The following is a 56,824-nucleotide window of genomic DNA, read 5'->3' as shown; positions in this document are numbered from 1 at the left end:
GGCCGGTGGAAGCCGGATCTGTGGAAGCCGGGGCGGGGGTAGGGGGATGTAGGTGGCGGTGGCGGAAGGCGCCGCGCATGCGGGCGGCCACGCGCGCCGTCGCGTCCAGCAGCGTCGGCTCGGCCCGGTAGCTCGTGTGCAGCGTCAGCGTCTCGGCCAGCGCGCCCGACGCCGTGCGGAAGCGGACCGGGAACGCCGCGATCGCGCCCGGATCGGCGCCGCGGAAACCGTAGATCGACGAGTCCGGGTCGCCGAACGCGACCAGCGGCACCCCGCCGGACGCGACCAGGGACAGCAGCTCGATCTGTGCCGGGTCGGTGTCGGCCAGCTCGTCGACGTAGACGAAGTCCACGCGGCGGCGCTCGGCCTCGAGCAGCGCCGGGTCGTCGGCCAGCAGGCCCGAGGCGGCGCGGACCAGCTCGGCCGGGTCGTAGGCCGTCGAACCCCTGGTCGTCGCGTCGCGCAGGGACAGGACCGCCACGTATTCCCGGATGAAGCGGGCCGCCGCCGGCCAGTCGTCGCGGCCCAGGCGCTCGCCCAGCCGGGCCAGCTCGATCGGGCTCACGCCGCGCTCCGCGGCTCGCTGCATCAGGTCGCGCAGCTGCTGGGCGAAGGCCCGGGTGGGCAGGGCCGGCCGCAGCGCGTCGGGCCACCCATATGGATCGTCGGGCTCCTCCTCGTCACCGATCACGGCCAGCAACTCGCGGATGATCAGATCCTGCTCGGGCCCGGTCAGCAACCGTGGCGACGGCTCGCCGCGCTCAGCCGCGGCACGGCGGAGCAGGCCGAAGGCGTACGCATGGAAGGTCCGCACCAACGGCTCGTGCACGATCCGCTGCCGATCCCCGGCGATCCGCGCCTCGATCCGGTCCCGCAGGGACGCCGCACCGCGGCGGCCGAAGGTCAGCACCAGCACCCGCTCGGGGTCGACCCCGGAGGCGATCCGCGCCGCGACCGCCTCGACCAGAGTCGTCGTCTTGCCCGAGCCGGGCCCGCCGACCACCAGCAGCGGCCCGTCGGTGTGGTCGATCACGTGCTGTTGCAACGGGTCGGCCAAGCGTGGCGGCGACGCCGTCGGACGCCGCCGCACCAGGCGAAACGCCGGGCGGCGAGCCGCCGGAGAGGTCGCCTGGGTGCTCACGACGTCAATCAGACCACGCGGGTATGACGATCTTTCCGACAGGGCGTGCGGCTCTCACCGGTCTGCCGGCTCGGGCTCCTCGTCGGGCGGCGGCAGCGGCGGCCGGTACTCCTCGTCCCAGGTCGGCGGCGGTGCGATCGACGGCACGTCGGGCGAGAGGTTCTCGATGAGCCGCGGCGGTTGGAAGGTGGTCGGTGAGGTTCCGGGGTTCGGATGGCGGGACGGGCCGCCGTGCGGAGGGGGCACCACCGGGATGTTCTCCACGGCGCCGGGTGGCACGTGTGCCACGTCCGGCGGCGGCGACGTCGGCACGGTGGCATCGACCGGCACGGACGGAGCCGGGCCGCCCTCCGAAAAAACAGGCGCGGGCGGGGCGGGCGCGGCCGGCGCGGCGGGCGGCAGCTCGGCCGACCAGCGGGGCGCCATTATCGCGGTGGTGGGCGCGCCGATGCCCGCCGCCACCAGGACGGCGCCGATGAAGAGCACTCTTCGCTGAGACACGCGACCTCCGGTCCGACCGGCGAACATTGTGGACCGTAGCGAGCGAGCTGAGGGGTGTCCCTCCCCCGTTAGGCCCAGTTTCACATTCGTTCGAGTGGCCGATGCCCCGGAAGTGAATGTGAAACCAGGCCTAGCGCAACGCGGATGGCTTTCCGACCGAGGCTCGGTTGCGCACCGGCATCGGCACCCGCACCACGCTGGGTGTGGCCTCGGGGTTGAGCAGCAGTTCGACGGCCTGCCAGCCGAGTTGATAGTGCGGCAGCCCGATGCTGGTCAGCTGCGGCCGGAGCCACGCGGCGAGCTCCGAGTCATCGAACGAGAGCACCGACGTGTCGTCCGGGATGGCGACCCCGGCCTCGCGCAGCGCCTGATAGGCCCCCAGCGCGATCCGGTCGTTGAGGCAGATCAGCGCCTGCGGCCGCAACCCCTTGGCGAGCGCGCGCCGCACCGCGTCGTACGCCGAATCGGGCCACCAGTCGCAGTCGATGATCCCGGCGAGCTTCACCTTCGCCGCGCCCAGCCCCTCGCGGAGGCCGGCCACTCGCTCGCGTCCGGCGAACACCCGCTCGGCCGGGTTGCCGACCAGGTGCACACCTTCGCGGTGGCCCGCCTCGATCACCACCTGCGCCGCGCTCCACCCGGCCGCCAGCTCGTCCGGGATGACCGCGTGCTGGGCCGGCTTGACCGCCCGGGTGAGGCAGTTGAGCAGCGCCACCTTGCGCCCGCGCAGCGGCTTGGGCACCCGCACGTAGCGGGTGAACATGCTCGCGTAGATGAACGCGTCGACCTGGCGGTCCAGGAAGTCGGAGATCAGCTTCTCCTCGACCACCGTGTCGCCCTCGGTCTCGCCGATGAAGAGCAGATGCCCGTGCGCGACGGCGGCGGCCAGTGCGCCCTGGATCGCGCGCCCGGCGTACGGATCCGAGGCCAGCGTGTCGGAGACCAGCGCGATCGTCTTGGTCACCTTGGTGCGCAGGCTCCGGGCCATCAGGTTGGGCCGGTAGTCCAGTTCCTGGGCGGCGCGCAGCACTCGCTGGCGGGCGTCCTCCGAGATGCGCATGTCGACATGGCGCCCGGCCAGCACGAACGAGGCCGTGCTGCGGGAGACGCCGGCCCGTTGTGCGACCTGGAGCAAGGTCGCCCGTTGCGGCGGCATGCGTCGAAGTGTTCCACGTCAAGTCCAGCAAGCCGGGGAGGTCCGCGCCAATCGCAAAACGTCATCCTTGACCCCTTCCATCAATGAGAGCAAGGTCACAGCTAAATCCTTCTAGCAGGGAGAGCGGCGATGACGTTGCGCAGGCACTTCGCGTTCTTCGCGCCGCGCTCCCAGGTGCTGCTGGGCGACAGCGTCGAGGCGGTCGCGGGCACCGGCGTCGCGATCCGCGATTGATGACGTGCCCCGGGTCCGGCGGCCGTGTCGCCAGGCGGGCCGGCCGGGGTCCCTGGTCACGCCGGGCGGGTGTGGTGACACCCGCCCGGCGTGACACCTCTCTTGACTCTAGGAATCTAGAATCCTAGAGTTCTAGACATGAACCCGGCCGCTGACGAGAAGAAGCAGTTCAACGTGCTGCTGCCCGCGTCGCTCATCCGCGAGATCAAGCTGGCGTCCGTCGACCGCGGCGTGTCCCTGTCCGCGCTGGTCGAGCAGGCCGTGCGGAGTTATCTCGGAAAGGACCAGCGATGATCCGGCTCGCCCCCGTCTACTTCACCGGCGACCTGTCCCGCACCGGCGACTTCCTGACCGCCCTGGGCTTCGGCGTCGAGGCCGAGCACCGCAAGGGCGGCTGGGCCGAGCTCGCCGCGCCCGGCGCCCTGCTCTGCCTGCACACCGCGCCGGGCGACACCGGCCGGGCGGGCGGCGAGACCGAGCTGTCCTTCGAGAGCGACGAGGACCCCGACGCGGTGGCCGAGCGGCTGTCCGACGCCGGCTTCCCCGACGCGGTGGTGCTGGACGAGAACTTCGGCAGGATCCTGCGGGTGACCGGCCCGGACGGCACCGCCGTGCAGATCAACTTCTCCGACCGCACGCTCTATGCGGCCTGACCAGCGGTTCAGTCGAAGGCGACGGCCAGCTCGGTGATCAGGTGGTCGCGGCGGCGGATGGTGAGGGTGCCGGCGCCGCCGTGGGTCCAGGCGAACCGGATCACGTCGGCGCCGCCGTCCTCGCGTACCGAAAGAATGTCCATGGTGTCGGTCGGCGGGGCGGTCGCGTAGCCCTCGGCGATGGCCTCGATCCCCCGATAGGGACCGACCGGCGGGCCGGTGAAGGTCATCACCGCGTCCGGCGCGAAGTGCGACAGGAAGGCCGACCAGTCGCCGGTGGTCACCGCCGTGTTGAAGCGCTCGATGTGTGCCCGCGACTCGGCCGCGGTCATCCCAGGGCCGCGTCGATCGTGTCGAGGGCGGCCGGCACCGAGCCGGCCACACTGATCATCTCGAGGGCCTGGCGGCGCACGAACTCCGTCTCGGCCAGGCCGCCCAGCCAGGCCGTCAGGCCCGCATAGAAGCCGTCCGGGTCGACCAGCACGATCGGCTTGCGGTGCAGGTCGAGCGTCGCCGTGGTCCACACCTCGAACAGCTCGTCCAGGGTGCCGAGGCCACCGGGCAGCGTGATGAAGGCGTCCGAGCGGTCGATCATCAGGTTCTTCCGCTCGCCCATGTCGCCGGTGACGATCAGCTCGTCCGACTCGGTGTCGGCGACCTCCCAGTCGACCAGCGTCTGCGGGATCACGCCCAGCGTGTGCGCGCCGCCGGCCCGGGCGCCGGCCGCCACCGCGCCCATCATGCCGACCCGGCCGCCACCGGAGACCAGGCTGTGCCCGCGGGCGGCCAGTTCCTTGCCGGTGTCCGTGGCCAGGTCGAGCCAGCGCTGCTCGAGACGGGTGGACGAGGCGCAGAAAACGCAGATCGCCGCCACGTCAGGAGGCTTCCTCGCCGCCGCCGTGCAGGGCCCGATCCGCCGTCACGATGATCTCCACGGCCTCGGCCACGTCGTCCGTGACCTGGATCAGGTCGAGGTCGGCGGGCCCGATCTTGCCGTCGTCGAGCAGCGTGCGCTTGATCCAGTCGAGCAGTCCGGCCCAGTACGCCGAGCCCATCAGGATCACCGGGAACCGGGTCACCTTCTTGGTCTGCACCAGCGTGATCGCCTCGAACAGCTCGTCCAGCGTGCCGAAGCCGCCGGGCAGCACGACGAACGCCTGCGCGTACTTCACGAACATGGTCTTGCGGACGAAGAAGTAGCGGAAGTCGATGCCGACGTCGACCGCGTCGTTCAGGCCCTGCTCGAACGGCAGCTCGATGCCCAGCCCGACCGACACGCCGCCGGCCTCGGTGGCGCCACGGTTGGCCGCCTCCATCACCCCCGGACCGCCGCCGGTGATCACCGCGTAGCCCGCCTCGGCCAGCGCGGCGCCCAGCTCGGCGGCCAGCGCGCACTCCGGGCTGTCCGGCTTGCTGCGCGCCGACCCGAACACGCTGACCGCGCGCGGCAGGTCGGCGAGGGTGTCGAAGCCCTCCACGAACTCGGACAGGATGCGCAACGCCCGCCAGGCGTCCTTGGTCTTCCACTCGCCACGGTGGTGCGAGTCGAGCAGTTTCTCGTCGGCCGTGCTCGGCGGAATGGAGTCGCGTCGCAGGGTGACCGCACCCCGATGACGCTCCGGAACCGAACGGGGTCGGCCGTTGGGGCCATCACTCATGGCACCAACGGTAGTGCGGCTCGGCACTGAGCCGGTGAATAAGGGGGTCGGTTTCGGCAAGAGGATTGCGTGGTCGGAACCTTTTTGCCAGATTGAGGAAACGGACGGTAGCTCTCCAGCGTCTGTATAGTCACCGGATTTCCCCACGGCAGGCAGAGGAGCCACCGTGACGACGCGATACGAACGCATCAAGATGCAGCGCCGCATGCAGCGGCGCATCCAGTTGGTGGTGGAGGAACGCCGCATGGCGGCGGCTCGTCCGCGCGTGCCTCGGGGTCGCGCGCTCGACGAGGACAAGACCATCGAGCTGACCCCCCGGGCGATCGGCCGGGTGGCGGTTCCGCGCTGACTTTCTCAGCCCTCTCGGGCGGCCAGCCAGCGGTGCAGGGTGGCCGCGCCGTCACGAATCTTGCCGATCTCCACGTGCTCGTCCGGCGCGTGCGCCAGCAGCGGGTCACCCGGGCCGTAGTTCAGCGCCGGGATGCCCAGCGCGGCGAACCGCGCCACGTCCGTCCAGCCCAGCTTCGCGGCCGGGGCCTCGCCGATCGCCGCCAGGAACTCGCGGGCCGGTTCGGCGGCCAGCCCGGGTAACGCGCCGGGCGCGGAGTCGGTCAGCTCCAGGTCGAATCCGTCGAAGACCTCCTGCACGTGCTCCAGCGCCTGCTTCTCCGACCGGTCCGGCGCGAACCGCAGGTTGACCTCGATCTCGCACTCGTCCGGCACCACGTTGCCGGCCACCCCGCCGGTGATGCGCACCGCATTCAAACCCTCACGGTACGTGCACCCATCGATGGTTACCGTTCGCGGACGGTAGTCGTCGAGCCGCCGCAGCACCTCGCCCATCGCGTGGATCGCGTTCACCCCGCGCCACGCCCGCGCGGTGTGCGCCCGCCGGCCCCGGGTGCGGACCACCACCCGCAACGTGCCCTGGCAGCCCGCCTCGACCACGCCGTAGGTCGGCTCGAGCAGCACCGCGAAGTCGCTGAGCAGCCACTCCGGATGCGCGTCGGAGACCAGCTTGAGCCCGTTGTACTGCGAGTCGATCTCCTCCGCCTCATAGAACAGGAAGGTGAGGTCGTAGCAGGGGTCGGGCAGGGTGGCGGCCAGGTGCAGGGCCAGCGCCACCCCGGACTTCATGTCCGCGGTGCCGCAGCCGAAGATCAGGTCGTCCCGCAGGGTCGACGGGAAGTTGTCGTTGATCGGCACGGTGTCCAGGTGACCCGCAAGCACCACCCGCTGGTCACGTCCCAGATCGGTGCGCGCCATCACCGTGTTGCCCAGCCGGTCCACGCTGAGGTGCGGCGCCTGGCGCAGGACCTCCTCGACACAGTCCGCGATCTCCTTCTCCTCGCGGGACACGGACCGGAGATCGACCAGGGCGCGGGTCAACACGACCGGGTCGACCAGGACGTCCTGGGTAAGCGGGTTGACCATAGGCCGCACCATACCGCTGGTGAGTGAACCGACCTCACGCTTAGGTAGGGTCGGGGACGTGATTCCCGAGATCTCCAATTCGCCCGCCTGGGGTGTCGGCGTGGCCACCGTGACCGCCGACGGTCAGGTGCTGGACACCTGGTACCCGACCGGACTGCTGGGCCTGGGCGCGCTGCCCGGCACGGCCGCGTTGCCCGCCGGCGTGACCGGGCCGAAAGCACTGCCCGGGCTGGAGACGGTCGAGGTCCGCACGGTCGTCGGGTCCCTCGCCGACCCGATCAAGGACGCGCCGGACGCGTACCTGAGGTTGCATCTGCTCTCGCACCGGATGGTGCGGCCGAACGAGCTCAACGTGGACGGCATCTTCGCGCACCTGGCGAACGTGGCCTGGACGTCGGCCGGCCCGTGCCCGCCGGCCCGGGTCGACGAGCTGCGCCTGCTGGAGCGCGCGGCCGGGCGGCACCTGACGGTCTTCGGCGTGGACAAGTTCCCGCGGATGACCGATTACGTGGTGCCCACCGGCGTGCGGATCGCGGACGCCGACCGGGTGCGGCTCGGCGCCCACCTGGCCGCCGGCACCACCGTGATGCAGGAGGGCTTCGTCAACTACAACGCGGGCACGCTGGGCACCTCGATGGTGGAGGGCCGCATCGTGCAGGGCGTGGTGGTCGGCGACGGCTCGGACATCGGCGGCGGCAGCTCGATCATGGGCACGCTGTCCGGCGGCGGCAAGGACAAGGTGTCGATCGGTGAGCGCAGCCTGCTCGGCGCGAACGCCGGCGTGGGCATCTCGCTGGGCGACGACTGCGTGGTCGAGGCGGGGACCTATGTGACCGCCGGCTCCAAGGTGACGCTGCCGGACGGCCGCGTGGTCAAGGCGCGCGAACTGGCCGGTGTGGACGGTCTGCTCTTCTGGCGCAACTCGGTGACCGGCGCTCTGGAGGCGCGCCCCCGCAAGGGCACCGGCATCGAGCTGAACGCCGCCCTGCACTCCAACGACTGAGTGATACGCCCTTCGAACGGTTGATTCCGGCCGCGGGCATCGCCATGCTCCGATTGCTGTGATCGGTCCGGCGACGCCTGGGAGGCGGAAATTGATCACCAGGCGCGTGTGGACCATCCAGCGTCTCCTGGTCGGCCTGACGATCGCCGCCACGCTCGGCGGCATGACGTGGATCGCGACCGACGCGGAGAAGGGCGCGATCGTCGCCGGGGCGATCACCTTTCTCTTCACCGGCGGCACGACGGTGCTCGCCCTGCTGGAGCACTTCCGGTCGGCCCGCCCGGCGCTGAAGATCGAGGAGATCGCCGACCAGCTCGCCGGCGCGGTCGAGGAACAGTGGCGCGCGGAGGCGACGGCCCGCGGGCTGCGCGACTCGGGCGTGCTGCCGCTGCGGTGGAAGGCCACCACCCGCAAGGTGGGCGACGCGATCGAGGCGGTGGTGCCGGCCACGGTCGGCAAGCCGATCCGGGCCCGGATGGACGGCGGCATCAGCGACGAGTTCGAGAACGCGATCACCGATCTGGCCGGTGAATACAGCAAGATCCGGAGTGGACGGCTGGTCCTGCTCGGCGAGCCCGGCGCCGGCAAGACGGTGCTCGCGCTGCTGCTGACGCTCGGGCTGATCAAGGACCGGGCTCCCGGCGGCAAGGTGCCGGTGCTGCTCAGCGTGACCGACTGGGATCCGGTGATGCGCGAGCCGGACGACTGGATCGTGGACACGCTGGCCGCCGCCTATTACAACGGCCAGCGCGACCGGCCGCTCGAACTGCTCCGGACGAACTCGCTGCTCCCGGTGCTGGACGGGCTCGACGAGATCCCGGAGACCTCCCGCCGGGTCGCGGTCGAGAAGATCAACCGGATGGTACGCAAGGACCGTCCCGTGGTCGTCACGTGCCGCACGAACGAATACGAGGACTCCATCGCGGACGGTTCGCCGGCCCTGAGCCGCGCGCCGGTGATCGAGGTGCGGCCGGTCAGCGCCGACGACCTGACCACCTATGTGACCGCCCAGTCCTGGCCGGCCGGCACGTCCTGGTCGCAGGTGCTGGCCCGGATCCGCCACGACCCGCAGGGCCCGGTGGCGCTGGCGTTCTCGACGCCGTTGACCATCTCGCTGGCGCGGCTGGTCTACTCGCGGTTGCCGGACACGCCGGCCGAGTTGCTGGACGACGAGCGCTTCGACAGCCGGCACGCGATCGAGGACTCGCTGGCCGCCCGCACGGTCCGGGCCGCCTATGCGGAAGAGGGCGAGGACCGGCCGTCCCGCAAGGCGGTGCAGGCCGAGCGCTACCTGACCTACCTGGCGAAATATCTGCACGAGCACCGGGAGCGCGACTTCCGGTGGTGGCGGCTGTCCGATCGGCGGCTCTCGGTGTGGGCGGGCCCGACCATCGGCATCGTCGCCGGCCTGTTGCTGATGATCGCGGTGGCGTTGTGGGTCTCCTGGTTCGGGCCGGCTCGCGAGCCCATCCCCGCCGCGCAGACGCTCGGTCTGGGGGCATCGGTCGGCGGCCTCTTCGCCGTGCTGGTCACCGTGGCCTGGCTCACCGGCGCCGGCCGCGCGCCGGGCCGCCCGGGTCTGCGACCGGCCGGGTCCGTCAAGCGCCTGCGCGAAGGCTTCCGGGCCGGCGTCGTCGCGGTGGCCATTCCGACCATCTCCATCCTGCTGGGCCTGGCGCTGATCATCAGCATCGCGTCCGACTGGTCGCTCGGCAGCATCGAGGACGCGGCCCAGGCGATCGCGATCGCGGCCTCACTGGCGTTGCTGATCGGCGTCGCCGTGGCCGCGCAGCGGTGGCTCGACGCCGGCGATGGTCCGGCCACTCCGATCGACCCGGCGGTCACCCTGCGGCTCGACCGGCGGCTGTCCCTGCTCGCCGCGCTGGTGGCCGGCGCGTTGGTCGGGTGCCTGCTGATTCCCGCTGTCACCGGTGGGATCTGGCTGGGCAGCGTCGTCGAGAACACTCTGACCGGGTCGTCCGGCTGGCCGGGACAGATGGATCTCGGGCAGCTCTGGCTGGCGCGGGACTTCGACGTGCGGTTCCGTTTCACCCCGACGCTGGCGATGACCTATGCGTCCTTCGCTCTGCTGCCGGGCGTGATCGTCCTGGTGCTGACGCTCCTGACCCGGCCGTGGCCGCGCTATGTCGTGGTCACCGTGGTCCTCAGAGCACGCGGTCAACTTCCGCTGTTCCTCGCGCGGTTTCTGACCGAGGCGCACCAGAGGGGCATCCTGCGCCGGTCCGCCGGCGCCTACCAGTTCCGCCACGTGCGGCTGCAGGAGCAACTGGTCACGCGCCGGCCGCCGGACCAGCAGAGCCGCCGCCTGCCACAGCTGCAGAACAGGCTGGCCGAGCGTCGCGTCCCCGTGCGGCTCGCCGCACTCGGGGCGACGGCCGTCATCGGCACCTCCCTGTTGACGTCCTCGCTGCCCGAGAACAGCGCACCGCACACGCTTCGCGGACCCTACGGATACGCCATCGACGCCTACCCCCTCGATCCGGTGTCCCGCGATCTCGCCTATCGCGTCGAGCTCAGCCCGGAGCGCCATCGGATCGCCCTCTGGCGGAACGCGGATCCGGCGATTCGCCTCTTCACCGACGAGGGCGACCGCGGCCCGGTCCTCCGCTTCCGGACCGGTGGACTGGTCCTGCGTGACGTCTCGTTCAGCCCGGACGGCGAAAAGGTCTTCGCCGTCGCCGTGTCGGGCGGGAAGACCTACGGCGCGCTCTGGCGGATCCCCGGCAGTGCGCTTCTCACGGAGTTCGATCTCGGACCGGCCGTGGCCACGCCGGATCACTGGTTCAGCGACGGCAGTGACATGGTCGTCATGGCTGTCGCTCCGCCCGAAGCCCGCAGCGCCGGCAAGGTCCGGGTGTGGGATATCGAGAAGAACAGGCTGGTGTTCGAACGAGACGCGGCCGGCATCGACAACGGGACCGCTGACAAGTTCCTCGTCTACGGCGACGGCGGCACCCAGCTGACCAGATACGACGGCACCGTCGCCTACGAGTTCACCGACTCTGACAAGGCGAACATCTTCAATGCGGTCGTCACCTTCGTGCGGGGCAGCCCGTTCGTGCTGTCCTATTCGGACGAGCTCGGATTGTCTCTGTGGGATTCCCGGCCGGACGTCGCCAGGCAGATGATCAGCTTTGGAAAGGGCGCCGACGGCACCGATGACGCGGTCGTCGATCCGAGCGGCACCACGGCGGTCGTGCGGGCCGGGCGTGACCGGCTCGAGGTCTGGGACATCGCGCGGAAGAAGGTCACCGCGACGACACCCGCGCTGGACATCGGCTCCGGCCGGCCGGTGGTCGACTTCTCCCGGGGAATCGTCGCGTCGACCGGCAGCGACGGGCGAACCTGGGCGTGGACGTTCCGCGGCGAAGTCATGGGTCCGTCCGAACATCAGAGCACGCCCGGCGTCTCCGCCCAGTTGTTCGGCGACGGCGAGCACCTCTTCACCATGGAGAACGATGAAGCTCTGCGTTTCTACAATCTGGACCGCGGGCTCACGAGCTTCACTCTCGACGCCCTGATCTACAGCAACCCGGCGAACATCTTCCAATACGACGACATCTTCGCTCTGAATTCGAGCACGGGCATCAAGGTCTACCGGATGACGACCGGCTCCGCGGTCCTGTTGAAGGCGTTCGACTATTCGCGGTGGGGGTCCGAGATCACCGGCATCGGCGACAGCTTCGCGATTCCGACGAGGTCCGGGACCATCGAGATCAGGTCGACGGACACCGCACGCTGCGAGCACGAGTTGGTCGGCCACTCGGGACCGATCGCCTCCCTGGTCACCAATCCGGACGGAGACCTCCTGGTGTCCAGCTCGACGGACGGAACCGTGCGGCTGTGGCCGGTGCCGGCGCCCGGCGAGGCCCCCTGTGATTAGTCCTCAACGCAAGGCCGCCGCGGCGGCCCGGCCGACCGCCGCGGTCAGGTCGGACAGGACCGTCGACTCCATGCGCCAGCACTGCCAATGGAGCGGCACGTCCAGATGCCGCCCGGGGGTCAGCTCGACCACCCGTCCGGCCGCGATGTCCTCCCGGGCGATCTGCTCCGGCACCAGCGCCCACCCCAGCCCGAGCCGGATCGCCTCGACGAAGGCCGCCGCGGCCGGCACATAGTGCACCGGCGGATCGAGGTGCCGCCGGGTCAGCGACGCCAGGAACTGGTGCTGCAACCGGTCCTTGCGATTCAGCAGGATCACCGGGGCGTCCGCGAAGTCCGTGAAACCCAGGGCCGGAGCAGCCACCGCCAGATAGCGCATCTTGCCCAGCGGCGACACCCGGCAGCCCTGCACCGCCACGTTCTGCGACGTCACCGCGGCCATCACCGCGCCGGCCCGGAGCAGGTCCGCGGTGTATTCCTGGTCGTCCTGGTGCAGGTCGAAGGCCAGGCCGGGCAGCGACGTCAGGGCCGGCAGAAACCAGGTGTGCAGCGAGTCCGCGTTCACCACCACCGACACCCGAACCCGCGAGCCGGACAGCCCGCCGCGCGCCGCCGCCAGCGCTTCGCGTTCCAGCAGCGCGACCTGTCCGGCATAGCGCACCAGCGCCGTGCCGGCCTCGGTCGGCGTGCACGGTCTGGCCCGCCGCACCAGCACCTGGCCGACGTCCTGCTCGAGCGCCTTGATCCGCTGGCTCACCGCGGACGGCGTCACGTGCAGCCGGCGGGCCGCGGCGTCGAAGCTGCCCTCCTCGATGACCGCCTGGAAGGTCACCAGCTGAAGCGCATCCACCTAAGCAATGCTAATGGAAGTTAAGGAACATTAGCTAGCCTGAAGCCACACACAAGCTCAGGATGGAGCACGTGCTCACCTCAGCCCTGGCCGGATTCGCCGCCTCGATCGTGCTCATCGTCGCCATCGGGGCGCAGAACGCGTTCGTGCTGCGCCAGGGAATCCGTCGTGAGCACGTACTCCCGGTGGTCTTGACCTGCGCTCTCTCGGACCTGGCGCTGATCCTGGCCGGCATCGCCGGCCTCGGCGCGGTGATCACCGCACAACCCACCGCGGTGCAGATCGTCCGGTGGGTCGGCGCGGCCTTCCTTCTCGGGTACGCGATCCTCGCCGCCCGCCGAGCCCTCCGCCCGAGCACCCTCACCCCGGCCGGCCGCACCCCCGCGACGCTGCGCGCGACGCTGCTGACCTGCCTCGCCCTCACCTACCTGAACCCGCACGTCTACCTCGACACCGTGCTGCTGCTCGGCTCGGTGGCGCAGCAGCATCCGCATCGCTGGATCTTCGGGCTGGGCGCCGCCGCGGCGAGCCTGGCCTGGTTCACCGCGCTCGGCGCCGGCGCCCACCGCCTCGCCCCGATCCTGGCCCGGCCGGGCGCCTGGCGCGTGCTCGACGGCAGCATCGCGGTCGTGATGGCCGCCCTCGCGGTGACGCTGGCAGTTTGAGGCCGCGGGGTATCGACATCCGTCTCCGCCTGATAGGACGGAGGGCATGCGGAGGACATTGATGTCCGCGGCTCTGGCGGCGGCGATGGTGCTCGGTTTCACTGGCCCGACCCGAGCCGATCCGCCGAGGCCCGAGCCGTCCGCGGCCTGGCGGGTGTCCGGCGACAGTCTCATCTGGACAGCGCCGCGGCCGGTGCCGATCGCTGACGCGGCGGTCGAATTCTGGTCCGGTGACCGCCTGCTCGGCCGCGCCACCAGTCGCGACCTGCGCACCTTCACGCTCACCGGCGCGACAAACGTCAACCCCCAGGATCTTCAGGTACGCGCGGCCGGCCGCCGACTCGACGTAACCCCGCCACGCGCCACCCGCACCGCACCCGTCGCCGTGCCGGCTCACCTCCCGGCCCACCCGGTCGACCCCGGCGTCCCGGGCCCGTTCCGCACGATCGAGGGCGAGTACGACCTGCCCGGCATCCCGCTCCCCCGCTACCCGGCCCTGACCGAGATGCGCGCCCTGGTGATCGCCCCGACCGGCGCACCGGGCCGCCGCCCCCTCGCGCTGTTCCTGCACGGCCGGCACCAGAGCTGCTACACGAGCGCCGCGGCCACGATCGAATGGCCGTGTCCCGCCGGTGCACAGCCGGTGCCGAGCTACCGCGGCTACCGCCAGGCCCAGCAACTGCTGGCGTCGCAGGGTTACGTGACCGTGTCGATCTCCGCGAACGGCGTCAACGGCCAGGACGGCTGGGACGAGGACGGCGGCGCGCAGAACCGCTCGTCGCTGGTCCGGCAGCATCTGGCCCGGTGGGCGCAGTGGGCCGGCGCCGGTCGCGACGACGCGCCCGCGATCGTGCGGCAGGCGCCGGTCGCCGACCTGTCCGAGGTGTTTCTGGTCGGGCACTCGCGCGGCGGCGAGGGCGTGAACCGCGCGGCGATGGACAGCCTGCGGCCACCGCCCGCGGCGGACGACGGCTATCACGGCCGGGTGCGCTGGACGATCCGCGGCACGCTGCTGATCGGGCCGACCATCTTCGGCCACGACCCGGCGCCCGACACACCGTCGGCGACCATCCTGCCGGGCTGCGACGGAGACGTGTTCGACCTCCAGGGCCAGCAGTACATCGACGCCACCCGCGGGGTCAGCGAGGGCCGGGCGTTGCACAGCTCGCTCTACTTCGTCGGCGCGAACCACAACTTCTTCAACACCGAGTGGACGCCCGGGCAGGCGGCGTCGCCCACCTCCGACGACTGGCCCGCCGAGCTCGGCGATCCGGTGTGCACGCCCGGCACGCCGACCCGGCTCACCCCGGCGCAGCAGCAGACCGCCGGGGCGACGTACATCGCGGCGGCGGCACGGGTCTTCGTGGCAGACGACGATCGGGTGCTGCCGCTGATCGACGGCGGTGGGGTGTCGGCGCCGTCGGCCGGCCCGGCGCACGTGCTGAGTCACGCGCTGGGTGGCGCCCGCCGGCCGGTGCTGCTGCCCGATCCGGCGGTGCGGGTCGCCGGGGCGCGACTCTGCGAGCAGGTCAACAGCGAGCAGCCGGAGCGCGCCTGCCTGCCGCCGACCGAGCTGATGAGGCGGCAGCCGCACTTCGTGCCGTTCGGGGCGGTGCCGGTCGAGCCGGGGCGCTGGGCGATCGAGACGGCCGGCGGCCCGGCCACGCTCACGCCGCCGGCGCCCGTGCGGGTGGACGGTGGCCAGTTGGCGCTGCGCATCGTGGTGCCGCCGGACACGACCGGGCGGTTCGGGGTGGCGGTCACCGATCGGCAGGGGCGCCGGGTGGTGCTGGGTGACGTGACCGTGGCCGCGCCGCCCAGCTCCGAGACGTTTCCGAGCTACTGGGCGCCGGAGTCACGCGTACCGCTGAAGGGGGTGAAGTCGATCGCCCGGCTGCAACTGATCCCGCGCGGCCCGAGTGGCACCGCCTGGTTGATCGACGCGTGGGCGCGGCGAGGCGGCACGCCGGAGCCGCGGCAGATCGCCCTGCCGCGCATCGACGTGGGCAGCCTGACGGTCGACGAGCGGGACGACGGGACGCGGACCTTCCAGGTGCCGGTGACGGTGACCGGGCGCGGCGGCGGGCAGGTGCGGATCTTCGTGATCGACGGGCGCACCCAGGCGACGCGATCGTTCCTGGCCACGGTCCGGCCGGGCGACCAGCGGGTGCCGGTGCCGGTGGAGGTGACCGGCAACACGCAGTTCGGCGCGCAGATGTTCGCGGTCGGCGCGAAAGCGGTCCGCGGCCTCTTCGTGGGCGACTTCATCGGGCAGCTGGTGGCCACCGACGACGATCCGGCCCCGGAGATCACCATCGAGCCGGTGGAGGCGGCGGTGACCGAGGGCGCCACGCTGACCTGGCGGCTGCGGCTGTCCCGGCCGGCCGACTCGGAGATCTACCTGTTCGGGGAATTCGTGCCGCCCGGCGACGCGCCCGAGCTGTCCACCACGGACGTGCCGGCCGACTGGCTTCTGTGGAACTCGTTCACCGGCGAACTGCCGGAGCCGTCCCGGCCGCTGTCGGCGACGACCGCCTCGCCCTTCGCGATCGTCCCGGCCGGCGAGCTGACCGGCGATCTGGTGATCCCGACGCTGCCGGATGATCTCGTCGAGCCGGCCGAGCAGATCCGGATGGTGGCCCAGGTCTTCGGCAACGACCAGGAGCTGGCCACGATCACCGTGGAGGGCCGGGTGAGCGACTAGGCCCAGAGGGCCGCGCGGACGCGATCGCTCAGGCCGGCGATGTCGACCGGGCGGGTGGTGTCCACGCGCAGGACCGGACCGAGCGCCAGCGGCTCGGCCCGGGCCGCCCAGGTCGTCCACTCGGTGGCCAGACGCTCGCTGTCGCGATAGACGCTGGAGCGGTTGCGGGCCACGAAGCGGCCGCGGGCCACCTCGGCCGGCACGTCGCACCAGACTTCGGCCACGCCGGTCGCCTTCGAGGTGGCCAGGCCGGCGCGCGCGTGTTCGAGGTCGCGGGGCCGGAACCACCACGAGTCGATCACCACGAGGCCGTCGGCACCGGCCGCGAGCAGCCACACCGTGTCCATGGCGACCATGCCGAGCGCGGGGATCTCGGTGACGACCGCGTCCGCCAGCGCCTCCTTCACGCGGTCCTTGGACAGGAAGGTGGCGCCCAGGCCGGCCGCCAGCCGAGGCCCGAGGCTGCTCTTGCCCGAACCGGGCAGGCCGTTCACCAACACCACGTCCCGCGCCATGCCCTCAAAATAGGCGGTTGACTCTCCACCTGGTCGAGGCGGGAGCGTGAGCGGGGTGGAGAGCGACATGCGTGGCATCGGGGAGATGGCTCGGGTCAGTGGCCTGACGGTGAGCGCCCTGCGGTTCTACGACCGGGCCGGGGTGCTCGCGCCGGCCGAGGTCGACGCGGTCAGCGGATATCGCCGCTACCGGGACGACCAGGTGCGGGCCGCCCGGCTGATCGCCAGCCTGCGCCGGGTCGGGATGCCGCTCGCGGACATCGCCGCCGCGGTGCGCGAGCTGTCCGACCCGGACGCCGTGCGGCCGCTGCTGGACCGGCATCTGCGCCGGCTCGAGGACGGCCTGACGGACGCCCGCCGGGAGCTCTCCCACGCCCACACCCTGCTGGAGCTGGAGGCTTCCGTGACCCGTGTTTCCCTGCCCGCCGCCGCCCTCGCCGCCGCACTGGACGCCGTCCGGTTCGCGGCCGGCACGACGCCGAACCCCGAGATCCCGATGCTCGCCGGCATCCTGTTCGAGGCCGGCGCCGGCACACTCACCCTGGTCGCCACCGACCGGTTCCGGCTGGCCGCGGCGTCGGTCCCGGCCGACGTGGACGGGCCGCCGATCCGGGTCGTGGTCCCGCCCGAACTGACCGGCGATCCGCGATCCGGAGAACTGGTCCTGGAGGCGGGCCGGATCCGGATCGGCGAGCAGGAGGGCAAGCCGATCGAGGGCGACTACCCCGACTTCCGGCGCCTGGTCCGCGAACCGGAGGGCCCGAAGGTCACCGTCGACGTGGCCGCCGCCAAGGAGGCGATCGCGGCCGCGCCCGAGGAGTGGCGTGAGCACGAGGGGGTCACGTACCCGCTGGTGAAGTTGACCGTCGGCGGTGATGGGGAGCTGCAGGTCGTGGCGGAAGGGGGCCAGGTCGCGGTGAATCGGGACTTTCTGCTGGAGGCGCTCGACGCGGGCGGCGCCGGGCAGCTGGTGCTGGAGCTCGACGGGCCGATCCACCCGCTGGCCATTCGCACCGGGCAACGTGACCGGTTTTCACTTCTGATGCCGGTGCGGCACTGACAGACAGCGCCGGACTGACAGACTGGGCCGGTGGACGACGAGATACGGCGACGGCGGGCCCGATGCACCGACTCCTTTCACGCAAACGGCCTGACCCGGCCCGCCGAACTGCTGGCCACGATTCCACCGGACACCGCCGAGGACGTCTATGGCGACGGCGGGGTGGTCGCCGAGCTCGAGCGCTACACCGCCGGGCTGCTGGGCAAACCGGCCGCCGTCTTCCTGCCCAGCGGCACCATGGCGCAGGCGGCCACGCTGCGGGTGCACGCCGACCGCCGGACCAGCCGCACCGTGGTCTGGCACCCGCACTGTCACCTGGCCGAGCACGAAAATGCGGCCTACCAGCGCGTGCACCAGCTGGTGGGCCGGGCCGCCGGCGAGCCGGAGCGCCTGCTCACCGCCGCCGACCTGGGCACCGTGGGCGAGTCTCCGACCGCGCTGCTGGTCGAGCTGCCGCAGCGCGATCTGGGCGGACAGTTGCCGGGCTGGGACGACCTGGTGGCGCAGACCGAGTGGGCGCGCGAGCACGGCGCCGCGGTGCACCTCGACGGCGCCCGGCTGTGGGAGGCGACCGCGGGCTACGGCCGCACCCCGGCCGAGATCGCCACGCTCTTCGACACCGTCTACGTCTCCTTCTACAAGGGCGTCGGCGCGCTGGCCGGCTGCTGCGTGGCCGGGCCCGAGCAGGTCATCGCCGAGGTCCGCGAGTGGCGGCACCGGCTCGGCGGCACCCTGTTCGGGCTGTGGCCGGCCGCCGCGTCCGCGCTGCACCTGCTGCCGATCGCGCTCGCCGAGATGCCGGCCCGGCTGGACCACGCCCGGGCGATCGCGGCCGCGCTCGACGACGTGCCGACGGTGCGGGTGCTCCCGGACCCGCCGCAGACGCCGATGATGCACCTGCTGCTCGGCACCACCATGGAGGCCTACTCGGCGCGAGCCAAACAGCTCGCCGACGAGACGCAGTTCTGGGTGTGGCCGCGGGCGATGGCGACCGCCGATCCCGGCGTGGTCCGCTGCGAGCTGGCCGTCGGACAGGCCAGCATGCGGCACAAGCCGACCTTCATCGCGGAAACGCTCGAATGGTTAAGTAAGGGATGACCGCTGACAGTTTTCCGCTGGGTTCCCGCTCGGTCCGGCGCATCGGTTTCGGCGCCATGCAGCTCGCCGGCCCGGGCGTCTTCGGCCCGCCGCGTGACCGTGACCAGGCCGTCGCCGTGCTGCGGGAGGCCGTGGCGCTGGGCGTCGACCACATCGACACGGCGCAATATTACGGGCCCGACGTGGTCAACGAGCTGATTCGGGACGCTCTGCACCCGTACCCGGAGAATCTCGCTCTGGTCTCGAAGGTCGGGGCGGAACGTGACGCGACCGGGCACTGGCTGCCCGCGCTGGAGCCGGAGCAGTTGCGCCGGGGCGTGCTCGACAATCTGCGCACGCTGCGGGTGGAGCGGCTGGACGCGGTCAATCTGCGGCTGCCCGGCGACGGCGACCTGACCGCGATGCTGGACGCGATGATCGCCCTGCGCGACGAAGGGCTGATCGCCGGCATCGGGCTCAGCAACGTGACCCGGGAGCAGCTCGTCGCCGCGGTCCGGCGCACCGAGATCGTCTGCGTGCAGAACCCGCTCAACCTGGTGCACCGGGAGTCGCTGCCGCTGCTGCGCGAGTGCGCCGAGCTGGGCATCGCGTTCGTGCCGTTCTTCCCGCTCGGCTCGGCCTTCGGCGGCTCGGCCTTCGGCGGTGGGCAGAACCCGGTCCTGGGCAATCCCGACGTGGTCGCGATCGCCGAGCGGCTCGATGCCACGCCGGCCCGGGTCGCGCTCGCCTGGCTGCTCGCGCTGGCGCCGAACACCCTGCTCATCCCGGGCACCTCGACCCTGGACCACCTGCGGGACAACCTGGCCGCCGCGACCCTGCACCTGGACGACGACGCCCTCAAGGTGCTGGACTCGCTCGTATGACGCGGATCTTCGGGGAGGTGGCCGAGCTCTACGACGACGTCCGGCCGGGTTATCCGAGACAGGTGCTGGACGCGATGGTGGAGTTCCACGGCGGGCGTCCGGCTTCGGCCGCCGACCTCGGCGCCGGCACCGGAAAGGCGACCGAGCTTCTGGTACGCCTCGACGTGCCGGTCACCTGCGTCGAGCCGGACCCCCGGATGGCCGCCGTGCTGGCCTCGAAGTTTCCGCAGGTCGAGGTCGTGAACTCGACGTTCGAGGAGTGGACCCCGCCGACCGCCGGGCTCGACCTGGTGGTGTGCGCGCTGGCCTGGCACTGGCTGGACGAGGCGACCCGCAACCGGCGCACCCGCGACGCCCTGGCCCCGGGCGGCGTGCTGGCCGTCTTCGCGCACAAGTACGGCTATGCCGACCCGGCCGTCGACAAGACCATCGGCGAGGTGCTGCAAACGGTGGACCCGCAGGTCAGCGAGCGGGCCGAGCACTGGCTGCTGGAGGACGTCGAGCGCAGCGGCGTGTGGTCCGCGGTGGACGAGCGGATCTGGCACACCTATCCGGAGTTCAGCAAGGAGCGTTACCTGCAGCTGGTGCAGACGTTCTCGCCGTTTCGCCGGCACACGCCGGAGCAGCGGCGGGCGGCGCTCGACGGGCTGGACGCGACGCTCGACGACACGCTGATCCTCGACCTGACCACCACGCTGGTGCTGGCGCGTGTTTGAGGATCTCGTCGCCGCTCATCGCGCCGAACTGCTGGCGCACTGCTACCGGATGCTCGGGTCGCTGCACGACGCCGAGGACGCGCTGCAGGAGACGCTGGTGCGGGCCTGGAAGGGGCTGGACGGCTTCGAGGGGCAGGTGCGGCCGTGGCTCTTCCGGATCGCGACGAACCGCTGCCTGACCATGCTCGAGCGCCGGTCGCGGCGGGAACTGCCGGCGGATCTGAGCTCGGGTGCGCCGTTGTCGGAGGTGGCCTGGCTGGAGCCCTATCCGGATCGGCTCCTCGATCCTTCTTCTTCAGTCATCGCCCGCGAGAGCGTCGAGCTGGCCTTCGTGGCCGCCCTGCAGCATCTCTCGCCGGTGCAGCGTGGCGCGCTGTTGCTGCGCGAGGTGCTCGGGTTCTCCGCGGCCGAGGTGGCGACGCAGCTCGGCACGTCGGTGCCGGCGGTGAACAGCGGCCTGCAACGCGCCCGCAAGGTGCTCGCCGAGCAGGGCCCGGCGGTGAGCCAGCAGGCGACTCTGCGCACGCTGGGCGACGCCAAGGTCAAAGAGCTTGCCGACCGGTACGCCTCGGCGTGGGAAGCGGCCGACGTCGACGGCATCGTGGCCCTGCTCGCCGCGGAAGCCACCTATTCGATGCCGCCGCTGTCCGCCTGGTATCGCGGCAGCGACGCGATCCGCCGCTGGGTCCCCGAGCCGCTGGAGTTCGCGTGGAAGTTTCGGCCCGCCCGGGCCAACGGCCAGCTCGCCTTCGGCACCTATCTGTGGCGCGAGGGCGAGTGGCAGTTCGGCGCCCTCGATCTGCTGCGGCTGGACGGCGCTCAGGTCGTGGAGGTCGTGTCGTTCCTGTCGGCCGATCCTCTGCTCTTCGACCTGCCGGTCACGCTCGCTGGTGAGGGCGGGCCGCCTGGACCGGTCGCTCCTAGTGCGGGCGGACCGGTCGCTCCTAGTGCGGGCGGGCCGCCTGGACCATGAAGCGGTGCGCGGTCACGGTGAAGTGGCCGGTGGCGCGGATCTGGGCGTCGATGCGGCGCAGCTCACGGTCGTAACGCTCCGGGCTGAAGTCACGCACCTGCCACGGCACCGCGCGCAGGTGCAGCACCAGCGCGCCGACATCGTGGAAGGTCAGCGCCGGGCGCTCCTCGCGGACGTCGGTCACCTCGAGCCCGGACGCCTCCAGCGCGGCCACCGCCACCTCGGAGTTCCACTTCTTGGGATGCGGGACCGGCGCGCCGAGCGCGGCGTTGAGGTCGGCGCAGTCGTCGCTGCCCACCTGCTGGGTGAGCACCGTGCCGCCCGGGCGCAGCAGCCGGGCGATGTCCTCGGCGGGCAGCCGGCCGTGCCGGCTGAGCACCACGTCGAACTCGTCCTCACCGCTGGGCAGCTCGGTCAGCACCGAGACGCCGAACGGGGTGAGCCGGTCGCGGGCCACCGGCGTGTTCGCCGCCCAGGACTCCACGGCGACCGTGTGCGCGGGCAGCGGCGCGAGCTCCGCGAGCAGCTCACCGCCCCCGGTGTCGAGGTCGAGCAGGCTGCTCGCCCGGCGGATCAGCGGCCGGGCCAGCTCCGGGTAGGACCAGGACGGGTCGGAACCCACCGCTCGGCCGTCCATCCAGCCGAACTCCCAGCCGATCAGGGGCACGCCGACGGCATCACCGATCAGCGCGTCATATTCCGGAATCGTCTGCACCACACGACCGTAACCATCGGCCGGTCACAAACGGGACGCGGTTTGTGCGTGTTCCGCAGCACGTCCCGTTACCTAACAGCTGAACATCCCAAAGTTCAGGACGCGGCCACCCGCGCCGACCACCTTGGCGGTGTGCTTGCCCGGCGCGCAGTCGTAGGTGACGTCGAACCGGCCGCGCGGGCCAGTCAGCACGGCGCCCTCGAGCTTGCCGTCCAGGATGATCTCCACCTCGTCCTTGGCCGCGAAGCCCGCGCCCCGGATCGTCAGCTCGCCGTCCGAGGTGCTGCGGCAGCCGGACCAGCCGATGTAGATCGTGGAGGCGGCCACGTCGCCGTGCTCGCCGGCCAGCAGCACGGGGTATGCACCGGACGGCAGCGGCTTGATCGTGGCGGTCTCGGCGTACCGGCCGGTCGCGTCCGCGGTGAAACTGTCGTACTCGACGCCGCCGACGCTGAGCTCGATCTCCTCGTGCGGGCCGAAGCCCTTGCCGCTCACCGTGAACTCGCTCGGGCCGGAGCCGGCGCACGGCAGCACCTGCGCGTAGACCTTCGACGGGGTGATCTTCGGCTCCTTGGGACCGGCCAGCGCGGCCTGCGGAGCGAGCACGATCGGAAGGGCCAGAGCCAGGCCGAGCAGCAGCTTCTTCACAGCACAGGACGCTAACCACCTCGGGTACGCCGCTCGGCCGGTTTCACGTTATTTCCCCAGGCTGTGGCCCTTGACCACGATCGGCACCGTGAAGTCCGCGCCCAGGCAGGCCGCGTTCACGCCGGAGGCCATCATCAGCCCGTCCGGGATGGTGAACGCGCCGATCGTGTTCTTGTCGACGTCCCACTGCACGTCGAACGATCCCTGCGTGACCACCACCGCGGGATCCTTGCAACCCGCGTCCCGGTGCTGGTCGTCCGCCACCGCGCCGCCCTCGGCCGGCTTGACCGAGGTGATCCGGATCGGGAAGTGCTGGTCGTTCGTCAGGTTCACGGTCAGGTTGCCGGTGGCGCCCGGGCTGAGGCGCACGTTGAAGTCGGAACGGCCGCGCAGGGTGAGTTCGACGGCGGTGCCGGCCCGCGAGCCGGTGTCGGCCTCGGTGATCCGCCAGTAGGCCCACGCCACCCCCGCGTTGACGACGATCGCGACCACCGCGGCGACGGTGAGGACCGACCGTGTGCGACCGTCGAACCTGCGCATGCCCTTCCGTCCTGAACTCGGCCGGCGGACCTCCCAGGTGGGCTCGTCCGGCTCCGGCACCGCGGTGACGCCGGGTCGCTGAGGGCTGGTGTCCCGCTTCGTGAACCCGTCCAGCAGCGACTTCATGACGCACCCGCCGGGGTCGTGGGGGCAGGCCGTCTGCTCGGGTATCGCATGCGGCGTGTTCCTCCTGCTTACGGGTCGGGACCGGGGATGTTGCCGAGTGGTTAACCCGGCACGTTCAGATTTCCCGATCGGAGCGAATTTGTGATCGGGATTCCGTCCGCCGTTGGATGGGCATCGTGCGGAGGGTGCGAACTGTCCGGCTTAACCCGCAAGGAGGACGTGGCACTCCGGTTGATCGAGGCGGTTTGCGGGCGCGTTGATGCGCATCTGGCGCTTATGCAGCGCAAACTCGCGGACGTCGGTGTTGTCGCTTGTCAAACGCGGGTGTGTTTTCCGAATTTGGTTCGCGTGATGCGCACGTGCATCCGCACTTACCGGATGGCTGAATGATGCCGGGCCTGGGGCTGAGGGGAAATCGGGTAAGTGTCTGGGGAGATTGAGCTTTCAAGGGGTCAGGCGGGCGGAACGGCTTAACCCTTGCGTGTCGGATAGCAATTAATTTCGACGACGACAACGGCCCTCGGCGGGGTGCCGGGGCCGTTGTTTCACATTCTTGGTTTTACTTGTCCGCCACTTCGTCATCCCCCACCGCGATACTTGAAGAAGAACTCGAAGACGTCAAAGGACTCGGATCCGCCGGTGGTGGTTGCGGCGCAGCAGTCCCTTCGTCAGCGCCGGGAGGCGACTCAGAGTCCTTTGGCTGTTCGCTGGTCTCAGACACCTGGGGAGACGCCGGCTCCGACGCGGCCGCGGTCGTCGAAGGAGGTGTGGTGGGTGCCGTCTTGCTGGGCGCAGGAGAATTCGGCATGGCACCCGGAGCAGTGTTGGTCGTGGTCTCGGCCGCGACCAACCCGCCGGTGGGTGCATCTCGTGCCGGGAACGTGAGCTTGGCGCTCGGTTTGCTCTGCGCGCCGGTCCAGGCGTGGAACCTCGGCATGATCGTCCATACCCACGAGCCACCGGCGAGCTCCCGCGCAGCGAAAGCGACCTGGTGATCTCGAGACTTGGTCGCGGACACCTCGCGCCGGAGTGACGACCGAGGCGGCGTGTCTAGGCTGTGCGCGACAACCAGGTAGGCGGTCATCGCGGCGCCGTTGGCCGCCCGCTGCTGCTGCCAGCTGACAATCGCGGCTCCGTCTTTCTCGGAAGCCTTCGGCGTCTCACCTTGGGGTAGGACGCCTGTCTCGACTTGCCTTACTGCCGCGGACGCCTGGCTGGTCCAACTCGCTGTCGCATGAATCGCTCCGGCAACCAGAACGATCGTGGCGCCGCCTGCCACCATGAGCGTCTTCCAGGGCGAGTGCATTACTTCCTCAACTTCGTCGATCGGAGACTCGAAGCTTGGCGCCAGTCAGATCAACCGGCGGCTGCGGCGGCGTTCGCCAAGCGAACCATCAGACAGCGGCGGAAGGGGCGACGCTTGCTCTGTTTCCGAGGGCGTTCCGGCCGGCGCTTGTGTCGGGCGACGGCAGACACCGTCGGGCCGGTTCGCCCGCGGGTTCACAGAGCCGTCGGCCGGCCAACGTGCGACCGACCGACCATCAGCGGGTCGAGAATCAGGGAGCCAGGGAGGCGGGCTTGGCAACCGGGTTGCGGGTCGCCGCGAAGGTGACCTGGTAGTTCAGCGGGAAGGACATGTTGGAGCAGCGCAGATCAGTGTCCGGGTGGAGAGCCACGGCGTCGTGCAGGTCAAGGGTGTGCCCGTCACCGCCGGCACCGACGACAAAGTTCGAAGGTGCGTAGCTGCGGAGCGTGAGAAGACTGCGGCAGTAGTTGCGGTCGGCATTGGCCACGCCGGTAATGTCGGCTTCCTTCAGCGCCACCGCGTCGATCGAGGTGACTTTGCCGTTGACCGTGTTCTCGCCGGGGTTGGTGACCGCGACGCGGACGTCGGCGGTGTCGGCCGGCAGGAGCTTCGTGCTGATCGGGCCACCCGAGTGCGAGGGGCGAACGCCGATCCAGGTTGCAGTCACCGTGAGAGGAGCGAAGTTCTCCGCGCCCTGCGAGCCCGCGTTCGCGGCCTGAGTGCGCTGGAACGCGGCGTAGGCGACCGTGCCCGCAGCGACCACGCCAACCGCGACGGCGGCGGTGATGATTGCGGTCGAACGCTTCGAGAACTTGCGCATGACTGTTCCTCCAGGAACGGGGTTCGTGCTTCCCGCGAACGCGGGAAGCTGGCGTTTCGGTGCACTCGTTGATTTGTGTTCGCCGGATCCGTGGACCGTTCCGGCGCTGGGACAAAGATGACCGAATCCGGATTTGGCCGCGATAGGTCTTCCGTTTGCGCTATGGCAAGCATCTAGATGGGCGGATCGCTCCGGTTGGACTAGCCCGGGAGGATTACCTCGCCGCCTTCAGCGCGCGGGCTATCGATTTCTTCGGCGGGCTCGATCTCCGGGGACACCGTGCTCTTGCTGCGGGATTGTCCTGCTACCAGCCGGGAGCCGGGAACTCAAGCGGGGTTGGCTGGGAGGATCATGTGAAGACTCGGAAACGGCCCTGCGCGTGAGATCCACGTGAAGTGGATGGGCGTTTTTGGGCGCGTATTTCTCGGGGCCGACACGCCCTTTTTCTGATCCACTCCCTAACGGGGTAGGCCGGATCGTGGGCGGCATCCCCTGAAAGATGCTTCCAGGGAACGGTTCTGTTGGCATGTCGGGCGGTCGGGACTGACTCGGGGTGCTATGGGGCATATCGGACATGGAGCCGGCCGGTGTGCTGGACACCGGCCGGTTGGGCGTACCGAAGGGAGGTTTTAGTTCTTGGGGAGCCAGGCCATGGTCTCCGGGTTGCCGCCGGTGCGGCCCTTCTCGCCCTTGTTCAGGGACGTGATGGCCGTCATCGACTCCTCATCCAGCTCGAAGTCGAAGATCTCGCAGTTCTCGCGTACCCGGGACTCGGTGTTGCTCTTGGGGAAGACGATGTCGCCGCGCTGGATGTGCCAGCGCAGCACGACTTGGGCCGTCGTCTTTCCGGTCGCCTTGGCGACGGACTCGATCGTCGGGTCGCCGAGCACCTCGCCCTGAGCGATCGGCGAGTAGGACTCGTTGGCGATCCCATGCTCGCTGTCGAAGGCGCGCGCCGTGTCGTTCGTCAGGTAGGGGTGGATCTCGATCTGGTTGACGGCCGGCACGGTCTCCGTCTCGGCGAAGAGGCGCCGCAGGTGGTCGGGGGTGAAGTTCGAGACGCCGATCGAGCGGGCGCGCCCGTCCTTCTGGAACTCCTCGAGCGTGCGCCAGGTCTGCACGAAGTCGCCGTCATAGAGCGTGGGCAGCGGCCAGTGGATCAGGAACAGGTCGACGTAGTCCATGCCCAGCTCGGTGAGCGTGCCGTCGAAGGCGCGGCGGGCGTCGTCCGGCTTGTGCGCGGCGTTGCTGAGCTTGCTGGTGATGAAGAACTCGCCGCGGTCGATGCCGGAGGCGGCCACCGCCTCACCGACGCCGCGCTCGTTGCCGTACATCTCGGCGGTGTCGATGTGCCGGTAGCCGATGCCGATGGCCGTCTCGACCTTGGCCCGGGTCTCCGCCGGCTTGATCTGGAACACGCCGAAGCCGAGCTGCGGAATGGTACGGCCGTTGTTGAGCGGGATTGCCGGGATCGGCGAAGTCATGGTGCTCCTCACGCTGGATGCTTTTTCGTCAAGTCGAGGCTTACCCGTTTCGTCCGCGCCCGCACCTGTGATGGGCGAGACTCGGCTGCATGCCGAGGCGTCGTGACGTGCTGCTGCGGGTCGCCAACGTCAACCCGGGCAGCGTAACCACCCACTCCGACCGGGTGCTCTACAGCGCGATCGGCGTCTTCGTGCTGCTCTACTTCGTCTATGCGACGGTTGGTGGGGCGGCGTTCGTGGACGCCAGCGCGAACTACACGCACCCGTGGTGGCAGTGGCTGGTCGGGCCGCTGGTCGCGATCGGGGTGGTGGCCTATGACCGGGCGGTCGTCGGGCGGGTGGCGATCAACTATGCGCAGCTGGACTCGCCCGACCCGCGCCACCTGCTGAAACGGCCCACGCTCGGGCTCTATCTGGGCCGGATCGGGCTGGCGCTGCTGTTCGCGGTGATCATCACCGAGCCGCTGATGCTGGCGCGCTACCGAGGCGAGATCGACGCGCACCTCAACCAGGTGCACAACGAGCAGATCCTGACCATGTCGGCGGGCGGGGCGATCGGCGCGTACGACGCACGGCTGGCCTCCCTGCGGCAGCGGGCGGCCGAGGAGGACCGCGCGGTGGCCGCCCTGTCGTCGCAGGCGGTGGCCAAGCGCCGCGATGCCCGCACGGTCTACCGCCAGGCGATCGCCGACTCCGCCGGGGACGGTGTGACCCGCCGGGCCGGGTGCCCCAAGGGCGGCTACTGCGACACGCTGGTGCGGCGGTCCCGGGCGCTCGACGCGCAGGCCGCCGACCTGGACAGGCAGGCTTCCGCGCTGCGGCAGGCGCAGCGGCCCGGCCGGGACGCGCGCACCGCCGAGATGGCGTCATTGACCGGGTTGATCGCCGAGCAGCGTGAGGTGAACGCGACAGCGATCCGGGCGGACGCCGGCTTCGGCGCCCGCACCAAGGCGATGTGGCACCTGATGACCAGCGACTTCTGGGGCATCGGCGTCTTCTATCTCGGCATCGCGCTGCTGCTCGTCGCCCTGGACTGCGCCGCGGTCGGCCTGAAGTTCGTGTCCCGCGGCAACGCCTACGAGCGCACCGAGGCCCGCACCGCCCGGGAACGCGAACACGTGGCCCTGATCGCCTATGAACGCGGTGTCGCCGACGCGCGGGTCTACAGCGAAGCGACCATGCGCGTGGTGGCCGGCGGCGTGGACGCGGCGACCCGGGACGAGACGGTGACCGAGCTGGCGACCGAGCGGGCGAAGTCGGTGCTGCGTTCCGCGGTCGGCGAACGCCCCCGACGACCCGGGCGGCATTTATCCGGACATCGCGACCTGCACTCTACTCAAAACACCGTTCGGCGGTCCTGATCGGAGTCCAGGACTTAACGCAAGTTGCATGTAGGCGCTACTATGTGCTCCGACGCACCGCCTGCCCACGCTCTGTTGAACGGCGGCCTGGCCGCCCTGGCGAAGTGCGTCGGCGATAGCGGGCTCCTGATTCAGGAGCCCGTTTTCGCGTCTTCGCAGATCAATCGGCGTCAGGCGGAGTGCTGGCCGAGCTGCTCCGGTTCACTGATCGCCACCCGCACGATCACCGAGGCCTGCACTATCTGCAACGGCGGGTCGAGCTCGAGCTCCATCATGTCCGCCGCGCCGGCCATCTCCGCCTTGCCGAACGCCATCGACCGGGCCATCGGCTGCGGATGTCCCCCGCCGGTGCCTTCGTCGGCGATCTCGATCAGCCGGTCGATCTGGGCGCCGACGGCCTCGGCGTATTCGCGGGCCCGCTGCAGCGCGTCAGCCACCGCTTCCCTGCGCACGTCGGCGCCGGCCCGGCTGCCCGGCCGCAGCTGCCACCAGGGCCCGGACACCTGGGTCTGCTCCTGGTTGCCCAGCCGCAGCAGCAGCTCGCCGAGCGCCGTGAAATCGGTCACGGTCACCGTGGTCGCGACGCTGCCGTTATAGGCGATCACCCGCTCGCTGCCCCGCTTGACCTCGGGATAGATCTGCACGGCGCCGGACTCGCGCCGCTCGATCGCGGCGTCGAAGTCGTCGAGGTGGCTGCGCAGCTCGGCGGCCCGCTCGGCGAGCCGGGTCAGAGCCACCTGCCGATCCTTGTCGCGGGCGGACACCGTCACCGAGAAGACGGCGAACTCGGGCGGCACCTCGCGCAGCGCCTCACCCCGGACCACGACCGTCGGCAGCTCATGCATGGCCTGGACGCTACCCCCAGACCCGCGATCAGGCCCGGGAGCGCCGCAGCGCCATGACCACGGCCAGGATCGCGACGACGAGCAGCAACAGCCCGCCGATGACGAAGATCAGCGGCGGGATGCCGCCGTCGTCGTCCTCGGCCGAGGCGCCGGTGGTCGGCCCGCCGCCCGCCGGCACGTCGGCCGGCGCCGGTGCGCTCGAGGCCTCGGGCTGGGGTGCGGTGAGCGCCTTTACCAGGTCGAGCTCGCCGTGCCCGTAGTAGTCGTCCCGGCCCTTGTCGCCCCTGTCCTGCGCCGTCGACGTCAACCGGTCCACCACCTGCTCGGCGGTGAGCTGCGGAAATTTCGCCCGGATCAGCGCCGCCGCCCCGGAGACCACCGCGGCCGAGTTGCTGGTGCCGAAACCGTTGCGATAGGAGCCGGCCACGCCCGCCTGCTCCATGTCGATGCCCGGCGCGGCCAGGTCGACATAGTCCCCGTGGCCGGAGAAGTCCGCGACCTTGCCGTCGCGGCCGGTCGCGGCGACGCTGAGCACCTCCGGATAACCCGCCGGGTATCTCAGCTCGTTGCCCGTCTCGCCGCGGTTGCCCGACGAGGCGATCAGCACGACGTCGGCGGCGGCCGCCGCGCGGATCACCTCGTGCAGCTGCTCGCTGTCCGGCGCGCCGAAGGACATGTTGATCACCTTGGCGCCGTTTTCGGTCGCCCACTTGATGCCCCGCGTGGCGGTGAGCGCGTCGCCGGCCGGCCGGACCGGCAGGATGCGGGCCTCCGGCGCGATGCCGATCAACCCGCGACCGCCGCTGCGGCCGCGGGCGGCGATGATGCTCGCCATGCCAGTGCCGTGACCCTCGGCGTCCCGATTGCCCTTTTCGCCGGACCGGATCGTGTTGGTGCCGGCCAGCACCGCGCCCCGCAGGTCGGGATGTGTGGGGTCCACACCGGTGTCGAGCACCGCGACGACCACGCCGCCGCCCCTGGTGATCCGCTGCGCCTCGGCGACCTTCAGCGGCTTCAGATACCACTGCTTGTCACGGGTGTCATCCGCACGAGCCGGCAGCGGCGTGGCCACCACCAGCGCAACGGCCGCAGCCGCCGCCCCGAGCCGCCGCCCCCAACGGGCGGCCGCCGGGACGGCGGCGGGCCTGACTGTCGTCGATGAAGTGGTGCCGGGAATCACCCGCGGTAGCCGCCGATCACATTGGGGCCAGGGTCGTGCCGACCGCTGTCGGGCCGTGGGCGGATCACCGGCGCGACGCCCGTGTCCACCTCCCACGGGTTGTCCGGGTCGAACCGCTTGCCCTCGCCCTCGGACTCCTCGCCCGGGGAGCGCCGGCCGGCGCCCGCCATCGTCTGGGCGGACCCGGGACCACCGGGCCGATTGCGACCGACGCCGGGCTCGTCCGGCGGCAGCCACGAGGGACGGATCGGCTTGGCCGCACGCGCGCCCGCGCCACCGGCCCCACGACCGCCGGGACCACCGATGCCGCCGGCGGCTCCGGCGCCACGGCCACCCGCGCCACCACCGGCGCCGCCACGACCACCGGCGCCACCGGGGCCACCGATGCCGCCGACGCCGGGACGACCGGCCGCGCCGCGGCCCGCGACGGTCTCACCGATCACCGCGCCGGAAGGCAGCGGGCCGCCGCGAAGGCCACCCGGCCGGGTGCCCGGCTTGAGGCCGCCACCCCCGCCACCGCCACCACCGCCGACCAGGCCGGCCGGCATGGGCTTGACGCCGCCGCCACCTCCACCGCCGCCGCCGCCGATCAGACCGGGCACACCCGGGGGCAGGATCGGCGGGGGCGCGGGCATCGGACCGCCGCCGAGCACGGGCGGCACGCCGGGCAGAGGACTCGGCGCCACCGGCGGCGGCACTGGAGTCGGCACCACGCCGGCGAGCCCGAGTCCGGGATCGGTGACTCCCGCGCCACCACCGCCGGATCCCACGCCCGCGCCGACCCCGGAGCCGACTCCGCCGCCCGACTGGTCGTCGGGGAGGATCGGGTCCTGGCCGGGCAGCGGCGGCGGCGGGTTGTGCGGCACCTGGTAGTCGGCGCCACCGCCCGAGCCGGAGCCCGAGCCGCCACTGCCGCCGGACAGCGGACTGTTGCCGGCCTTGCGCTCCTCGGGCTTGTAACCGGACTCCGCGAGCGGCTCGAACTTGTATGGCTGCGAGACCCTGATCTGCGGCACGTGCTGCGCCACAACCGACTCGGCCGCGATCATGCGTGCCCGCGCCTTCTCGTCGATCTCGTCCTCGGCGTTGTCGATCCAGCCGGGCATCAGGTCGTCGTTCTTGTCCAGATATTCGTTGTAGAGCGGCTTGAGGTCGTCCTTCGTCTGCCGCAGCTCCTCGAGGATGTGGGCCAGCCCGCTGGCGGTGGTGTCCGCGTCGAGCTTGGCCTCCTCCATGCTGGTGAGCAGCTGGTCGAACTGGAGGAGGAACGCGTCGGACGACGCATTTTGCTCGGGCGGCCAGGCCGCGGCCAGCGCGTCGCGTGCGATCTTCATGCGGGCGTGGTGGTCCTTCATCGCCGAGGCGACGTCACCCCACGCGGCGACCTGGCGCCACGCCTCGGGATCGTCCTCCAAAGCCACCATGGCCCACAGGCGAGGCGTGTTGTATGCCTGCCAGTTGGTGCAGTAGCTGGAAGTCAGCACCGGCTCGGTCATATCGCGCTCGCCCCCGGTCCGCTCGGGCCGTATGCCGCCTCGAGCGCCTTGCGCTGCGCCTCGTCATAGGCCGTGCGCAACATCTGATTGATCCTCGTCACGGACTCCGCCGACCGCGCGTCGACCGCGTCGAACTCCTTGGCCGCCAGCTCCGCGGCGGCCGACATGATCTGACCCGCCTCGACATAGGCGTCCAGATTCTCCTTGGCCCGCTTGAGCGCCGCCGTGTAGCGCGCCTTTGCCGCGTGCACCGTGCCGCTCGCATTTCCCTGCCCGAAACTGACGCCGGACAGCGACACCGCCGTGCGGCTCACCATGGGCTGCAATGCCTCGTCAGCCTCGAACCGCACATCTGTCGCGAACCGGTTGAGCTCGCTGGTCTCCACATTGATAGACGGATCACTCACCGCCGCGCCTCCCCGTAGTCGCACATCAATGGCAACGCATCGAGGGTAGCCGCAGCCTGCGACACGTGGGTACCCGTGGGTCTCCCACTGTGGACGACTTGCTGGATCAGGCAGAGAGCCGGGCCGCCGCCGAGGCGACGCGCTGATCGGTCGCAGTCAGGGCGATCCGGACGTATTGCCCGCCCTGCGGACCATAGAAGGCGCCCGGAGCAGCGAGGATGCCGCGTTCGGCGAGCCATTGCACGGTGGCCCAGCAGTCCTCGCCGCGGGTCGCCCACAGATAGAGCCCCGCCGACGAGTGCTCGATCGTGAAGCCGGCCGCGGTCAGCGCCTCGCGCAGGATCACCCGCCGGGAGGAATAGACCGCCCGCTGCGCGGCCACGTGCTCCTCGTCGGTCAGCCCGGCGATCATCGCCGCCTGCACCGGCGCGGGCACCAGCATGCCGGCGTGCTTGCGCACCGCGAGCAGCTCGGCGACCAGCCCCGGGTCGCCGGCCACGAAGCCGGCCCGGTAACCGGCCAGATTGGACCGCTTGGACAGCGAGTGCACGGCGAGCAGGCCGGTGTAGTCACCGTCGCAGACCTCGTCGGCCAGCACCGACACCGGCGTCGACTCCCAGCCGAGCGTCAGATAACACTCGTCGCTGACCACGGTGACGCCGCGCTCGCGAGCCCAGGCGATTACCTTGCGCAGGTGCGCAACCGGCAGCACGCGGCCGTTCGGATTGCCCGGCGAGTTGATCCAGATCATCCGCACCCGCGGGTCCGGCCCGAGCGCGGTGAGCGAGTCGGCCCGGGCCACCGTGGCGCCGGCCAGCTGCACGCCGACCTCATAGGTCGGGTAGCAGACCTCCGGGATCGCCACCACGTCGCCGGGGCCGAGCCCGAGCAGCGTGGGCAGCCAGGCGACCAGCTCCTTGGAGCCGATCGTGGGCAGCACGCCGAAGCTGCCGGAGGCGGCACAGGCCGACGCGACCCAGGCCGTGATCGCCGCGCGCAGGGCGGGCGTGCCGGCGGTCAACGGGTAACCCGGCGCGTCGGACGCCTCGGCGAGCGCCGCGCGGATCACCGCCGGCACCGGGTCGACCGGGGTGCCGATGGAGAGGTCGACGATGCCGCCGGGGTGCCGGGAGGCGACGGCCTTGGCCGGCTCCAGCAGGTCCCAGGGGAAGTCCGGCAGCTTCGACGACAACGGCACCGGCGTCAGTGCCCGTTCATGCCGGGCGGCTGAGCGCCCACGAAGGTCGCGTCCTTGTCGATCTTGCCAACCTTCGAGGCGCCGCCCGGCGAACCCAGGTCTTCGAAGAACTCGTAGTTGGCGTTGGTGTAGTCCTTCCACTGCTCCGGCACGTCGTCTTCATAGAAGATGGCCTCCACCGGGCAGACCGGTTCGCAGGCCCCGCAGTCGACGCACTCATCGGGGTGGATGTAGAGCATCCGGTTGCCCTCATAGATGCAGTCGACCGGGCACTCCTCGATGCATGCCTTGTCGAGCACATCGACGCAGGGCTCAGCGATGATGTAGGTCACGGTCTTTCCCTTCCGGCAACCACTGCGGCAGCAAACGCAAAGCCTAGTATCTCGCCGGGAGGAGGTCGCAGGTGCTCCGACGGCAGGATGTGGGACACCGCGTGGTGGTGCGCCGAATTGTAGGTGTTTCGGCGGATCGCCCGCTTTTCTCGGACGCCCTCGGCGAGCTTGTCGACCTGACCGAGACCGATCTCACCATTGCGACCGCCAAGGGCACCCTCCGCGTGCCCCTGCGCGAGGTGCACCGGGCCAAGCGAGTGCCCGCCGCCCGCCGTCCCCCGGCCCGCGACGTGATCGGGCTCGAGCTCGCCGCGAACGACGCCTGGCCCGCGCCGATCCAGGCCCGGCTGGGCGGCTGGATCCTGCGCGCGGCGGACAACTGGACCGGCCGGGCCAACTCGGCGCTGGCCGTCGGCGACCCGGATCGCCCGCTCGAGGCGGCGATCGACGCGGTCGAGGTCTGGTATGCGGAACATGGCCAGCAGGCGCTGATCAACGCGCCGATGCCGCTCGCCGCCCCGGTCAACTCGGCGCTGGACGACCGCGGCTGGACCTCGCGGCCGCTCACCCTGGTGCAGACCGCGCCGCTCACCGCAGTGCTGGCCGCGCTGCCTCCGCGCGGCGACCTGCCGCGGGTCGCGCTGGCCGACACCCCCACCGACGACTGGTACGAGATGGTCGCCGAGCACAAGGGCGCCCTGCCCGGGTCGGCGGTGCGCGTGCTGACCGGCACTCCCGAATCGGTCTTCGCTCTGGTCCGGGACGCCGGCGGCGGATTGCTGGCGGTGGCGCGGGGCACGGTGACCGGCACGGAGAAATGGCACGGCATCTCGCTGGTGCAGACCGCACCCGCCGCCCGCCGCTCCGGACTGGCCGGCCAAGTCGTGCGCGCACTGGCGCAATGGGCCGCGCGACAGGGCGCGACCAAGGCATATCTGCAGGTCGAAGAGCGCAACGCGGCGGCGGTCGCGCTCTACGGCAAGCTCGGCTTCAGCACTCACCACACCTACCTGACCCGGGTGCAGCCGCAGGCTTAGCGGCGGACGACGCGGCGCGGCTTGGTGGCGCGCTGCTGGGCGAAGGCGCTCAGCGAGCGCGAGCGGTAGTCCCGGCCCAGCGCCGTCGCGACCCAGTAACCGAGCAGTGTGCCGACGATCGAGAAGCCGCCGTAGAGCCACACCTGCGAGAAGAAGTTGCCGGCGCCGCCGTCGAACAGCCCGTCGCCGCTCACGAACGGCCCGACCAGGATGGTCAGCAGCATGCCGGCCACCGCGGCGACGGCCAGCTCGGGCAGCCACTGGCCGGGCCGCTTCTGCTGGGACCGCACGAAGGCCGCGCCGGCGAGCACCAGACCGATCACCGCGAACATCCCGAGGGACACCCGGTTCTCCGCATCGTCATCGCCGTTGAAGCCGAGCCGGATGATCAGCCGTGCGATCACGTTGACCGCGAACAGCCCGACCGCCAACAACGCGATCGGCACCCACCTTTGCTTCACTGCTTCCTCCCGCATGCTGTGGTCAGGACGGTTCTTCGCCGCCGCAGACGAATCGTGGTTCGGGATCGTACTTCCAGGTGAACTTCTCGCGCTTCACCTCTTTGCCATCCTTGCGGATGACGCGCCAAGCGTCCTGCGTGAAACCGGGCAGACCGCTGGTCGGAATGCACTTCGGGCCCGGCTCGCGGTGGATCGTCGGCGGCGAGGTGCCGTTGCGGCGCGGACTGCGCTCGGTCTTGACGCTGTCGTAGTACTTGGTGCTCCACATCGACACCGTCACCGACTTCCCGGTGGTGGACGTGTCGATCAGCACCCCGTACGGCGTGGTGTTCTTGAACTTGAGATCGAGTGTCGGATAGAAGATCGTCGACTCGATGACGCTCGGGTAGCGGGAGAAGTAGAACGAGTGCGGCTTGTGCTCGACGTCCTCGAGGCCCGCGTAATAGGCCGCGTTGAAGAGCGTCGTGGTGAACTGCGAGGCGCCACCGCCGACCCCGGGCTCGAGCTTGCCGCCGACGATCACCGGCGCGTCCTTGTAGCCGTTGGAGTAGGTGCGCTCGCCGGTGTGCCCGTTCAGCGAGAAGGTCTTCCCCGGCTGCACGATCGCGCCGTCCACGGCCTTGGCGATGGTGATGATGTTCTGGCTGCGCGGTGAGCTGCGGCCGCCGGTGAAGTAGGTGGTGAAGGTGGACACCTGCTCCTTGACGCCGAGCTTGGCCACGTCCTCGTCGGTCGTCTCCGCGTCCTGCTCGACCAGCTCGCCGGTGATCTCCCGCGGCGCCGGATCGGGCAGCGCGGCGAGCAGCGCCGGGCCGAGCTTGGTCAGGTCGACCACCTTGCCGGCGGTGCTCGCGACGATCTTCGGTTTGCCGCCGGAGAGCGTGACGCTGGCCTGCTTGGGCTCGTCCTCCACCTTGGCGAACTCGGCGGCGGCCGCGGCGTGCAGCTTCTTGCCGTCCACGGCCGGGGTGAGCTTGCCCGCGTCGTCCGCGCGGAAGACCAGGCCGGCCGCGATGGCCGCCGGGCTCAGCGTGAACTTCCTGCCGTCGACGGTGACCGCCACCGGCGCCGCCACGGCCGGCTCGGCGAGGCTCTCGATCAGCTCGTCGACCTGCTCCTTGGTGGTGGCCGGCGGCTGCACCACGAGCGGCACCTCGGCGGTCCGGCCGGTCAGCCACGCGCCCTTGACGCTGTCGGCCGCCCGCTCGCGGTCGAGCGTGCGGCCCGGAGCCGGATAGGTCGGCTTCGGGGTGAGCTTCGCGAAGGAGATGCCGGGCTTCTGCAGCGTGATGCTCTTCGGGTCGAGCTCCGCGCGCAGCGCCTTGTCGAGCCGCGCCGGGTCGAGCGTGATCACCGGCGGCACGTCCCGCGCGCCGAACAGCTTGGGGGTGCCCTCGGTCGCGGCCTCGATGGTGGCCGCCACGTCGACGGTCATGCCGATCGAGGACGGCTTCAGCGACACCGCCTTGCCGTCCAGGCTGACCGGCACCGGCTCCTCGGCGCGCGGCTCGACCACGGCGTTGACCGCGCGCAGCGCGTCGGCCCGCGACTTCCCGCCCAGCTCGACGCCCAGCACCCGGGTGCCGCGCGGGACGTCGCCCCGCAACCCCCAGGTGACCACGGCGGCGCCCGCGACCACCAGCACCAGGGCGACCCCGGCGCTCGTGATCAGCAGGGCCCGCCGGCGGGGTTTCGGCGTGGAAATGACGACGGTCGGCTCCTGCTGCTGGACAGACGTCACGACACACCAATCAAGGTCACGGAAAGTTCCGCAATTTTGCAGGCACGAGCCACCGTCTGCCAAGAGCGTCCAGCAGGTTCACAGCCGGACGCGACCGATGATCGACCGGTACGCGAAGACCGCGAAGCTCAGACTGCCCACCAGGATCATCACCAGCGCGATCCAGTCGTTGCCGCTGAGCAGGTAATCCCCCTCGGTGGTCTTGGCCCCCGCGGCGAACAGCATGATGATCGTCCAGAGCGCCCACGGCACCCCGGCCGCCCACCTGCGCCCGGTGGCGGCCGCGGCGAACCAGGCCAGCGCCCAGTTGGCCACCGCGGCGAAGACCACGGCCACCCCGATCGGCACGCCGCCCAGGCGCAGCGGGGTCAGATAGAGCTCGGCGACCGCGGACACCACGGTCGCGGGCACCACCACGACGAAACCGGCGACGCGGATCAGCGCCGAGTCCCGCGGCGGCGGCGCGGGCTCGGGCGGTGAGATCACCTCGACCGGCGAGGTCATCGCGCCGCCAGACCGCTGAACAGGTCACTCTCCCAGCCGTGCGGCCCGGAGACCGACCCGCGGCTGCCCTTGGCGAGAGTGAAGTATTCGATCCCCATGAACTCGCCGCCGAAGTCGCCGGCGATGCCGTAGAGCCACGAGTTGTCCGGGATCTGGGTGGCGTGCGCCTTCATGGCGGCCACCTTCTGCTCGTAACGGTCGGTGCCGTCGATGCACGCCGCGATCTCGTCGTCCGGGTGGCCGAAGGGCAGGTCGTCGACGTTCTCCACGTCCGCGAACGGGTTGTCGTCCAGCCCCCGGAAGGCCTCCATGCCGCCCTCCAGCACGCTGCGCGGCATCGCGGTCCAATAGATCTTGGCGGGTGCGGAATCGCCGGCCAGTTCCGCCGCGCGCATCGCGACCCGGTGCGCCTGGATGTGGTCCGGGTGGCCGTAGAAGCCGTTCTCGTCGTAGGTGATCATCACCTGGGGGCGTACCTCACGCATGATCTCCACCAGGAGCCCCGCGGCCTCGTCGAGATCCGCCTGCCAGAAGGCCCGCGGGTGGTCGTTGGTCTTGAGACCCATCATCCCGGAGTCGCGGTAGCGACCCGCGCCGCCGAGAAACCGGTGGTCGGTGACGCCGAGCGCGGCGCAGGCGCGCTCCAGCTCGACGATCCGGTAACCGCCCAGCTGGTCGGCCCGGGACGCCTCGAGCTGGGCCAGCTCCGGGACGTGGATCTCGCCCTCCTCACCCAGCGTGCAGGTGACCAGCGTGACCTGTGCTCCCTCGGCGACATAGTGCGCCATCGTCGCGCCCGTGCCGGTGACCTCGTCGTCGGGATGCGCGTGCACCAGCAGCAGGCGCCGGGGGTCTTCCTGAATCACGCGGGCAACTCTACGGGCAACTCGTCGCGTTGCCGGGCGCGGAGGGGCCTTGATCAGCGATGCTGGTCGTCGTGGACTTTCCCGAGCTGGCCGAGCGGACCGGCGGCTTCCGCCGCGGGGCGCCGCACCGTGTCGTGGTCGGCGCCGACGGGTCCCGGGTGGTGTTCCTGCGCTCGGCCGGACGGTTCGACGCGGTGGAGTCGCTCTGGACACTCAGCGTGGCGACCGGTGTCGAGCGCGAGGTGACGCCCGGGCCGGTGGAGGCCTTCGGGATCGACCGGAACGCGACCGTCGCGACCCACGCCATCGGCGGCCGGCTGGTGCGGGCCGACCTGATCGCGGGCAGCTCGGAGCCGATCGGCACGCCCGAGCCGGTGCTGGACCCGCGGCCGGATCCGACCGGCGCCCACATCGGCTATCTGACGCCGTCCGACTGCCTGCGCGTGATCGGGCCGGACGGACGCGACGAACTGCTGGCCGGCGAGCCGGGCGGCAGCTCGTGGCGGGACCCGGGCGGGGTCCGGTGGGGCGTGCCGGACCCGGCCGGGCGCGAGTTCGGGCGCGATCGGGGCTGGTGGTGGTCGCCGGACGGCGGTCAGGTGCTGGCCACCCGCACCGCCGGGGCGGTCACCCTGCACCTGCTCGACCTCGACGGCGGCTGGGTGGACGTGCACTGGGACCGGGAGACCTATCCCTATCTGGTGGACGTGAACTGGTCGGACACCGGCAACCCGCTGATCACCGTGCTGCGCCGCATGCAGCAGCACGGCCTGGTGCTGTCGGTCGACCCGCGCACCGGCGAGACCCAGGTGCACGCCGAGCTGGCCGACGCGCGCTGGGTGGAGCCGATCCCGGGCACGCCGCGCCACCTGCCGGACGGCCGGGTGCTGGTCGGCGGCGAGCTGGCGCACGACGGCTTCGACGCGCGCTGCCTGTTCGCCGACGGCAGCCTGCTCACCCCGCCCGGCCTCTACATCCGCCGGGTGATCGGGGTGCTGCCCCGGGCCGGCGCGCCGGCCGCGGGACCCGACCTGGTGGTCGAGGCCAGCGAGGGCGAGCCGGCCACCAGCGACATCTTCCGGGTGCGCACCACGCTCGGCGGCGGCAGCGCAGAGGCGATCCGGCTGGCCACCGCGCGCCCGGCCGCGATCGGCGGGGATGTGCTGGTGCTGGGCGACGAGGTGTGGCGGGGCGGCGGGCTGGTGCATCGGCTGCGCTCGCACGCCGAACCCCTGCCGTACGCTCCGCATCCGCTCCTGGAGCGGGTGACCGACCGCCGCTTGCCGTCCGCGGTGCTCTATCCGGCCGAGCACGTCGGCGGGAGCCGGCTGCCGGTGCTGCTCACCTTCGGCGACGGTCCCGGCCATCAGCAGGTCACCGGCGACGCGGCCGGGTGGCAGGAGCGGCAGTGGTGGGCGGACGCCGGCTTCGCGGTGGTCAGCGTCGACCCCCGCGGTACGCCCGGAGTGGCGCCCAGCTTTGAGAAGGTGGTGCACCGCCGGCTGGCCGACGTCACGCTCACCGACTGCGTGAACGCCCTGCACGCCCTGCTCGGCAAGCACCCCGACCTGGACCTGACCCGGGTCGCCGCGCTCGGCCGCGGGCTGGGCGGCTGGCTGGCCGCCCTCGCCGTGACCCGGCGCTCGGACGTGGTCCGCTGCGGCGTCGCCCGGGACCCGGTGACCGACTGGTCGGTGCTGCCGGCGCCCTTCGCCGAGCGTTACCTGGGCCGCCTCGCCGACTCCTCGGACGTCTATGCCCACCACAGCGTCACGGCCGAGCTGCCGGACCCGAAACTGCTGGTCACCGGCCCGTCCACCAGCCTGGACGACCAGCTGGAGTTCATTCGGAAGGCGCTCTCGTGAACGAGCTGTGGGACGGCACCGTGCTGGTCCGGCCGGGTCCGAGCCCGCGGCACCAGCTGCTGATCGAGGCTCTGGCGGCGGCGCTGCGTGTCGGTCGCGGCGACCTGAACGTGCTGGTCGGCGTCACCGTGCGGCTCAGCGAGCACCGGCTGGTGATCCCGGACATCGTGGTCACCGGCCCGATCGACGTGGACGAGCCGATCGTGGACGTGTCGTCGGTGCGCCTGGTGGTCGAGGTGGTCTCGCCGGTCAGCGCCTCGGTCGATCACACCCTCAAGATGCACGGGTACGCCGAGGCCGGCATCCCGTGGTACCTGCTGGTCGAGCAGGACAGCCACGCCTTGCGCGGGCATTTCCTGGTCGGCGGCGCCTACGTCGAGCAATCAGTGATGCAGCTCGAAAATCTGCTCTAACTCCCGAAGATCAACATGTTGCGGCCGGCATGCTTCGCCTCGTAGAGCCGGCGGTCGGCGCGGTCGTAGAGCTCGCGCCCGATCAGTCCCTCGGCCGGTGACGCCAGGCCCATGCTGACCGTGACGCTCAGGCCGGGCGCGACCGCCGACCACTCGCGGCCCAGCACCACCTGCCGGATCCGCTCGGCCAGCCCGGCCGCGTCGAGCACGTCGCCGGGCAGGAACATCGCGAACTCGTCGCCGCCGAGCCGGATCGCCACGTCGCCGGGCCGGCTCTGGGTCCGCAGCACCGCGGCGATCTCGCTCAGCACGCGGTCGCCGACGACGTGCGAGTGCGCGTCGTTGATGACCTTGAAACGATCCACATCTATCAATAGAAGCGCGTCGCGCAGGCCGTCGATGCGCAGGTCGAAGAGCCGCCGGTTGCGCAGCCCGGTGAGCGCGTCCGAGGTGGCGACCAGGTCGGCGCGAGCCCGGGCGGCCTCCAGCTCGACCCGGCGGCGGGCCTGGCGCAGCATCGTGCGGCGGTCGAGCCGCAGCCGCCAGAGCAGCGCGAGCTGGGCCCGCACGGTGGCCAGCAGGGCCCGGGTGGCCACGCCCGGCGACTCGCGCTCGGCGAGCACGGCCAGCTCGTATTGATAGATCAGCCGCTGGTTGGGCACCACCGCCAGCTCATCGGCGGCGAGCAGCTCGCGCCGGGCCTCGGCCAGCTCGCCGACCTCGCGCAGCGCGACGCCGTGGGCCAGGTGCAGCAGCCGCGCCTCGTGCCACTGGCCGCCCTCGCGCATCGGCATCAGCAGCTTGCCGACCAGCGCGATCGCCTCCTGATGACGACCGGTCTTGGCCAGCCCGACGGCCAGCAGCGCCGAACAGATCGGCGCGTCCAGCTCGCGGTCGGCCCAGAAGCGCAGCAGCTCGACGGCCGTCGAATAGAGCGCCGCCGCCTCCTCCTCGCGGCCCACCTGCTCGAGCCGCAGCGCCCACTCCAGCCGCAGCTCGGCGCGCTGGATGTCGCTGCCCGAGCGGTAGAGGTCGTCGAAGTCGGCGGCCACGTCGCCGAAGATGTCGGCCAGCCAGAGGTCGGCCAGCTCGAACAGCTCGGCCGCCCGGGCCGCGTCGCTGAGCGAGGACATCGCCGACAGATAACGCCAGGTGCCGCGGGGCGCGACGTCGAGCAGCGCCATCGCCCGGGCCGCGTGGTGCAGGCCCTCGTCGATGCGGCCGATCCGGATCAGCATGGTGGCGGTGTCGGCGAGGATCTTCGCGTCGGTGGTGCGCGGGCCGATCGCGGAGCCGGTCAGCTCGGCCAGCCCGGAGCTGATCGCCACCGCCTCGGTCAGCCGGCCCAGGGCGGACAGCGCATAGACCCGGCCCATCTCGATCATGCGCTCGGTGCGGACGTCGCCATAGAGCCGGGCGACCGCCACCGCTTCATCGGCCGCGATCAGGGTCTCCGGGTGGTGGCCGCGCATGGTGAGCGCGTGCACCTGCAACGCGAGATCGCCGAGCGGGCCGTAGGGCGACACCGGAACGGGCAGCCGCTCACCCGTCACCTGTCCACCCCCGATCCGCACATGGCCCTGCGCCGGATCTCCGAGACCTTACTCTCCACGACGGACAGTGCTTCCCCGGTCCGCAAACTGTCAGAGGTCTCTCATAGGGTCGTGTGCATGAGCGAGTTCGACGTGGCGGGCGCGGCCGTGCAAGCGGCTCTCGACGCCGGTGCGCGTTATGCGGACGTGCGGGTCATGGTCCGGCGCACCGAGGCGATGAATGCCCGCAACGGCGAGGTCGAGGACGTCAGCTCCGACGAGAGCGCGGGCATCGGCGTGCGCGCGCTGGTCGGGTCGAGCTGGGGTTTCTATGCGGTGCCCGACCTCTCCGACGGCGCCGCGCGGGCGGCCGGCCGCCGGGCCGCGCAGATCGCCGCCGCCAGCGCGCTGGTGCCCGGGCCGCCGATCGACCTGGTGCCGACCGGCGCCGGCGAGGCGAGCTGGGCCAGCCCGTGCGAGATCGACCCGCTCGCCGTGCCGCTGTCGACCAAGGGCGACCTGCTGGTGCACGCCACCAGGGCGGCCAAGGACGCCGGCGCCGACATGGCCGAGGGTGTCTACCAGGTGTGGGACACGCGCAAGTGGTTCGCGTCCAGTGACGGCCACCGCATCGACCAGCACATCCGCGAGTGCGGCGCGGGGGTGACCGCGAGCGTCTTCGGCGACGGCGAGATCCAGCGCCGCTCCTGGCCCTCCCACCGTGGGCAATACGGCACCCGTGGCTGGGAGCTGGTCGACGAGCTCGCCCTGGTGGACAACGCGCCGCGGATGGCCGAGGAGGCCCGCGCCCTGATCACCGCGCCGCTCTGCCCGAGCGGCGAGACCACCCTGGTGCTCGGCGGCGAGCAGCTGGCCCTGCAGATCCACGAGTCGGTCGGGCACGCCATCGAGCTCGACCGCATCCTGGGCTGGGAGGCGGCATATGCGGGCACCTCGTGGCTCGACCTCGACCAGCTCGGCTCGCTGCGTTACGGCTCCGAGCTGATGAACATCACCATCGACCCGACCATCCCGGGGGCGCTGGGCAGCTTCGGTTACGACGACGAGGGCACCCCGGCCGCGCGGCGCGACGTGGTGCGCGACGGGCGCTGGGTCGGCGTGCTGGCCGGCCGCGACTCGGCGGCGATGGCCGGCCTGGATTATGCGGGCAGCGTCCGCGCCGACGGCTGGTCGCGGCTGCCGATGGTGCGGATGACCAACGTGGGCCTCGAGCCCGGGCCGCACACGCTCGACGAGATCATCGCGGCCACCGACGACGGGGTCTTCATGGACATCAACCGGTCCTGGTCGATCGACGACCGGCGGCTCAACTTCCAGTTCGGCTGCGAGATCGGTTACGAGATCAAGAACGGCAAGCTGGGCCGGATGCTGCGCAACCCGACATACACCGGGATCGGTCCGCGGTTCTGGCAGTCGATGGACATGCTGTCCAGCGAGACGGTCGCGTGGGGCACGCCCAACTGCGGCAAGGGTCAGCCCGGTCAGATCGGGCACACCGGCCATCCGGCGGCGCCGGCCCGGTTCACCGGCGTGCGGGTGGGGGTGCGGGGATGAGCGAGCTGACCACGGCCGGCCGGGTCGTCGAGCTGGTCCGGCGGCTGGCCGGCACGGGCGCCGAGGCGGAGGTCGCGGTACACCACGCGGCCGAGGCGCTGACCCGGTTCGCCAACTCGGCGATCCATCAAAATGTGGCCGACGCGACCACCACGGTCCGGCTGCGCCTGCACCTCGACGGGCGCACGGCGGCCGGCTCCACCACGGTGACCGACGCCGCCGGGCTGGCCGCGCTGGTCGAGCGCACGATCGCGGCCGCGCGGCTCACCCCGCCCGACGCGACCTGGCCCGGGCTGATCCGGCCGGCGCCGCTGCCACCCGGCACGGGCGAGGAGTTCGACGAGGCCACCGCCCGGGCCACCCCCGAGGAGCGGGCGGCCCGGGTGCGGGCGTTCGTGGACGCGGCCGGCGGGCTGGAGACGGCCGGTTACTGCCGCACGCTCTATCAGATCGCGGCATTCGCCAACTCGGCCGGACAGGCGGTCGAGGGCCGGGCGGCCTCGGCGGACATGGACTGCATCGCCCGCGACCACGGCGTGGACGGGGTGGCCCGGCACGCGGGCACCCGGCTGGCCGACCTCGACGGCGCCGCGCTCGGCGTGCGGGCGGCGGCCAAGGCCCGGGCCGGCGGTCGTGCGATCGAGCTCCCGCCGGGCCGTTACGCAGTGGTCCTCGAGCCGGAGGCGGTCTCCGACCTGCTGTCCAACCTCAGCCTCTGGGGGTTCAACGGGCGCGCGTCCACCCGCGGCGAGTCGTTCGCCGAGCTGGGCGCCGGTCAGTTCGACCCGGCCGTGACCATCCTCGACGACCCCACCGGCGACCTGCCGTTCGACCTCGAGGGCACGCCGCGCGCGCCGCTCACGCTGGTCGACGCGGGCACCACCAGCGCGGTCGCGCACGACCGCCGCACCGCGGCCGAGGCCGGCACCACCTCGACCGGCCACGCTTCGATCCACTCCCGCGCCTGGGGACCGATGCCCACCCACCCGCGCATGCTGCCCGGCGCGGCCGGCGCCGACTCGGACGCCGCCGCGGGCGGGCCGACCGCCGCGTCGGCCCGGCCACTGGTCGCGGCCCTGGAGCGCGGATTGCTGATCACCGATCTCTGGTACACGCGAGTGCTCGACCAGAAGAGCCTGGTGATCACCGGGCTCACCCGCAACGGCGTCTGGCTGGTGGAGGACGGCGAGGTCACCGCGGCGGTCGGCAACATGCGGTTCACCCAGTCATATCCGCAGGCCCTGGCGCCCGGCGCGGTGCGGGCGGTCGGCGCCGAGGCGATCCCGGTGCCGGACCGCTACTCCGGCCACTGGGTCACCGCGCCGGCGTTGCACCTGGCCGAGTGGAACCTCACCGGAAACGCGAGCGGCTGACCACGTCACCCGCCACAGGTGTGACAAACCGAGGGGAGCCTCAGGAAGAAAGCTCCGGAACCTCGGCGTAACGTGTGCCACACAACGCGGACGCCCGACGGCTGCGCTGACCGCTGCGCCCCCAGCACGGTCACTCATCGGGCGAGGTCAGGGAGATTTTTCGATGACGACGACGGCAACGAGGCCGGGCGCGGGGCAATCACGCGCCGCGATCGCGGCGAAGACGTTGCGCACCGACCGGTGGTGGTTTCCCCCGCTGGTCACCTTCGTGGGATTGGGCGCGTGGGTCACTTATGCGACCGTCCGTGTCTTCATGCACAGCAACTACTACGTCGAGGCATACCACTACCTCACGCCGTTCTATTCGCCGTGCATCACGAACCGGTGCGTCGAGGGGGCGGCCGAGTTCGGCACCCCGCTGCCGAGCTTCTGGCTGATCCCGGAGGCGGCCTTCACGCTGCCGTTCCTGCTGCTCTTCCGGCTGACCTGCTATTACTACCGGAAGGCCTACTACCGGGCGTTCTGGCTCTCGCCGCCGGCCTGCGCGGTCCCCGACGGGCACAAGAAATACACCGGTGAGACCCGCTTCCCGCTGCTCGGTCAAAACCTGCACCGCTACGCGTTCTACGCCGCCGCGATCATCTCGCTGATCAACACGTACGACGCGATCGTCGCCTTCCAGAGTCCGAGCGGCTTCGGCTTCGGGCTGGGCAACATCATCCTGGTGGGCAACGTGGTGATGCTGTGGGCATACACGCTGTCCTGCCACTCCTGCCGGCACATCGCGGGCGGCCGGCTCAAGCACTTCTCCGCGCACCCGGTGCGTTACCGCTTCTGGACCTTCGTGTCCAAGCTGAACACCCGGCACATGCAGCTCGCCTGGATCACCCTGGGCACGCTCGCGCTGACCGACTTCTACGTCATGGCCGTCTCCGCCGGTTGGTTCTCCGACCTGCGGTTCATCGGCTGAGGCTGAGGGATTTGACTGTGACCACGCGAATCGAACGACACCACTACGACGTCGTCGTGATCGGAGCCGGTGGCGCCGGACTCCGTGCGGCGATCGAGGCCCGGATGGCCGGCAAGCGGACGGCGATCATCTCGAAGTCCCTGTTCGGCAAGGCGCACACCGTCATGGCCGAGGGCGGCGCGGCCGCCGCGATGGGCAACGTGAACAGCCGCGACAACTGGATGGTCCACTACCGGGACACCATGCGCGGCGGGAAGTTCCTGAACAACTTCCGGATGGCCGAGCTGCATGCCAAGGAGGCTCCGGAACGCATCTGGGAGCTGGAGACCTACGGCGCGCTGTTCGACCGCACCAAGGACGGCAAGATCTCGCAGCGCAACTTCGGCGGGCACGAATACCCGCGGCTGGCGCACGTCGGCGACCGCACCGGCCTGGAGCTGATCCGCACCCTGCAGCAGAAGATCGTGTCGCTGCAGCAGGAGGACAAGGCCGAGTTCGGCGACTACGACGCCCGGATCAAGGTGTTCTCCGAGACCACGATCACCGAGCTGCTGCTCGACGGCGACAAGGTGGCCGGCGCGTTCGGTTACTACCGCGAGTCGGGCGAGTTCATCCTGCTGGAGGCGCCGGCCGTGGTGCTGGCCACCGGCGGCGTGGGCCGCAGCTACAAGGTGACCTCGAACTCCTGGGAGTACACCGGCGACGGCCACGCGCTCGCGCTGCGCGCCGGGGCCACGCTGATCAACATGGAGTTCCTGCAGTTCCACCCGACCGGCATGGTCTGGCCGGTGTCGGTCAAGGGCATCCTGGTCACCGAGTCGGTCCGCGGCGACGGCGGCGTGCTGAAGAACTCCGACGGCAAGCGCTTCATGTTCAACTACGTCCCCGACGTCTTCCGCAAGCAATATGCGGAAACCGAGGAGGAGGCGGACCGCTGGTACAGCGACCCGGACAACAACCGGCGCCCGCCCGAGCTGCTGCCGCGTGACGAGGTCGCGCGCGCGATCAACACCGAGGTCAAAGAGGGCCGCGGCTCCAAGTCCGGCGGCGTGTTCCTGGACATCGCGAGCCGGCTGCCGGCCGAGGAGATCCAGCGTCGCCTGCCGTCGATGTACCACCAGTTCAAGGAGCTGGCCGACGTCGACATCACCAAGGAGCCGATGGAGGTCGGCCCGACCTGTCACTACGTGATGGGCGGCGTCGAGGTCGACCCGGACTCGGGCGCGGCGTTCGGCACGGTCGAGGGTCTGTTCGCGGCCGGCGAGGTGTCCGGCGGCATGCACGGCTCCAACCGGCTCGGCGGCAACTCGCTGTCCGACCTGCTGGTGTTCGGCAAGCGGGCCGGCGAGCACGCGGCGGCATACACGGATGCGCTGGTCAAGCGGCCCAAGGTGGCCACGAAGGACGTCGAGACGGCGGTGGACGTGGCGCTGGCGCCGCTGAGCCGGCAGAGCGGGGAGAACCCGTACACGTTGCAGCAGGACCTGCAGGCGGTGATGGGCGACCTGGTCGGCATCATCCGCCGCGAGGGCGAGCTGACCGACGCGCTCAAGCGCCTCGAGGAGCTGAAGCTGCGGGTGGCGAACGTCGGCGCGATCGGCGGCCGCCGGTACAACCCGGGCTGGCACCTGGCCCTCGACCTGCGCAACATGCTGGTCGTGTCGATCTGCACGGCGAAGGCGGCGCTCGAACGCGAGGAGTCCCGCGGCGGTCACACTCGCGAGGACTTCCCCAAGATGAGCCCGCAGTGGCGGCTGCTCAACCTGGTCTGCACGCTCGACGCGAACGGCGACGTGCAGCTGGAGCGCAAGGCGGTGCCGAAGATGCGGGACGAGCTGATCGCGCTGTTCGACCGCACCGAGCTGTCGAAGTACATGACCGACGACGAGCTGGCGGCGTACGACGCCCTGACTGCGGAGGCGAAGTAATGGGCACGAAGCGCCACTTCAAGGTCTGGCGGGGCGACTCGTCGGGCGGCGAGATCCAGGACTTCGACGTCGAGGTGAACGAGGGCGAGGTCGTGCTCGACGTCATCCACCGGCTGCAGGCCACCCAGACGCCGGATCTGGCGTGCCGGTGGAACTGCAAGGCCGGCAAGTGCGGCTCGTGCTCGATGGAGATCAACGGCAAGCCGAAGCTCGGCTGCATGACGCGGATGTCCACCTTCGAGGACGACGAGACCGTCACGATCACGCCGCTGCGCACCTTCCCGATCATCCGCGACCTGGTCACCGACGTCTCGTACAACTACGAGAAGGCCCGTGAGACGCCGGCCTTCGCGCCGCCTGCCGGGGTCGCGCCGGGCGACTACCGGATGCAGCAGATCGATGTCGAGCGGTCCCAGGAGTTCCGCAAGTGCATCGAATGCTTCCTCTGCCAGAACACCTGCCACGTGGTCCGCGACCACGAGGAGAACAAAGAGGCGTTCGCCGGGCCGCGGTTCTTCATCCGGGCCGCCGAGCTGGACATGCATCCGCTCGACGCGCGCACCGACCGGAAGAACTATGCCAAGGACCACCAGGGCCTCGGCTACTGCAACATCACCAAGTGCTGCACCGAGGTGTGCCCCGAGCACATCAAGATCACCGACAACGCGATCATCCCGATGAAGGAGCGCGTGGTCGACAACAAGTACGACCCGCTGGTCTGGCTGGGCCGCAAGATCTTCCGCCGGGACCAGTTGGAGCAGCAACAGGGCGGCCCGGCGGAGAACATGGCACCCAGCAAGTCCGCCGGGGTCACCGGCGCCGCGGCTGGCACGCCCTATTCGAGCGCCCGCTCGCCCGAGCCGCCCGCGGTGGGCCCGGACGGCAAACTCGACGTGGCGGAGCTGCTGTCGCAGAAGGCGGCCGCTCCCTCCCCGTTCGGCGACGAGCTGGCGTTCCCGCTGCCCACCGACCGGATCAGCTACCACCACCCCGAGCCGGACAAAGACTGAGCGGCGGTAAAAAGCAGGTCCACGTCCTGACCGCGGTCGCGGCCGGTGGCGTGATCGGCGCCTGCGCGCGTTACGGGGCGGGCCTGCTCTGGCCGGCCGCCCCGGACGCGTTCCCGTGGACCACGTTCGGGATCAACGTCGTGGGCTGCCTGCTGATGGGCGCACTGATGGCGCTGGTCGCCGAGCGCTCCCTGGCGCGGTCCTTCCTCGGCACCGGCGTCCTCGGCGGCTTCACGACGTTCTCGACCTACGCCGTCGACGCCCAGCGCCTGTTCGACGCCGGGCGCGCCGGCACCGCCCTGCTCTATCTGACCGGCACCCTGGTGGCCGCGCTGGCCGCGGTCTGGGCCGGCGCCTCGCTCACCCGGCTGATCGCCCGGAAAGAGCGCCCGTGAACTGGCTGATGGTGATCCTCGGCGCCCTGATCGGCGCGCCCCTGCGCTACCTGGTGGACCGGGCGATCCGAGCCAGGCCGTTCCCGTGGGGCACCTTCGTCGCGAACCTCGTCGCGTGCACCGGGCTCGGCTTCCTCACCGGCGCCACCGCCGCGGTCGCCGTCCCCGCCGCCCTGCAGCACCTGGTGGGTCCCGGGCTGTGCGCGACGCTGAGCACCTATTCGGCCTTCTCCTACGAGACGTTGCGCCTGGCCGAGAAGGGCGCCGGGCCGCTCGCCGCGGCGTACGCGATCCTCAGCGTGGTCGCCGGCCTGACCGCCGCGTTCCTGGCCCACGCCCTGGCCACCGCGATCCTCGACTAGTCGCACACACGTGCTAAGTCGGCGTAGGGTGGCCGGGTGACCGCCTACCAGCCGTCGATGTTCGACCTGATGTCCGGGCCGGCCGTGGCCATCGAGCCGCTGCCCGGCCGCCTCGTGCGCCACCGGCTCACCGCCGGCGCCTGGGTGGACGTGCTGCCCGGCTGGGTGACCGGCTCGGACGCGGTGTTCGAGACCCTGCTCAGCGACGTCGACTGGCGGGCCGAGCGCCGCCAGATGTATGACGGCGTGGTCGACGTGCCCCGCCTGCTGCGCTGGTTCGGCGCCGACGAGACGCTGCCGCACCCGACGCTCGCCGAGGCCCGGCAGCGTCTCAACCGGCACTACGCGGACGAGCTGGGCGAGGAGTTCACGACCGCCGGCATGTGTCTCTACCGCGACGGCCGGGACAGCGTCGCCTGGCACGGCGACACTCTTGGCCGCTCGGCCACCGTCGACACGATGGTCGCGATCGTCTCCTTCGGCTCGCCGCGCAACCTGATGCTGCGCCCGCGGGCGGGCGGCCACGACACGCTGCGTTTCCCCCTCGGCCACGGCGACCTGATCGTGATGGGCGGCTCCTGCCAGCGCACCTGGGAGCACGCGATTCCGAAGACGGCGAAGCCGGTCGGTCCCCGGGTCAGCGTCCAGTTCCGCCCGACGGGCGTCGCCTGAGGTATCCCCATCGGTCGATCGATGGCGCAGAATGGGTAGCAGCGCCGAAACACGCGCTTAACAGCCTTCCGGGGCAAACCCCCTGCAAGGTGCCGTGATCATCCGACCGCAACCATCTCGTGATCGGCCAATGTTTCGGGCCCATTGACAAGCGGATGCAGGAAATTACACTCTCGGTGTAATAAGTTCCGCCACCCAGCGTCTTCCTCTGTGGACTCTGCGCAGCCTGCCATTGAGCTGCCCGATGTCCGCAGGTTCGCCTCAGAGCCGAGGTGCCGATGCCACAGCAGGACCACGACGACAGCAGCAGGGGCCTTTCCCTGAACGACATCGGCGTCCGCTTCGGCGGCCTGGTGGCCCTGGACGGCGTCTCGGTGCGGGTTCCGCCCGGGCGCACGGTCGGGGTGATCGGCCCGAACGGGGCCGGCAAGACGACACTCTTCAACGTGGTCTGCGGCTTCGTGGCGCCGACCACCGGCACCGTGACGCTGGACGGGCGGCCGATCCGACCGAAGCCGCACCAGCTCACCCGCCTCGGCATCGCCCGCACCCTGCAGGGAGTCGGCCAGTTCGCCGGCATGACCGTGCTGGACAACGTGCTGACCGGCACCGACCACGCGGCCAAGGCCGGATTCGCGTCGGCGCTGTTCGGCCTGCCTCGCTCCGATCGGGACGAGCGCCGGCTGCGCGAGGACGCGATGACCGCGCTCGACCAGTGCGGCGTCGCGCAATACGCGCACACCTATCCGGGCGGCCTGCCCTATGCGGTGCGCAAGCGGGTCGCGCTGGCCCGCGCGCTGGTCGCCAAGCCGCGGCTGCTGCTGCTCGACGAGCCGGCCGGTGGGCTGGGCGCCGAGGAGATCCTCGAGCTGGGCGCGCTGATCCGCGAGCTGAGCTGCGAGGTGCTGCTGGTCGAGCATCACATGGACCTGGTGATGGCGGTGTGCGACGAGATCCTGGTGCTCGACTTCGGCAAGCCGGTCGCGTTCGGCACCCCCGACGAGATCCGTTCGAACGACGCCGTGAGCGAGGCCTATCTGGGCGAGGTGGCCGCGTGACCGCGCTGCTCGAGGTCGAGGGGCTGACCGCCGGCTATGGCGCGGCGCCGGTGCTGCACGACCTCGCGCTCAGCATCGAGCCCGGCCAGATCGTCGCCGTGATGGGTGCCAACGGCGCGGGCAAGACCACCCTTTTGCGTACGCTGTCCGGCCTGGTCAAGCCCACTGCCGGACGGATCACCTACGACGGCGGCGACCTGCGCGCCATCAAGGTCGAGCACATGATCCGCCGTGGCATCGCGCACGTGCCCGAGGGCCGCGGCGTGGTGACCGAGCTGACCGTGGACGAGAACCTGCGGCTCGGCGGTCTCTGGCGCAAGGACAAGTTGGACGCCCGCAAGGCACTCGACGAGGTGTACGAGCTCTTCGAGCCGCTGGCCCGCCGCAAGCGTCACGCCGGGCACCAACTCTCCGGTGGTGAGCGCCAGATGCTCGCCCTGGGTCGCGCGCTGATCGGCCGCCCCCGGCTGATGCTGCTGGACGAGCCGTCCCTGGGCCTCGCGCCCCGGGTCACCGGCCAGATCATGACGCTGCTGCGCGACCTGCGCGACCGCACCGGGCTGACCGTGCTGCTGGTCGAGCAGAACGTGCGCAGCGCCCTCTCCATCGCGGACGTCGGCATCGTCATGTCGCTCGGTCGCGTCGTCACCCGCAACGACGCGGCGTCGCTGCGGGACGACGACGAACTCCGCCACGCCTACCTGGGTTTCTGAGGAGGACGGATGGACACTTTCATCTTCCTGACCTTCGACGGGCTCAGCCGCGGCGCCGTCTATGCCGCGTTCGCGCTGGCCCTGGTCCTGATCTGGCGCGCCGCGCGGATCGTCAACTTCGCGCAGGGCGCGATGGCGGTCGCGACGGCCTATGCCGGCTATTCGGTGGCGACCGCGACCGGGTCCTACTGGCTCGGCTTCGTGGTGGCGCTGGTCGGCGGCCTCGCGCTGGGCGCCGGCGTGGAACGCGTGGTGATGCGCTTCGTCGACCACTCGTCCCCGCTGAACGGCGTGGTGGTCGCGCTCGGGCTGGTCCTGGTGATCCAGGCGATCCTCGGCATGATCTACGGCAACGACTACCAGCAGGCGCAGCCGCCGTTCAGCCGGGACGCGTTCGACGTCGGCGGGATCGCGTTGCTCTCCCGGTTCGACATCTTCGTGTTCGCCGCAGTGATCGCCGTGGTCGGGCTGCTGGTGCTGCTCTTCACGAAGACCGCGGTCGGCCTGCGGATGCGGGCGGCGGCCTTCGCGCCGGACGTGTCCCGGCTGCTCGGGGTGAACGTCGGCGGCATGCTGACGCTCGGCTGGGCGCTGGCCGCTGCGGTCGGCTCGCTGGCCGGGATGCTGGTCATCCCCACCGAGCTGGGCCTGCACCCGAACGCGATGGACGTGGTCTTCATCTCGGCCTTCACCGCCGCGGTGGTCGGCGGCCTGGACAGCGCGATCGGCGCGGTGGTCGGCGGCGTGCTGGTCGGCCTGCTGCTCTCCTACGTGAGCGGCTACCTGGGCGCGACGGTCGCCCCGATCGCCGTGCTCGTCCTCCTCCTCGTCGTCCTGCTGGGACGGCCCGGTGGACTGTTCGGCTCGGTGAAGGCGAGGGCGGCGTGACCACGATGAAGGAGAAGAGCCAGGAGAGCGCTCCGGCGGTGTCCACGCCGCGGATCAAGACGCGACGGACGCTGCTGCGCAACCTCGCGCTCACCCTGCTCGCCGCCGCGGTGATCCTGGCGCTCACCTATGTGTTGCCGCCGTTCCGGAACTACCAGCTGGCCACGGTCGGCGCCTATCTCTGCGTGACCGCCGGACTGACCGTCCTCGTCGGACTCAACGGGCAGCTGTCGCTCGGGCACGGCGCGCTGATGGCGGTCGGGGCCTACACGCTGGCGATGACGCAGAACGCGCTGGCCGGGCGGGGGCAGTGGACGCTGCTGGTGGCGGCGCTCGCCGCGGTGGCGCTGACCACGGTGGTCGGGGCGGTGGTCGGGCTGGCCGCCGCGCGATTGCGGGGACCCTATCTGGCCGGGCTCACGCTCGCCGTCGCCGTGGTGGTGCCGGCCATCACCAGCACCTTCGACACGACCTTCAACAGCGACCAGGGATTCTCGGTGGCCGTCGACCCGCCGCCGCTGGCGCTGGGCTACAGCTTCCCCTATGAGCGGTGGCAGGCCTGGATCGCGTGGACCGGCGCGCTGCTCACGTTGCTGCTGCTGGCCAACCTGATCACCAGCCGATTCGGGCGCAACCTCAAGGCCGTCCGGGACGACGAGGCGGCTGCTCGGCTGGCGGGCGTCAACGTCGCGCGTACCCAGGTGTTGGCCTTTGTGGTCAGTGCGGCCTGCGCCGGCCTCGGCGGCGCACTCTTCGCCGTGCTCGCCCAGAGTGTCAGCCCGGGCGCCTTCCCTCTCACGCTGTCGCTGTTCCTGGTGATGGCGATCGTGATCGGCGGGCTGGGCAGCCTGGCCGGCGCGTTGTGGGGCGCGGTGCTGCTGGTGGTGCTGCCCGCATCCACCCATTCGCTCACCGACTCGATCGACGTCTCGGCCTCGGTCGCCCAGCGGCTCGAGGGCAACCTCCCGCTGGCCATCTTCGGCGTGGTGCTGATCGTCGTCATGCTCGCGTTCCCGGGCGGCATCGCCTCCCTCGGACGCAAACTCCGTTCCCGCTTCCCCTCGAAATCAGACAGAAAGGCCTGACATGACGCGTTACGCAAGGCGTGGGCTGGCCGTCCTCGCCGCGCTCACCCTTCTCACGGTCACCGCCTGCTCCGGCGACGAAGGCGGAGGCGGCACCACCGGTGGCGGAGGTGGCGACACCCCCGGCGTGACCGACACGACGATCACGATCGGCACCCACATGCCGCTCACCGGTCCCGCCGCGGCCGGCTACTCGAAGATCGCGCCGGCCAGCAAGGCCTACTTCGACATGGTGAACGCGGCCGGTGGCGTGCACGGCCGGAAGATCACTTACAAGATCATGGACGACACCTACAACCCGGCGACCACCCAGCAGGTGGTGCGTGAGCTGGTGCTGCAGGACAAGGTGTTCGCGATCCTGAACGGCCTGGGCACACCCACGCACACCGGCGTGCTCGACTTCCTCAAGACCAACCGGGTGCCCGACCTCTTCGTCGCGTCCGGCAGCCGCAGCTGGGACCAGCCGCAGAAGTATCCGGGCACGTTCGGCTTCAACCCGGACTACACGGTGGAGGGCAAGATCCTGGCCACCCACGTGAAGGCGACCCACCCCGGCAAGAAGGTCTGCTTCATGGGCCAGGACGACGACTTCGGCCGCGACGAGCTGGCCGGCATCGAGAAGGTCCTCGGCCCGATCGCCGACAAGCAGAACTACGTGACCAGCAACCCGAACGTGGGCCCGCAGATGGGCGCGCTCAAGGCCGCCAAGTGCGAGGTCGTGATGCTGGCGACCGTGCCGGGCTTCACCGCGCTGTCGCTGGGCACCGCCGCGAAGATCGGCTTCAAGACCACCTGGGTGGTGTCCAACGTGGGCTCCGACCCGACCACGCTGACCAAGTCGCTCGGTGCGGCCGCGCCGACGCTGCTCGAGGGCGTGACCTCGGCCTACTACCTGCCGCTGTCCAACATGGACGACAACCCGTGGATCCAGCTCTACAAGAAGGTCAACACCGAGTACGGTGGCGGCGCCGAGTTCGACAACAACATCGTCTACGGGATGTCGGTGGCGTACCTGTTCGTCCAGGCACTGCAGGCGGCCGGCAAGGACCTGACCCGCGAAGGCATCATCGCGGCGGTCGAGAAGAACGGCTTCACCGGCGGTCCGGGCATGGTCCCACTGCGCTTCTCGAAGGATGACCACTCCGGTTACGGTGGCATCCAGCTCACCAAGATCACCGGCGGCAAGGCGGCGTTCTTCGGCCCGATCTGGGAGACCGACGAGAAGGACGCGCCGGTCGCGGAGTACACCACCACACCGGCGGCGCCCCCGGCGAACGGCATCCCGGCGGCTTCTTAAGAGATCGCTTGCGGCCCGCCGCCGCTCGGGAGAGGGTTGGCGGCGGGCCTGCTTGCGGTTACTATTTGCATAGTCAGTGCAGAAACAATAGGGAGATCGGGCATGACGCAGATGACCGGCGCAGTGGCGATCGTGACCGGCGCGAGCCGGGGCATCGGATTCGCCATCGCCCAGCGGTTCGTGGCCGAGGGCGCCAAGGTCTGCGTCACCGGGCGCGACGCCACCACCCTCGAGACGGCGGTCAAGGACCTCGGCGGGCCGGAGGTCGCGATCGGGGTGGCCGGCAAGGGCGACGACCCCGATCACCGGGCCGCGGTCATCGACACCGTGGTCGGCCGGTTCGGCCCGATCACCACCCTGGTCAACAACATCGGCATCAACCCGGCGTACGGCCGCCTGCAAGATCTTGATCTGGGCGCCGCCCGCAAGATCATCGACGTGAACTTGCTGGGCACGCTCGGCTGGGTGCAGGAAGCGCTGCGCGGCGGGCTGTCCGAGAGCGGCGGCTCGATCGTGAACATCTCGTCGGTCTCCGGCGTGCGCCCGGCCCCGGGCATCGCGTTCTACGGCGTCACCAAGGCGGCGCTGATCCACCTGACCGAGGAGCTGGCGGTCGAGCTGGCCCCGAAGATCCGGGTCAACGCGGTGGCGCCGGCGGTGGTCAAGACCCGCTTCGCGACCGCGCTCTACGAGGGCCGGGAGGAACAGGTGGCGGCCACCTACCCACTGCGCAGGCTCGGCGTCCCGGAGGACGTGGCCGGCGCGGTGTCGTTCCTGTGCTCGCCGGACGCGGCCTGGATCACCGGCCAGACCATCGTGATCGACGGCGGCGTCACCCTCACCGGGGCCGTCCAGTGACCGCCCCGCAGCGGGTGGTCGTGACCGGCGCCGGTGGCGGCATCGGCGCCGCCCTGGCCCGCAGGTTCGCGGCCGACGGCGCCCGGGTCGTGGTGAGTGACATCGACGCCGCCGCGGCCGAGACGGTGGCCGCGGAGATCGGGGGTCGGGCAGTCCCGGGCGACGCCGGCAACGAGACGGACATCCGCCGGCTCGTCGACGTCGCCTGGGACGAGCTCGGCGGCATCGACCTGTTCTGCGCCAACGCCGGCGTGCTGTCCTCGGGCGGCGCCGACACCACGGACGAGGTCTGGCTGCGCGACTTCCACGTCAACGTGCTGGGCCACGTCTATGCGTCCCGCGCCCTGCTGCCCCGCTGGCTCGAGGCGGGCAAGGGCCACCTGCTGGTCACCGTGTCCGCGGCCGGCCTGCTCACGCTGCTCGGCAGCGCGCCCTACTCGGTGACCAAGCACGCCTCGCTGGCCTATGCGGAGTGGCTGCGGGTGACCTATGCGCACCGCGGCATCAAGGTGCAGGCGCTCTGCCCGCAGGGCGTGCGCACCGACATGATGATGCGCGGCGGCGGGCGGGGGGGGGGGGGGGGGGGGGGTGGAGGGGGGGGGGGGGGGGGGGGGGGGGGGGGGGGGGGGGGGGAGT

The 56,824-nt window shown here is 71.0% G+C and carries 55 protein-coding genes and 1 pseudogene (1 of these 56 cut by a window edge); 31 read left to right on the top strand and 25 right to left on the bottom strand.

Annotated features, from left to right (window positions below; translation table 11 throughout):
* The 3 genes from ACZ6TI_RS26080 to ACZ6TI_RS26070 all read right to left on the bottom strand — a co-directional run.
* Positions 1-1,141: the beginning of a UvrD-helicase domain-containing protein gene (locus ACZ6TI_RS26080; protein WP_465347751.1), read on the bottom strand. 3,344 nt of this gene lie to the left of the window's left edge; the window shows 1,141 of its 4,485 coding nt (coding positions 1-1,141); its start codon is at positions 1,139-1,141; its stop codon lies beyond the left edge, outside the window.
* Positions 1,142-1,195: 54 nt separating this feature from the next.
* Positions 1,196-1,642, bottom strand: coding sequence for a hypothetical protein (locus tag ACZ6TI_RS26075; RefSeq protein ID WP_465347750.1), 447 nt, complete (start codon positions 1,640-1,642; stop codon positions 1,196-1,198).
* Between the two features lie 130 nt (positions 1,643-1,772).
* Positions 1,773-2,798, bottom strand: a complete 1,026-nt coding sequence (locus tag ACZ6TI_RS26070; protein ID WP_465347749.1) for a LacI family DNA-binding transcriptional regulator — start codon at positions 2,796-2,798, stop codon at positions 1,773-1,775.
* Between the two features lie 372 nt (positions 2,799-3,170).
* Between ACZ6TI_RS26070 and ACZ6TI_RS26065 the strand changes: the two genes are divergently transcribed.
* Together ACZ6TI_RS26065 and ACZ6TI_RS26060 are read left to right on the top strand one after the other, a co-directional pair.
* Positions 3,171-3,326, top strand: a complete 156-nt coding sequence (locus ACZ6TI_RS26065; protein WP_465347748.1) for a ribbon-helix-helix domain-containing protein — start codon at positions 3,171-3,173, stop codon at positions 3,324-3,326.
* The gene (locus ACZ6TI_RS26060; protein ID WP_465347747.1) at positions 3,323-3,685 is read left to right on the top strand and encodes a VOC family protein; all 363 of its coding nucleotides are present in this window, start codon (positions 3,323-3,325) and stop codon (positions 3,683-3,685) included. Before ACZ6TI_RS26065 ends, ACZ6TI_RS26060 begins: the two co-directional genes overlap by 4 nt.
* A gap of 8 nt (positions 3,686-3,693) precedes the next feature.
* Here ACZ6TI_RS26060 and ACZ6TI_RS26055 read toward each other — a convergent pair whose 3' ends face one another.
* Genes ACZ6TI_RS26055 through ACZ6TI_RS26045 form a run of 3 tightly spaced genes read right to left on the bottom strand, consistent with a single transcriptional unit; the run spans position 3,694 to position 5,343 of the window.
* On the bottom strand, positions 3,694-4,017 hold the full coding sequence (locus ACZ6TI_RS26055; protein WP_465347746.1) for a nuclear transport factor 2 family protein: 324 nt from the start codon (positions 4,015-4,017) through the stop codon (positions 3,694-3,696).
* Entirely contained in the window at positions 4,014-4,559 is a 546-nt protein-coding gene (locus ACZ6TI_RS26050) for an LOG family protein (protein WP_465347745.1), read from the bottom strand. The genes ACZ6TI_RS26055 and ACZ6TI_RS26050 overlap by 4 nt, the downstream gene beginning before the upstream one ends.
* Position 4,560: 1 nt before the next feature.
* Complete coding sequence (locus ACZ6TI_RS26045; protein WP_465347744.1) at positions 4,561-5,343, bottom strand: LOG family protein; 783 nt, start codon at positions 5,341-5,343, stop codon at positions 4,561-4,563.
* A 166-nt stretch (positions 5,344-5,509) separates the two neighbouring features.
* Here ACZ6TI_RS26045 and ACZ6TI_RS26040 point away from each other — a divergent pair, with 166 nt between their 5' ends.
* A complete protein-coding gene (locus ACZ6TI_RS26040) occupies positions 5,510-5,692 on the top strand; it encodes a hypothetical protein (protein ID WP_465347743.1) in 183 nt (60 codons plus the stop codon).
* A 5-nt stretch (positions 5,693-5,697) separates the two neighbouring features.
* Here the strand turns inward: ACZ6TI_RS26040 and dapE are convergent, their stop codons facing one another.
* Entirely contained in the window at positions 5,698-6,777 is a 1,080-nt protein-coding gene (gene dapE, locus ACZ6TI_RS26035) for a succinyl-diaminopimelate desuccinylase (RefSeq protein ID WP_465347742.1), read from the bottom strand.
* A 58-nt stretch (positions 6,778-6,835) separates the two neighbouring features.
* Between dapE and dapD the strand changes: the two genes are divergently transcribed.
* Positions 6,836-7,780, top strand: coding sequence for a 2,3,4,5-tetrahydropyridine-2,6-dicarboxylate N-succinyltransferase (gene dapD, locus ACZ6TI_RS26030; RefSeq protein ID WP_465347741.1), 945 nt, complete (start codon positions 6,836-6,838; stop codon positions 7,778-7,780).
* A gap of 91 nt (positions 7,781-7,871) precedes the next feature.
* Positions 7,872-11,684: an NACHT and WD40 repeat domain-containing protein gene (locus ACZ6TI_RS26025; RefSeq protein ID WP_465347740.1), complete on the top strand. Its 3,813-nt coding sequence runs from the start codon at positions 7,872-7,874 to the stop codon at positions 11,682-11,684.
* A gap of 3 nt (positions 11,685-11,687) precedes the next feature.
* Here ACZ6TI_RS26025 and ACZ6TI_RS26020 read toward each other — a convergent pair whose 3' ends face one another.
* Positions 11,688-12,533 carry a LysR family transcriptional regulator ArgP gene (locus tag ACZ6TI_RS26020; RefSeq protein WP_465347739.1) on the bottom strand — a complete coding sequence of 282 codons (846 nt, stop codon included), beginning with the start codon at positions 12,531-12,533 and terminating at the stop codon, positions 11,688-11,690.
* A gap of 71 nt (positions 12,534-12,604) precedes the next feature.
* Between ACZ6TI_RS26020 and ACZ6TI_RS26015 the strand changes: the two genes are divergently transcribed.
* The gene (locus ACZ6TI_RS26015) at positions 12,605-13,198 is read left to right on the top strand and encodes a LysE/ArgO family amino acid transporter (protein WP_465347738.1); all 594 of its coding nucleotides are present in this window, start codon (positions 12,605-12,607) and stop codon (positions 13,196-13,198) included.
* Between the two features lie 61 nt (positions 13,199-13,259).
* Complete coding sequence (locus ACZ6TI_RS26010) at positions 13,260-15,902, top strand: alpha/beta hydrolase family protein (protein ID WP_465347737.1); 2,643 nt, start codon at positions 13,260-13,262, stop codon at positions 15,900-15,902.
* On the opposite strand, the gene ACZ6TI_RS26005 is transcribed toward ACZ6TI_RS26010, so the two are convergent.
* Complete coding sequence (locus ACZ6TI_RS26005; RefSeq protein ID WP_465347736.1) at positions 15,899-16,417, bottom strand: P-loop nucleotide/nucleoside kinase family protein; 519 nt, start codon at positions 16,415-16,417, stop codon at positions 15,899-15,901. The two genes, ACZ6TI_RS26010 and ACZ6TI_RS26005, sit on opposite strands and share 4 nt — an antisense overlap.
* A 67-nt stretch (positions 16,418-16,484) precedes the next feature.
* Here ACZ6TI_RS26005 and ACZ6TI_RS26000 point away from each other — a divergent pair, with 67 nt between their 5' ends.
* Genes ACZ6TI_RS26000 through ACZ6TI_RS25980 form a run of 5 tightly spaced genes read left to right on the top strand, consistent with a single transcriptional unit; the run spans position 16,485 to position 21,127 of the window.
* A complete protein-coding gene (locus ACZ6TI_RS26000) occupies positions 16,485-17,477 on the top strand; it encodes a DNA polymerase III subunit beta family protein (RefSeq protein ID WP_465347735.1) in 993 nt (330 codons plus the stop codon).
* 30 nt (positions 17,478-17,507) lie between these two features.
* Positions 17,508-18,575, top strand: coding sequence for a threonine aldolase family protein (locus ACZ6TI_RS25995; protein WP_465347734.1), 1,068 nt, complete (start codon positions 17,508-17,510; stop codon positions 18,573-18,575).
* Positions 18,572-19,438 (top strand): oxidoreductase, encoded by an 867-nt coding sequence (locus tag ACZ6TI_RS25990; RefSeq protein ID WP_465347733.1) that lies wholly within the window; start codon positions 18,572-18,574, stop codon positions 19,436-19,438. Before ACZ6TI_RS25995 ends, ACZ6TI_RS25990 begins: the two co-directional genes overlap by 4 nt.
* The gene (locus tag ACZ6TI_RS25985; RefSeq protein WP_465347732.1) at positions 19,435-20,154 is read left to right on the top strand and encodes a class I SAM-dependent methyltransferase; all 720 of its coding nucleotides are present in this window, start codon (positions 19,435-19,437) and stop codon (positions 20,152-20,154) included. The genes ACZ6TI_RS25990 and ACZ6TI_RS25985 overlap by 4 nt, the downstream gene beginning before the upstream one ends.
* On the top strand, positions 20,147-21,127 hold the full coding sequence (locus ACZ6TI_RS25980) for an RNA polymerase subunit sigma-70 (protein ID WP_465347731.1): 981 nt from the start codon (positions 20,147-20,149) through the stop codon (positions 21,125-21,127). The genes ACZ6TI_RS25985 and ACZ6TI_RS25980 overlap by 8 nt, the downstream gene beginning before the upstream one ends.
* Here the strand turns inward: ACZ6TI_RS25980 and ACZ6TI_RS25975 are convergent.
* The 5 genes from ACZ6TI_RS25975 to ACZ6TI_RS25955 form a co-directional block, all read right to left on the bottom strand.
* A complete protein-coding gene (locus ACZ6TI_RS25975; RefSeq protein WP_465347730.1) occupies positions 21,099-21,842 on the bottom strand; it encodes a class I SAM-dependent methyltransferase in 744 nt (247 codons plus the stop codon). The genes ACZ6TI_RS25980 and ACZ6TI_RS25975 overlap by 29 nt on opposite strands.
* A 72-nt stretch (positions 21,843-21,914) precedes the next feature.
* Positions 21,915-22,490, bottom strand: a complete 576-nt coding sequence (locus tag ACZ6TI_RS25970) for a hypothetical protein (RefSeq protein ID WP_465347729.1) — start codon at positions 22,488-22,490, stop codon at positions 21,915-21,917.
* A 48-nt stretch (positions 22,491-22,538) separates the two neighbouring features.
* Positions 22,539-23,156, bottom strand: a complete 618-nt coding sequence (locus ACZ6TI_RS25965) for a hypothetical protein (protein WP_465347728.1) — start codon at positions 23,154-23,156, stop codon at positions 22,539-22,541.
* A gap of 1,556 nt (positions 23,157-24,712) precedes the next feature.
* Positions 24,713-25,282: a hypothetical protein gene (locus ACZ6TI_RS25960; RefSeq protein ID WP_465347727.1), complete on the bottom strand. Its 570-nt coding sequence runs from the start codon at positions 25,280-25,282 to the stop codon at positions 24,713-24,715.
* Between the two features lie 629 nt (positions 25,283-25,911).
* Positions 25,912-26,766: an aldo/keto reductase gene (locus ACZ6TI_RS25955; protein ID WP_465347726.1), complete on the bottom strand. Its 855-nt coding sequence runs from the start codon at positions 26,764-26,766 to the stop codon at positions 25,912-25,914.
* An 89-nt stretch (positions 26,767-26,855) separates the two neighbouring features.
* On the opposite strand from ACZ6TI_RS25955, the gene ACZ6TI_RS25950 reads away from it, so the two are divergent.
* Positions 26,856-28,127 (top strand): DUF4407 domain-containing protein, encoded by a 1,272-nt coding sequence (locus ACZ6TI_RS25950; protein ID WP_465347725.1) that lies wholly within the window; start codon positions 26,856-26,858, stop codon positions 28,125-28,127.
* 170 nt (positions 28,128-28,297) lie between these two features.
* Here ACZ6TI_RS25950 and ACZ6TI_RS25945 read toward each other — a convergent pair whose 3' ends face one another.
* The 6 genes from ACZ6TI_RS25945 to fdxA all read right to left on the bottom strand — a co-directional run bounded on the left by ACZ6TI_RS25945 (position 28,298) and on the right by fdxA (position 33,585).
* Complete coding sequence (locus tag ACZ6TI_RS25945) at positions 28,298-28,972, bottom strand: SIMPL domain-containing protein (protein WP_465347724.1); 675 nt, start codon at positions 28,970-28,972, stop codon at positions 28,298-28,300.
* Between the two features lie 28 nt (positions 28,973-29,000).
* Positions 29,001-30,047 carry a S8 family serine peptidase gene (locus tag ACZ6TI_RS25940; RefSeq protein WP_465347723.1) on the bottom strand — a complete coding sequence of 349 codons (1,047 nt, stop codon included), beginning with the start codon at positions 30,045-30,047 and terminating at the stop codon, positions 29,001-29,003.
* 101 nt (positions 30,048-30,148) lie between these two features.
* Entirely contained in the window at positions 30,149-31,648 is a 1,500-nt protein-coding gene (locus ACZ6TI_RS25935; protein ID WP_465347722.1) for a WXG100 family type VII secretion target, read from the bottom strand.
* Positions 31,645-32,055 (bottom strand): hypothetical protein, encoded by a 411-nt coding sequence (locus tag ACZ6TI_RS25930; protein ID WP_465347721.1) that lies wholly within the window; start codon positions 32,053-32,055, stop codon positions 31,645-31,647. The genes ACZ6TI_RS25935 and ACZ6TI_RS25930 overlap by 4 nt, the downstream gene beginning before the upstream one ends.
* Positions 32,056-32,161: 106 nt before the next feature.
* A complete protein-coding gene (gene dapC, locus ACZ6TI_RS25925) occupies positions 32,162-33,253 on the bottom strand; it encodes a succinyldiaminopimelate transaminase (RefSeq protein WP_465347720.1) in 1,092 nt (363 codons plus the stop codon).
* A 5-nt stretch (positions 33,254-33,258) separates the two neighbouring features.
* The gene (gene fdxA, locus ACZ6TI_RS25920) at positions 33,259-33,585 is read right to left on the bottom strand and encodes a ferredoxin (RefSeq protein ID WP_465347719.1); all 327 of its coding nucleotides are present in this window, start codon (positions 33,583-33,585) and stop codon (positions 33,259-33,261) included.
* Positions 33,586-33,656: 71 nt separating this feature from the next.
* Here fdxA and ACZ6TI_RS25915 point away from each other — a divergent pair, with 71 nt between their 5' ends.
* Complete coding sequence (locus tag ACZ6TI_RS25915) at positions 33,657-34,622, top strand: GNAT family N-acetyltransferase (protein ID WP_465347718.1); 966 nt, start codon at positions 33,657-33,659, stop codon at positions 34,620-34,622.
* Here the strand turns inward: ACZ6TI_RS25915 and ACZ6TI_RS25910 are convergent.
* The 4 genes from ACZ6TI_RS25910 to mshB all read right to left on the bottom strand — a co-directional run bounded on the left by ACZ6TI_RS25910 (position 34,619) and on the right by mshB (position 38,194).
* Complete coding sequence (locus ACZ6TI_RS25910; protein ID WP_465347717.1) at positions 34,619-35,083, bottom strand: hypothetical protein; 465 nt, start codon at positions 35,081-35,083, stop codon at positions 34,619-34,621. The two genes, ACZ6TI_RS25915 and ACZ6TI_RS25910, sit on opposite strands and share 4 nt — an antisense overlap.
* A gap of 22 nt (positions 35,084-35,105) precedes the next feature.
* Positions 35,106-36,824, bottom strand: coding sequence for a VanW family protein (locus ACZ6TI_RS25905; protein WP_465347716.1), 1,719 nt, complete (start codon positions 36,822-36,824; stop codon positions 35,106-35,108).
* Positions 36,825-36,902: 78 nt separating this feature from the next.
* Entirely contained in the window at positions 36,903-37,328 is a 426-nt protein-coding gene (locus ACZ6TI_RS25900) for a hypothetical protein (protein ID WP_465347715.1), read from the bottom strand.
* Complete coding sequence (mshB, locus tag ACZ6TI_RS25895) at positions 37,325-38,194, bottom strand: N-acetyl-1-D-myo-inositol-2-amino-2-deoxy-alpha-D-glucopyranoside deacetylase (protein WP_465347714.1); 870 nt, start codon at positions 38,192-38,194, stop codon at positions 37,325-37,327. The genes ACZ6TI_RS25900 and mshB overlap by 4 nt, the downstream gene beginning before the upstream one ends.
* Positions 38,195-38,253: 59 nt before the next feature.
* On the opposite strand from mshB, the gene ACZ6TI_RS25890 reads away from it, so the two are divergent.
* Both ACZ6TI_RS25890 and ACZ6TI_RS25885 read left to right on the top strand, forming a co-directional pair.
* Entirely contained in the window at positions 38,254-40,059 is a 1,806-nt protein-coding gene (locus ACZ6TI_RS25890) for a prolyl oligopeptidase family serine peptidase (protein ID WP_465347713.1), read from the top strand.
* Positions 40,056-40,472, top strand: a complete 417-nt coding sequence (locus ACZ6TI_RS25885; RefSeq protein WP_465347712.1) for a Uma2 family endonuclease — start codon at positions 40,056-40,058, stop codon at positions 40,470-40,472. Before ACZ6TI_RS25890 ends, ACZ6TI_RS25885 begins: the two co-directional genes overlap by 4 nt.
* Here the strand turns inward: ACZ6TI_RS25885 and ACZ6TI_RS25880 are convergent.
* Positions 40,469-42,025: a GGDEF domain-containing protein gene (locus ACZ6TI_RS25880; RefSeq protein ID WP_465347711.1), complete on the bottom strand. Its 1,557-nt coding sequence runs from the start codon at positions 42,023-42,025 to the stop codon at positions 40,469-40,471. The two genes, ACZ6TI_RS25885 and ACZ6TI_RS25880, sit on opposite strands and share 4 nt — an antisense overlap.
* Before the next feature lie 117 nt (positions 42,026-42,142).
* Between ACZ6TI_RS25880 and ACZ6TI_RS25875 the strand changes: the two genes are divergently transcribed.
* The 15 genes and pseudogenes from ACZ6TI_RS25875 to ACZ6TI_RS25805 form a co-directional block, all read left to right on the top strand.
* On the top strand, positions 42,143-43,579 hold the full coding sequence (locus tag ACZ6TI_RS25875; RefSeq protein WP_465347710.1) for a TldD/PmbA family protein: 1,437 nt from the start codon (positions 42,143-42,145) through the stop codon (positions 43,577-43,579).
* Positions 43,576-44,952, top strand: a complete 1,377-nt coding sequence (locus ACZ6TI_RS25870) for a TldD/PmbA family protein (RefSeq protein WP_465347709.1) — start codon at positions 43,576-43,578, stop codon at positions 44,950-44,952. Before ACZ6TI_RS25875 ends, ACZ6TI_RS25870 begins: the two co-directional genes overlap by 4 nt.
* Before the next feature lie 163 nt (positions 44,953-45,115).
* Positions 45,116-45,922, top strand: a complete 807-nt coding sequence (locus ACZ6TI_RS25865) for a hypothetical protein (protein WP_465347708.1) — start codon at positions 45,116-45,118, stop codon at positions 45,920-45,922.
* An 11-nt stretch (positions 45,923-45,933) separates the two neighbouring features.
* Positions 45,934-47,850 (top strand): fumarate reductase/succinate dehydrogenase flavoprotein subunit, encoded by a 1,917-nt coding sequence (locus ACZ6TI_RS25860; RefSeq protein ID WP_465347707.1) that lies wholly within the window; start codon positions 45,934-45,936, stop codon positions 47,848-47,850.
* Positions 47,850-48,860, top strand: a complete 1,011-nt coding sequence (locus ACZ6TI_RS25855; protein ID WP_465347706.1) for a succinate dehydrogenase/fumarate reductase iron-sulfur subunit — start codon at positions 47,850-47,852, stop codon at positions 48,858-48,860. Before ACZ6TI_RS25860 ends, ACZ6TI_RS25855 begins: the two co-directional genes overlap by 1 nt.
* The gene (gene crcB / locus ACZ6TI_RS25850; protein ID WP_465347798.1) at positions 48,857-49,255 is read left to right on the top strand and encodes a fluoride efflux transporter CrcB; all 399 of its coding nucleotides are present in this window, start codon (positions 48,857-48,859) and stop codon (positions 49,253-49,255) included. Before ACZ6TI_RS25855 ends, crcB begins: the two co-directional genes overlap by 4 nt.
* 8 nt (positions 49,256-49,263) lie before the next feature.
* Positions 49,264-49,617: a fluoride efflux transporter FluC gene (locus ACZ6TI_RS25845; protein ID WP_465347797.1), complete on the top strand. Its 354-nt coding sequence runs from the start codon at positions 49,264-49,266 to the stop codon at positions 49,615-49,617.
* Between the two features lie 57 nt (positions 49,618-49,674).
* Positions 49,675-50,289, top strand: coding sequence for an alpha-ketoglutarate-dependent dioxygenase AlkB (locus ACZ6TI_RS25840; protein ID WP_465347796.1), 615 nt, complete (start codon positions 49,675-49,677; stop codon positions 50,287-50,289).
* 278 nt (positions 50,290-50,567) lie between these two features.
* A complete protein-coding gene (locus ACZ6TI_RS25835) occupies positions 50,568-51,347 on the top strand; it encodes an ABC transporter ATP-binding protein (RefSeq protein ID WP_465347705.1) in 780 nt (259 codons plus the stop codon).
* Entirely contained in the window at positions 51,344-52,060 is a 717-nt protein-coding gene (locus ACZ6TI_RS25830; RefSeq protein WP_465347704.1) for an ABC transporter ATP-binding protein, read from the top strand. The genes ACZ6TI_RS25835 and ACZ6TI_RS25830 overlap by 4 nt, the downstream gene beginning before the upstream one ends.
* Positions 52,061-52,069: 9 nt before the next feature.
* Entirely contained in the window at positions 52,070-52,948 is an 879-nt protein-coding gene (locus tag ACZ6TI_RS25825) for a branched-chain amino acid ABC transporter permease (RefSeq protein WP_465347703.1), read from the top strand.
* A 5-nt stretch (positions 52,949-52,953) separates the two neighbouring features.
* Complete coding sequence (locus ACZ6TI_RS25820) at positions 52,954-54,033, top strand: branched-chain amino acid ABC transporter permease (protein ID WP_465347795.1); 1,080 nt, start codon at positions 52,954-52,956, stop codon at positions 54,031-54,033.
* A 1-nt stretch (position 54,034) separates the two neighbouring features.
* Positions 54,035-55,330 (top strand): ABC transporter substrate-binding protein, encoded by a 1,296-nt coding sequence (locus tag ACZ6TI_RS25815; protein WP_465347702.1) that lies wholly within the window; start codon positions 54,035-54,037, stop codon positions 55,328-55,330.
* A 102-nt stretch (positions 55,331-55,432) separates the two neighbouring features.
* A complete protein-coding gene (locus tag ACZ6TI_RS25810; RefSeq protein ID WP_465347701.1) occupies positions 55,433-56,188 on the top strand; it encodes an SDR family oxidoreductase in 756 nt (251 codons plus the stop codon).
* Positions 56,107-56,730: pseudogene (locus ACZ6TI_RS25805) on the top strand (SDR family oxidoreductase); the annotation flags it as partial. The gene ACZ6TI_RS25810 and the pseudogene ACZ6TI_RS25805, both read left to right, overlap by 82 nt.
* Positions 56,731-56,824 lie beyond the last annotated feature (94 nt).

Source organism: Actinoplanes sp. NPDC051388, from assembly GCF_055586225.1.
Note: the sequence above shows the minus strand (reverse complement) of the source record. Positions and strands in the feature narration are given on the sequence as shown.

Coding starts and splice junctions, on each gene's coding strand:
- ACZ6TI_RS25845 (WP_465347797.1), top strand. CDS start 49,264: ATGGTGATCCTCGGCGCCCTGATCGGCGCGCCCCTGCGCTACCTGGTG.
- ACZ6TI_RS26045 (WP_465347744.1), bottom strand. CDS start 5,343: ATGAGTGATGGCCCCAACGGCCGACCCCGTTCGGTTCCGGAGCGTCAT.
- ACZ6TI_RS25990 (WP_465347733.1), top strand. CDS start 18,572: ATGACCGCTGACAGTTTTCCGCTGGGTTCCCGCTCGGTCCGGCGCATC.
- ACZ6TI_RS26005 (WP_465347736.1), bottom strand. CDS start 16,417: ATGGCGCGGGACGTGGTGTTGGTGAACGGCCTGCCCGGTTCGGGCAAG.
- ACZ6TI_RS25955 (WP_465347726.1), bottom strand. CDS start 26,766: ATGACTTCGCCGATCCCGGCAATCCCGCTCAACAACGGCCGTACCATT.
- ACZ6TI_RS25840 (WP_465347796.1), top strand. CDS start 49,675: ATGTTCGACCTGATGTCCGGGCCGGCCGTGGCCATCGAGCCGCTGCCC.
- ACZ6TI_RS25945 (WP_465347724.1), bottom strand. CDS start 28,972: ATGCATGAGCTGCCGACGGTCGTGGTCCGGGGTGAGGCGCTGCGCGAG.
- ACZ6TI_RS25965 (WP_465347728.1), bottom strand. CDS start 23,156: ATGAAGTCGCTGCTGGACGGGTTCACGAAGCGGGACACCAGCCCTCAG.
- ACZ6TI_RS25825 (WP_465347703.1), top strand. CDS start 52,070: ATGGACACTTTCATCTTCCTGACCTTCGACGGGCTCAGCCGCGGCGCC.
- ACZ6TI_RS26010 (WP_465347737.1), top strand. CDS start 13,260: ATGTCCGCGGCTCTGGCGGCGGCGATGGTGCTCGGTTTCACTGGCCCG.
- dapE (WP_465347742.1), bottom strand. CDS start 6,777: ATGGTCAACCCGCTTACCCAGGACGTCCTGGTCGACCCGGTCGTGTTG.
- ACZ6TI_RS25890 (WP_465347713.1), top strand. CDS start 38,254: ATGCTGGTCGTCGTGGACTTTCCCGAGCTGGCCGAGCGGACCGGCGGC.
- ACZ6TI_RS25810 (WP_465347701.1), top strand. CDS start 55,433: ATGACGCAGATGACCGGCGCAGTGGCGATCGTGACCGGCGCGAGCCGG.
- ACZ6TI_RS26055 (WP_465347746.1), bottom strand. CDS start 4,017: ATGACCGCGGCCGAGTCGCGGGCACACATCGAGCGCTTCAACACGGCG.
- ACZ6TI_RS25900 (WP_465347715.1), bottom strand. CDS start 37,328: ATGACCTCGCCGGTCGAGGTGATCTCACCGCCCGAGCCCGCGCCGCCG.
- ACZ6TI_RS26065 (WP_465347748.1), top strand. CDS start 3,171: ATGAACCCGGCCGCTGACGAGAAGAAGCAGTTCAACGTGCTGCTGCCC.
- ACZ6TI_RS25835 (WP_465347705.1), top strand. CDS start 50,568: ATGCCACAGCAGGACCACGACGACAGCAGCAGGGGCCTTTCCCTGAAC.
- ACZ6TI_RS25935 (WP_465347722.1), bottom strand. CDS start 31,648: ATGACCGAGCCGGTGCTGACTTCCAGCTACTGCACCAACTGGCAGGCA.
- ACZ6TI_RS25960 (WP_465347727.1), bottom strand. CDS start 25,282: ATGCGCAAGTTCTCGAAGCGTTCGACCGCAATCATCACCGCCGCCGTC.
- ACZ6TI_RS25875 (WP_465347710.1), top strand. CDS start 42,143: ATGAGCGAGTTCGACGTGGCGGGCGCGGCCGTGCAAGCGGCTCTCGAC.
- ACZ6TI_RS25950 (WP_465347725.1), top strand. CDS start 26,856: ATGCCGAGGCGTCGTGACGTGCTGCTGCGGGTCGCCAACGTCAACCCG.
- ACZ6TI_RS25820 (WP_465347795.1), top strand. CDS start 52,954: ATGAAGGAGAAGAGCCAGGAGAGCGCTCCGGCGGTGTCCACGCCGCGG.
- ACZ6TI_RS25815 (WP_465347702.1), top strand. CDS start 54,035: ATGACGCGTTACGCAAGGCGTGGGCTGGCCGTCCTCGCCGCGCTCACC.
- ACZ6TI_RS25870 (WP_465347709.1), top strand. CDS start 43,576: ATGAGCGAGCTGACCACGGCCGGCCGGGTCGTCGAGCTGGTCCGGCGG.
- ACZ6TI_RS25855 (WP_465347706.1), top strand. CDS start 47,850: ATGGGCACGAAGCGCCACTTCAAGGTCTGGCGGGGCGACTCGTCGGGC.
- ACZ6TI_RS26000 (WP_465347735.1), top strand. CDS start 16,485: ATGCGTGGCATCGGGGAGATGGCTCGGGTCAGTGGCCTGACGGTGAGC.
- ACZ6TI_RS25865 (WP_465347708.1), top strand. CDS start 45,116: ATGACGACGACGGCAACGAGGCCGGGCGCGGGGCAATCACGCGCCGCG.
- ACZ6TI_RS26070 (WP_465347749.1), bottom strand. CDS start 2,798: ATGCCGCCGCAACGGGCGACCTTGCTCCAGGTCGCACAACGGGCCGGC.
- ACZ6TI_RS25985 (WP_465347732.1), top strand. CDS start 19,435: ATGACGCGGATCTTCGGGGAGGTGGCCGAGCTCTACGACGACGTCCGG.
- ACZ6TI_RS26060 (WP_465347747.1), top strand. CDS start 3,323: ATGATCCGGCTCGCCCCCGTCTACTTCACCGGCGACCTGTCCCGCACC.